The sequence below is a fragment of the Brachyspira sp. genome (assembly GCF_029258575.1).
GTDB lineage: Bacteria > Spirochaetota > Brachyspiria > Brachyspirales > Brachyspiraceae > Brachyspira.
The window spans coordinates 1-57,023 of sequence record NZ_JARHYI010000044.1 but is presented as its reverse complement, the minus strand read 5'-3'; the positions used below and the strand labels follow the sequence as shown (position 1 = coordinate 57,023).

Here is a 57,023-nt window from a genome sequence, read left to right as displayed (position 1 = left end):
TACCTTTTTTATTTATATCAAATGCCATACTCTGTAATATCCGTCATTATTTTTTTTATTCTTTTACTGTATTTACTGTATTCTATTTTCTCTTCTGAAGTATTAAGAGCCTGATTAAGATAGTATAATGCTTCATCTTTTAATTGATAATTCAAAAAAGATATATCGTATAATTCATATAATGAAATGCCTTTCAAATAACAATACAAAAAATCATTATCATTTTCTTTTATAGCTTCAATATATTCTAAAGCCCCATTGCATAATTTTAATGTAATATTAAAATCATTTTCATTTTTATAAATATTAGAGAGCCTTAAAAGATTTATTATCAAATTTGTATCAATATTATTATCAATTTTATTTATGCATATTTTTTTATAATATTCTGTTTTAATATAATTTTTGCAATTTTCATCAACTTTATAGAAATTCTTTAATGCATCCTTATAATTTTTATTATTAAATTTTAATTTGTCGTTATTATAATATCCTTCCGAAAAATCATTAATATCCTCATCAACTTCAATATCCAAAAATACTTTATCATTCCTATTCAAATGATGATTGCACCAAGCTATATAATGATCGCATTTTATTATATCCAAAGGCGAACTTATTTTTTTTCTTACAAATATTTTCTGAGCCTTTATAAAATCATTCAAAGCTTCATTATAGATTTTTAAATTGTATTTTAATTTAGCTCTATTATAATAACTTTCAGCATATGATGAGTTAATACTTATTGATTTGTTAAAATCTTCCATTGCTTCATCATATATTTTCAAATTATATTTTAAAAATCCTCTTAAATTATAAGCTTTATAATTATAATTATTTTTTTCTATAAAAGAATTATAATTTTCCATTATATCAATATAATCATATTTGACTTTTTCTTTATTGAATAACTCTATATATCTTGTTATATCAGAAGAAGTTTTTAATAGTAATGTATTTTTATCATAATAGGATAGTGGGTTTTTAATGAAATTTTTTATATGCTTTTTTATTATGAAGTTATTAGATATTTTATTTAAATAATTTATATCATCATTCATCAATACTTCTAATGTTTTTGTGTCTTTATTTTTAGATTTATAAATTTTTAATAATTTTTTGCATACCTTATATCTTATAATATAGGAAAGCATATAATATTTATTTAATTTTATAGTTTTTGAACAGTACTTTATAGAAAGTTTCAATTTATCTTCATCATCATTTTTTAAAAGCATTAAATATGAAAATAAAATATATACTTTATAATATTCATGTTCATTTTTTATTATATCTGTAAGAAGTTTCTCGGAGAGCAGGTATAATTTATTTTTGTAGGCTTCTTTAACATTAAATATTATATTTTGAATTTCTTTTTTATATATCATTTTAAATACCTTTTATTTTAAGATATTTAAAATGCATAATGCTCCTAGTATTATATATAATAGTAGGAATATAAATGATTTGAATTTTTAAATTATGCTGTATGCTGTATGCTGTATGCTGTATGCTGTATGCTGTATGCTGTATGCTGTATGCTGTATGCTGTATGCTGTATGCTCATAATTTTTTAAATACTTATCTCTAAGAGTAACATAATTTTATAATTTTTTCAATAATTTCTTAAATTCATAAATTTAATACATATTAAAAGAAGAAATTATATCAGCATGTAAATTAAAATTCTTCAATCTTCTTTGTGAGAAAAGTTATAATATCATCTTTAGCCACTTTTATAGGCTCATTTTCTTTTTCAAAAAAAATAAAATTTCCGTCTCCAGTTCCTGCAACCCCAAAATCAGCATGTCTTGCCTCACCTGGACCATTAACTACACAGCCCATAATAGCAATAGTAATGTTCTTTTTTATATTCTGAACATGCTTTTCTATATAGCTAGCTACATCTTCAACATCAACCTGACATCTTCCGCATGTAGGACATGATATTATTTCTATAGAAGGTTCATTTCTTATGCCTAAAAATTTAAGTAGCATTTTACCAGCCATTACTTCTTCTACAGGATCCCCAGTTATTGAGTATCTTATAGTATCTCCAATACCCTGCATTATCAAATATGATAAGGCACTTGTACTTTTTATTAATGAACTTCTTAAAGTACCTGCTTCTGTTACGCCTAAATGTATTGGATAATTAAACTTTTCTCTGAATAATGTATTAGCATCTATTGTAGTTTTTATGTCTGAAGATTTTAAAGAAACTTTTATATTGGTAAAATTCAAATCTTCCATTAATTTTATATGTTCAGCAGCACTTTTTACCATGTTTGCTGGAGTTACTTCTTTGTATACGCTTCTATCCAAACTTCCTCCATTTACTCCAACTCTTATAGTGAGATCTCTTTCTTTAGCTTCTTTTATAACTTCCTTTACTTTTTCTTTATCTTTTATATTTCCAGGGTTAAGTCTTAAAGAATCTATACCACTTTTCATACTCTCCAATGCTAATCTATAATCAAAATGTATATCCGCTATTAAAGGTACTTTAGTTTGTTTTTTTATTTCTTTTATTGACTTTGCCGCATCCATATCAAGTACAGCTAATCTTACTATATCAACGCCCGCATCTTCGAGAGATTTTATTTGATCAACTGTAGATTTTATATCTCTAGTATCTGTATTTGTCATAGATTGTATGCTTATAGGATTATTTCCTCCTATTAGAATATTTCCTATTTTTACGGTTTTTACTTTTTCTCTTATATTATTTATATTCATATTTGTTTCCTTACCATATTCATTATTTATAATTGATATAGTATAATACTATCATTTTCAAGCATTTTTGCAAATATTTAAAGTTTATTTATAATAACAAATATTCTATTATAATAAAGTCTTGAAAAATAATTCTTTATATTATATCCTATATCAAATACTATTGATAATAATTTTATAATCATTAAGGATTAATATTATGAAAGTATGGAAAGGACTTTTAAGAGAATATAGAGAATATCTTCCTATTACCGATAGAACCCCATTAATAACATTGCATGAGGGAAATACTCCTTTAATAAAAGCCGAAAAAATAGGAAAGGAACTTGGAGGCATAGAATTATATTTTAAATATGACGGACTTAATCCTACAGGTTCATTTAAAGACAGAGGTATGGTTATGGCAGTAGCTAAAGCACTTGAAGAAGGCTCTAAAGCTATAATGTGTGCCTCTACAGGAAATACATCTGCATCAGCTGCTGCTTATGCCTCTAGAAGTGGTATTCAATGTATAGTTGTTATACCAGATGGTAATATTGCTTTGGGAAAATTGGCTCAGGCTTTGATGTACGGTGCTAAAGTTATAGCTATTAAAGGAAATTTTGATGAGGCATTAAAGGCGGTTGTAGATATTACGAATAAATATCCTATTACATTGGTAAATTCAATTAATCCTTTCAGATTACAAGGACAAAAAACTTCTGCATTTGAAATTTGCGATGCATTAGGAAAATCTCCAGACTATTTGGCTATACCTGTAGGAAATGCTGGAAATATATCTGCATATTGGATGGGCTTTAAAGAGTATAAAGAAAATGGAAAAGTGTCTAATTTGCCTAAAATGATAGGGTTTGAGGCTGAAGGTTCTGCTGCTATTGTTCAAAATAGAATAATAGAAAATCCTCAAACTTTAGCTACAGCTATAAAAATAGGAAATCCTGCAAGCTGGAAATTAGCGGTTAATGCTGCAAATGAATCTAATGGTTTTATAGATTCTGTTACTGATGATGAAATATTAGAGGCTTATAAAATGCTTACAAGAGAAGAGGGTATATTTGCTGAGCCTGCATCTGCTGCCTCTTTAGCTGGTATTATCAAAACTTATAAAGCTGGAAAAATAAATAAAGGTGATACTGTGGTTGCTGTATTAACAGGAAATGGATTAAAAGATCCTGATAATGCTATAAAAATCTGTGATGCACCTATAAAAGTTGATAATAATATAGAAGAAATAAGAAAAGCTATAGGAATGTAATTTATGAATAAAGTTCAAAATAATAAAAAGAATAAAACTTCTATAATAAAAAATAAAAAATTAATCACTTTTAAAATACCTGCTACTTCTGCCAATATAGGTTCTTGTTTTGATAGTGTTGGTTTAGCTTTAGATTTATATAATGAAATACATATATATTCTAATGAAAATTCCAAAAAAATAGAGTTTGAAATAATAGGCGAAGGTGAGAATGAGATATCAAAAGATGATAATATGATACTCGATGCTATGAAATTGGTATATAAGAAGTTAAAATCAAAACCTGATAAGGGCTATACAATAAAATGTATAAATAGAATACCTCTTTCGAGGGGGCTTGGAAGTAGTTCTGCTGCTATAATAGGAGGACTTTTATCAGCTAATTATATATTAGGAAATAAACTTTCTATTGATTATGATATACTAAATATGTCTGTACAATTAGAGGGGCATCCAGACAATGTTTCTCCTGCAATATTAGGCGGTATAATATCTGGGGTAGTTATAAAAGATGAAGATTTTAAATATGTTAAAATTAATCCTTCTAAAAATTTAAAAGCCATTGTAGCCATTCCAAATTTTCATTTAAGTACGGAAGTAGCTAGAAATGCATTACCTAAAGAAATAAATTTTAAAGATGCTATATTCAATATTTCAAGAGCAGCACTTCTTACATCAGCTTTATCTTCAAATAGATTTGATTTACTTGAAGTAGCAACCGATGATAAATTGCATCAGGATTACAGAGCTAAATTTATACATGGTCTTAAAGATTTATTCAAACAGACAAAAAATGCAGGTGCTTATTCTGTTACCATAAGTGGTGCTGGTTCTTCTATACTTTCTTTGGTGAAAAATGATGAGGAAATAATTAAAAAAGTTTCTAATGCTATGAAAGAAAGTTTGGCTAAAAAGAAAATAAATACTGAAATAATGGTTTTGAATATACCTTCAAAAGGGATTATAATTAAGTAATTTTTATTTTATCTATATATTCTACTATTATATAGATAAATATTACTAGAAAATAAAACGTATAGAGATAAATATGATTAAGAAAAAAATTAATATTATATATAAAATGATTATAGTATTTATTGGTATTTTTGCAGTTATAAATGGTTTTTTTCCAAAGAATTTTAAATTCGATTTAGAGACAATATATTATTTTACATATCAGAGTAATATACTTGTAATAGTTTATTTCATTTTGGATATTATTAATATAATAAAAAAAGATGAAACATTCCATCCAAGATTTAAAGGTGCTGTTACAATGTCTATAACGGTTACATTTTTGGTTTATCATTTTCTATTAAGTCCTACTGCTACAAAATATGAAGGTTTGGAATATATGAGAAATATTATAGTTCATTATATTCTTCCTATTATGACTATTTTTGATTATATTATTTTTGATGTTAAGGGTATTTATAAAATTATGGATCCTTTGCTTTGGATGTTGATACCAATTGTTTATTTTGCTTTTATACTTATAAAGGCTAGGATAGGAGAGCCTTTTTCTAATGGAAGTTATTATCCTTACTTTTTTGTAGATATAGATAAATACGGATTAAAAATAGTATTGAGAAATGTATTATTTATAACTTTATTTTTCGCTATTTTAGGATACATAGAATATTTTATTGATAGATTTTTGAATAACTTTTTAAATAAAAAATAATTAGTAATTATTTATCTGCATATCTAAAAGTATTCACTGCAAGTATTAAAGCAAGTATTAAACATACGATAATTACTGCTATAGATATAAAATAATTATGAAAATCAAGATAAAATGCACTTCTAAAAGCATTCAAAAAATATTGAAAAATATTTAATTTACTCAAAATTTGTAGTATATTTGGAGCATTATATAATGAATAATATCCGTCACTTAAAAACATAGATGACATTAAAATTATATTGTATAGTATACTTGCTGTTTCATTATTTTTTACCAAACTTGAAACGAAGAAACTTATGAATATATAAAGTAAAGATGCTATTATTATAGCAGGTAAAAATAAAAGCACAGAAACAAAATAAAACTCTATTTTAAAAAATAAAGCACATACAAAAAATACAAATAAACAACTTATAATAGATATTATTACCCAAGCACATGATAAACTTATAATATATTTATATAATGGAAGGGGAGTAACTTTAAGCAAATTATAAACACCTCTTCTTCTTTGGCTTAAAACATTAAAACTTGTAGTCATAAAAGAATAAGCAAGTACACTAACACATGTCATAGCTGTAAGTATATGTATAGTATAACTTTCTGTTTTAAAAAAAAGCCCTAATGATATTATGATAATCATAGGAAAAAATATAGACCAAAATATAAGAAAAGGATCTCTTATAGCTTTTTTCATTGTAAGTTTAAATATTGTTTTCATAATTATTCTTTCTCATAATAATTTTTTATATATACTAAAAAATTATCAAGTTTATAACTTATTTAGAGTTTTTATAATATCAAGTTTAGTTTTTTATATAATATATTAAAATTAATAATTAGTAATATGTAGATAAATTTTTTCTAATTTATCAAAATTATATTTTTTTAGTAATTCTTCTTTATTTCCGTTTTCTAATATTTCTCCTTTATATAAAAATACTATTCTAGTTGCCATATCTTCAACCTCTTCTAAATCATGAGAAGTGAAAAGTATAGTTTTATTTTCTTTAGCCAAATTGTATATCATATTTTTTACATTGTATCTTTCTCTAGGATCCAAACTTGCTGTAGGTTCATCAAATATAAGTAAATCAGGGTTTTGCATAGTAGCTATCATTATAGCAAGTTTTTTTTGTTCTCCTCCAGAAAGTTTTATTGCAGGGGTATCAGCATTCAAAACATATTTATCAAGCATATTTTCTATTTCTTTATTATTAAATTTTATTCCATAAAGAGCAGAAAACATTAATATATTATCCTTTACACTATAACCTTCAAAGAAAGGAGTAGACTGTAACTGCACTCCTATATGTTTTTTATAATTATCTATATTTATTTTTAATTTTCCGCTATCTGGTTTTATTATTCCTAATAGTATATTTATAAGTGTAGTTTTACCAGAACCATTAGGACCTACAAGTGCTATGATTTCACCTTTATTTATATTGAAATTTATATTTTTTAATATTTGTTTTTTTTTAAATTTCTTATCTATATTTTCAGCACTAATTAATATTTCCATTGAATACAACTTTATTTATTATAATAACCCCGCTGCATCAATATTATCAATGCAGCAGGAACAACAATTATATTATAAATTGTTATTAATTGTTTGTTGTAGTTGTTACGTTAACGCAGCAAGAACAACAACAAGAGCAGCAACATCCTCCAGGAGTCAATACAACAGATTGGCTTTTTAGAGAACATGTTGTGCGTACCTTTGAAGAATATTTAATCATATTCACAACTCCTTTTGATGTTTTTATATTAAACTCTTAAAAGAGATTAATACCAATTTAATATTTAAGTATATCTTCTTATATTTTCAAATTGTCCGAAATAATACATAGTAAAAGCTATATTAGCCAATATAGGTGGTATTAAACTCCCGCTATATTCAAATGTAAGGCTATTCATAGTTATAACTATAAAACATGCCGAAGTAAATATTATAGCCTGCTTAATAGTATTTACTCTGAAAATTTCTTCTAATGAAAATAACATACCTACTATTAAAATAGTAAAAAATATATGATGATTATATAATTCACTTTTTACAGCGGAATATAAAACTCCATTAAAAAATAAGCATTTTATTATGCTTGCTAATATTATTAAAATCCATTTTGGATTGCTTCTAGATGAGTATAGCATATCCACAGACGGAACTAACAATATATTATTAAATACTATATTTGTTTTGATATTTTTATTAAATAAACTTAATACCGACATAATTATTTCAAAAGATGAAATGACGGCAAAAATATTAACAAAAATATAAATAATATATTCTTTATCTATATGTAAATATAATAAAATATTTTGTTTTTGCAAAAAACTTATCAATAAAGCAAAAATTATAATCAAAAGCCAATATATATAAGTGCTTACATAAACATAGATTTCATTATATTCTAATTTGGAATGATTCATTAATTTAAAACATATATTATTAATTATATTTTTATTTTCTGAAAATCTAATTATCATTCCAAGTACAATTGATATTACTGTATATATTATAATAGTGATAATAGTCAATGTAGCCTCTCTTTATTATTTGATGATAATATATATAAAATCATATTCTGAGAGAAATGCGTAATTGAAGAAGAGGTAATACTAAAAGAAGAATAAACAAATATCAATGAATATATTATACCTGTAATGAATTTCTGAATCACAGCATTAGTTCCAAAATATATATGATTTATTGAGTATATGAATGCTGAAATTATTATAACGATATAAATATTGATATTAAATATATTATATAAAATATTAAAAAATACCTGTCTGAAAATTATTTCTTCGCAAAAAGCCCCAGTAAATATTATTATAATATCAAAAAATATATTTTTCTTTTCCATGATTTTGTGAACTTCAATATTTTTTATCCAGAATTTATATTTTATAAAATGTGCTATTATAGCCTCTATTATTTCTAATCCTATACATAAAAAAGATATTATAAAAGATAAAGTAGCAAAATAAATACTTATATTAAAAGTAATATTTCCAATATATCCAGTAAAAAATGCTATTAATGAAAATAAAATATAACTTAAAGTATTAGGAAGTATATTATTAATTCTGCCTAAATTTAATTTTATAAATATTCCAATAAGACAAGTTGGAAAAGAAATAGAAATTAGTACAAGCAATGCACTAAGGTAATGGGTGTGGAAATTCACTATTAGAAATTCCTCCATTTTGAATTATTCTAGGATGCCTACTGTAAGGAAAAGCTGGCATTGACATTTGAACAAGCTCTGGAATATATACTCTTATAACATGCAGATTTTTTTCATATATTTCTGTAGGAGTGATATTCAAATAAACTGCATATTTTGAGATTTTATTAATACCTTTGAATAAATATTCTAAATCTTTATCAGTATCAATTTCAATATTTTTATATTTTTTTAAATGTACTTTTTCTTTAACTTTACTATTTATGAAATTTAATTTTTTATCTTTATTTTCTAAATTTGCCCAATAATTAACATTACTGTCAAGATTAAGATAATTTTTTTCTGATACAGTTTCTAAATAGTCAGCAGGCATAGATAAAGGACCATTAATGTTTAATGTTAATATAGCCAAAGCTTCCATAAATGCTCTGTATATTACTTTTTTAGGATTAAGACCAGAAGAAGCACCTACAACTATATAAGGAGATTTTCCGCTATTATTTATAAGCATTACATTAAAAACATAACCTAAATTATCATCTATAGTATAATCAAATACTCTAATAGTATAATCAACATCTTTCAAAATCAAATTCATAGCTTCATTTAGAGTATCATCATCAATAATAACTTCTTTTACTTTACTATTTGTATACCATTTTATCATACAAGCATCGCATTCTATAATTTCTGTTATAGATGATTTTAAAGCAAGAGGTATATTTTTATGACTTGCACTTCCCTTTGAAAATCCGCTTATAAATATTTTTTCTTTTTTATCTCTTCTTATAATATGCGATAAAAAGAAATTCTGTGCTGGTATATAATATTCCTTATCTTTATCAAATAATGAAGGAAGAAGAACCCAAGATAATACATCATCTTCATTAATATTTTCTAATATTCCAAGCCTATTTAATTTTTCACAATCATCATCACTGTATATTTTTATATATTCAAAAGGTATAACATTGTCAGGATATTTTTCTTTCAATTTATTGTAGGAAGTATATTTTAATTTATCTTCAAAATATAAATTAGAAGTAAATAAAGCATATCTTTCAATACCTTCTCCTAATAATCTTATAATAGCCTCATCTCTGTATATTCCATATCCAGAAAGATGATAATTCACTTCCGCATTATCACCAAGTAATATTTTATGATAATTAGGAAGCATTGCGGTGCATGTATTTATATTTTCAGAAATTACAGAATTCGCCTGCATTATAATGAGAGAATCTAAAATTCCTGTTTGATGTCCGCAAAGGGCATTATATTTATTTAAAACATTTTTATGACTTGGGTAATATTTTATCATATACTTTCCATTTTTATAATATAATAAATAATTTAAAATAATATTCAAATTATTTTACTATAATCTTATTTGAGAATTTTTCTATTATCTTCTTAGATGAAGTATACATTTCATTATATTTGGCTCTGCTTATATGTCCGCAAGCAGGGCAGAAAGGTACTCTTAATAAATCCTGAATTTGAATTTCTATAGAAGGCAGATAAACATTTATAACTCTTCCAGTAAGTTTGCATTTTCCTATAGTAGCAAATAAAAATGCTTCATATAATGCTAGAGAAGTAAAACTTTGAAGTATAGGTGTTATATATGTTTTTTTATTATTCATTTTAAGATTCATAGTTTGCTTCACAAATTTATTGTAAACAGATAAACTTTCATTTCTTGCAATCACTCTATTTTCAAAGCATTCATAACATGCAGTTTCTTTTCCTTTTATTGTTGTTAGGTTTAAAAAAGGTCCGTCTAATATAGATATAATTATAGGAATAGATTTATCTAGTAAAAGTCTGTTGATGTTTCTGAGTAAATTTAATCTAGGCTTTTCAACACTTACAACAATGCATGATATATCATCGAATAATTTTAATAACTCTTTTTGTTTTTCCATTGTTTCTATAGCATCTGTTGTATCTGTAAGATTAGCCTTTTCTATTTTTTTTATATCATCAGCATTCATCATATCAACATTCATATACATATCTTCGGATATTAATTTGGCATAATCTTTTAATCTTTTATTATCTGCTATAAACATTATTTTATTTTTTTTTACTTTACTTTCATCTGGTATATCATAAAAATATTCTCCTATCAATTCATAAATCATATTAGGCATATTATTTTCATCATATTCCAAAAATCTATTTCCTATGAGAGAAGAAATAATATCATCAAGCATATTAGTATTTTGTTCATTTAAAGAGAATTTTTTTACTATATCATCGAAAATTATATTCTTATCATCAAAAAGCTCTTTAAACAAAAATATTAATACCTCTTTCATAGTATCATCTAAATCATTAAGACCTAAAGTAGCCTCCTCAAAATTCCATATACCTTTTCTAAATCTAATTTCATCATCAGAATTAAAGAAAATTGTAACATTATCATAAAGTTTAATATTTTTTTTATTCATTATTCAACCCAATTATTTATATTTCTATTATTTTATCATTTTGAAATTAAAGTTAAATGCACAACATGATTTGTAATACCATCAATATCAAGAAGTTCTTCAGATTTAATCTTATTAAACCCTCCTATATCGCATGCTAAAATACCTCCTGCCGCTGCAGCAAGCTGTATATTTTGGGCTATTTCTCCCGTTTCTATCAAAGCAAATTGCAAACCCATATCTCCGTATTTTCTTGAGTTTTCATATATGCTATAAACATAATAAATTGATAATGCAGTTTTTTCCAAATCTATTTCCATACCAAAATTATTATCATTATAGTAATTTTCCAAATCTTTATCACTGAATAATTTTATTTTTTCAAGTGAATGTGTAAAAGGCATATATTTGTATATTCCTTTAGCGAGATTATTTATATTTAATGCTGCAATATAAAGATATATTGGATAAAGTCCTCCTCCTGAAGGTGCTGTTCTTAATTTTGATATATATTTATCTCCAAAAGTTATTGTACCATATTCTTCTTTATTTAATTTGAAGTCAAAATCTCCAGAAACACCATCTCCATAATACAGTAAAGTAGATAAATCATTCAATGTTAATGGCTTTCCTTTAAAATCTCTTCTGCTTCTTCTTGATCTTATAACAGAGCCTATAGGAGCATTAAGATTTTTATATTGCGGTAGTTTTACAGCATTTCCTTTTTTATGAACTTCTTCCTCCAATAATACTCTGCTACTCAAAGATGAATGTATAGGAAAAGAGGAATATCCTGTAACATTTAGCATAGTTGATATATCTGCCGAAGATTTTTTACAGTTCAAAAGATATTCTTCACTGATATTTCTATTTACTTCTGAATTCATTGCACCTCTATAGCTTGATTCTGAAGTTTTTATTCCTATTGTATCAGCATACATTGATATTGGTATATTTGAAGAGAAGTTTACTGTACTAAAAAGTAATGGAATTTCTCTTGATTCCAATTCTTCTTTTGTAACTTCTATTTTTTTTATTTTTTTATCATTTTTCTTTATAACAGCCATATTATAATCCATTATAAAACTATATTTGATAGTATTATTATAATACAATTTTTTATAAAAATAAAACTGTTAATTTTATATAAAGTTAAATTTTATTATTTTTACACTTCAAATACAAATTTTTCTTTTATGCTATTGTAAAAGAATAAAAAATTTTATATACTTTTAAAGTATCCTAACATTCTTATTGGAGTTTTGTATGATAAAAAAAATTATATTAATATTTATTCTAGTATTTTTATTTTCCTGTTCTCATTCAAATAAATCAGGAAATACAGGATCTCTTACTATAATACATATGAATGATACTCATGGCAGAGATGAAGAGGAAGAAATAATTAATAGAGATGTATCTCCTGCAGAAACAAATTATATGTACGGAGCTTCAAGAAGGGCTACATATATAAAGCAAGTTAAAGCTACAAATAAAAATGTATTGGTTCTTCATGCGGGAGACACTATTACAGGAAGTATATATTCAACAGTTTTTCAGGGCAGAGATGAGGTTGATATTATGAATATGATTGGAGTAGATGCTGCTGCTGTAGGTAATCATTTTATGGATTATGGGGTTGATAATTTTAATGAAATAATGAAAGAGAGAAAATTTCCAACGCTTTCTCTAAATATAAAAAATAAATCTGATAATAGCTATTATGCAATTCCATATATGGTAACAAATGTTAACGGACTTAATATTGCTATAATAGGCATAACTACTACCGATTCCGTTTATAATCCTAAATATGCTAAGGGGCTTATTTTTGAAGAAGAAATAAAATGCCTAAAAGACTTCATTGAAAAAACACCACTTAATAAAACAAATGATATAACAATACTTTTAAGTCATGTAGGATATGATAAAGATAAAGAAATTGCTGAAGCCATACCTAATACATTTGATATAATAATAGGCGGACATAGTCATACAGAATTGTATGAGGCTGATTTTGTAAAGGGTACTCCTATTGTTCAGGCTGGATATTACGGCAGATTTTTGGGAAATATTAATTTAGATGTTAATAATGGTGTAATGAGTAATTTTAATTATAAACTTATTCCAATGGACAGCTCAATAGAGCAGGATAAGGATATGCTTGCATTTATTGATGAAATGAAGGGAACTGTTGATAAAGAGTTTAATATACGCATTGGTACTTTGCCTATTGATTTGGCACATGATGGAATAAGGTCTAATTCTATGGCTATAGGTAATTTTGCATGCGATTTGGTTATAGATTCTTATGATAATGTTGATATTGTATTTATGAATTCAGGTGGACTTAGAACGCCTTTAAAAGAAGGGGATATAACTTTAGGAAATATACAAAATGAATTTTTTCCATTCGATAATGAAGTAATATTGGTAACATTAACAGGAAAAGATATTATTGATATGCTTAAAATATCTGGCAGGAAGAGAGGAGCTGGAGCATTTTTGCAATTATCAAGAGGGATGGAGGTAAAATATAATGCCGACGGTGAGTTATTAGAGTCTTCTTTAAATGGAGAGGCTATTGAGGAAAATAAAGATTATAGAGTCATTTTATCCAGTTTTATATTTTTAGGCGGAGATGGATATCAGGATAATAACGGCAATTCTATAGGAGAACGTGGCAAAAATATTGTTATGACTGGAAATGATATGAGAGATGCTATGATAGCGAAAATTAAAGAGCTTAATAATATACCAGAAAATTATATAGACAGTAAAGCTAGAGTTATATTTGAATGATTATTAGTATAGTGTATTAATATAGTGTATAATAATGCATTTAATGATGCATATTGTTAAAGCTGAGGCATACTGATTATTAAAATATGTAAATAATATCTTTATACAGTGTTATGTATATATATCTGTATTAATTTTAAAAAATTACTTCCGATAATTAGTTGTATATTTATTAAGGTTATAGTTATGTATTTTAATGTTAGAATTGGTTCTAAAATATTTTATAGTGTCATATTGCTTGGTATAGCTTTTATGATATATGTATTTGTTTTTAGTCCCAAAGGATTTCTTACATTAAATTCTCAAAAAGTAATTATTGAAAATAAAAAGAAAAAGCTTCAGGAACTTAATAGAAGAAAAATTCAAATATCAAGTAATATAGAAAGGCTTAAAACAGATAAAGAATATATTTTATCCTATGCTAAAACATTCGGATATTTAGATGAAACTAAAAATGAAAAGATTATAAAAATAATAAAAAATAATGAAGAGAGTGCAAATCTTTCCTTATCATCTTCTGTAAATATTAAAGAAAGTGATAATTATATTAATATCAAAGGTGCCTTAATATTAGCATTTATGATAGCTATGTGTTTTGTATCGTATATATTGCTAATCAATAAAAATTTACTTCCTAAATTAAAAAAGAAAAAGATAATTCCTTCAAGAAGCTAAATTTATAATCATATATTTTTTATATTCGCTTATAAATGAAAACTATAAAAAATAATATATTACTAGAGAGGATAATTTAAGGAGAATAGAAATCCTGCATCTTTATTTATAGGCTCATAGAAAGGCATAAAGTTAAAACTAAATCCATCATTTTTCTTTTTACCGTACACCCTCTGATAACTGTCATATGCTACAGCAGCACCACAAAATAGTCCTGCCGTTATTTCAAAGAGCATAGATGATACCCATAAACTTTTATATCTATTTCTTCCAGTGGTTGAAGGGGCTACATTACCATTTTCTATGGCATCTAATCCAAATACCAGATATGTTGCATATGTATATGAAAAGAATGCAGTTAAAATAAAAGTTACTTCAGTATATCTGAAAGGATTACTTTTATAAGGATTTTCAGGTATAACGGGAGTACTTACAACTCCATTTTGATTTATAATTTTATTTCCTTCTATACTGAAAAAGGAATTCATATTGTTTGTATCTATATTATATTCTGATTTTAATTGTTCATTTTTTTCTATTACTGTTTTTGGTTCTGCATTATTATTTTCATTAGTGCCGTATTCTTTTGCTATATCCGAAAAATAAAAAGCACCGAAAAAAGTGTTTGATATGATAAATAATATTATTATAATTTTTTTACTCATCTTATAATATGAAAAATGCTCCAAGTGTAAATTCTAATCCTGTAAGATTAACTGTTTTTATATTTTCTGGTAAAGAAATTTCATTACCTTCACTGAAAATACCTAAATTAATAGGATTCGTATAAAATCTATATCCTACTCCGAAATTTATTCCTATAGTATCTGTAACATTATATTGTAAAGATGCTAATGCTCCTATACCAAACATTATATCCCTTGAATCTATTTTAGCACCATTTTTTAAATAGATAAAATTATCAGTATAATAATTTCCTCCGTATATTTCACCTATAGTTGTAAATGATATTCCCATACCTATATACGGACTTATTATAAGTTTTAAAACTTCTTGATATAAGTTTATATTAATATCAAAATTAAATCTAGTATCTATAGCATAGCTAGATTTGAAAAAATCACCAAATAATAATCCTAAACTTAAATTTGGAGAAAATAATATACCATTATATCCCATTTTCACATGAATTCCTAATGCATATTCATTTTTATTTAATGATATTCTCATTTTTCCTTCATTTGGCTTTATACTGTTTTGATATGTTTTTTGAAATGGTGTTATATTGTATGAGGCATAATTCAATGCTATACCAAATCCGAAATCTCCTATAACAGTTTCCTTTGCTATATCTCCTACCTGTATATTTCTTCCTCTTGAAATACTGGCTATTAAATAATCATTATTAAGTTCTTTTATTCTAAGAGTTCCTTTATGTTTATATCCTCCGCTTATAACATTTCCTGAAGAGAGTATTATATCATCCTGTTTTGAATAAACTCTGAATCTTGTTTTTTTATTTATTCCCTGATTTCTCCCAACAAGTAAATATACTTTTCCGTCATATATATCAGATATTTTTAGAACTATTTTAAATGTATCTCTCATCTTATTTTCTACTTTATATGCTAAATTATTGCATGCATCATTTATAAGACTTTCTCTTAGAGAATTAGAAGGGTAACTTGTAGTGCTGTAATAACTTGTTCCTCTTAATTTTGAAGAATATAATATTTTAGTAGTTTCCACATCTACTATTTGAAGCACCATTTCTATTTCAGCAAATAAACTTATAGTTTCATCATCATTATATTCAACAGTAACATTTGCAGATACTATTTTTCCTGTTAAAGCTTTTGAATATCCGTATATTTTACCAACTTCAATCAGTTGTTTATCGGTAATACCTGCCAATTGAAGCTCCATTTCTTTTAAATATTTATCTAGGTTTTGCCTGTCTACTATATTGAATCTATTCATTTTTGTTAATGAATGTTCTATTAATGCTGTCATTTTTTTTCCTATACCTTTAGAATAGTCTCTTGAGTCATCTAGTATTTCAAAGACAGCTATATTTTCTTTCTCATATCTTTCTCCTATTTCTGTTCTTACTTGCTTAGAAAGAAGAATAGACGGGAATATGAGTATTATAAATATAATTTTTTTTATAATCATTTTATGCAGTTTTACCTGATATAAATATAATTTACAAAGCATATGTTATATTATTTGAAAATAAAGTCAAATTTATATTATTATTAATTTTTATTGAAAATTATAAAAAAGAATATATATTATATAGTAATAATATTAATAAAGATAAGGAGTATATATTTATGAGTGAAAACAGTATAAGGTACAATTCAGCAGGTAATTTAGTAAGTTTAACTATGAATAAATCATATAATATAACAAGTTTTAGTATAGATGAAAGTCTTTTATTAAAGGATCAAAAAGAATTATTAGAAGAGATGATAAGTTCAAGTGTAAATGAAGCGGTTTCAAAAGTATCTGAATTAAGAAAAAAATTGGAAGAAGAAGATTCTGATGATAATGATAATAAAGAAAAATTTAGTAGGCAGCCTAATTTATTCAATATGAATTTCAATGATATGAATCAAATGTTTAGTGATATAAGTAAAATGACTTCTGTAGAATATAAAGACGGTAAAATAAATATTTCTTTGGATTCTATAACTCCTGATATGATAACAAAGATGAATGATATTATGAACAATATGAATAAAAATAATGATGATGATAAGAATAAGGAATAATTATTTTGAATAATATACAATCTTTGGATAGGCTTATACAAATTATATCAAGATTGCCAGGTATAGGTGGAAGAAGTGCTATGCGTCTTGCTTTATATTTATTTGACTGCGATGATGAATATTTGAAAGAATTTTCTGAAGTTTTATTATCATTGCATAGAGATATAAAATTATTCAAAGAATGCTATAGTTTGAGCGATAATGATATTTGTTATATATGCAGTAATGATAGAAGAGAGCATAATAAAATATGTATTGTAGAGTCTTATCCTGATATGCTTGCTATAGAAAAGACTGAAGAATATAGTGGAGTTTATCATATATTGGGAGGACTTATAGCACCTATTAAAGGTATTGGGATAAGCGATATAAGAATAAAAGAGCTTATAGAAAGGGTAAATAAAAATAGTATAGATGAAATAATGATAGCATTCAGTGCATCTTTGGAAGCGGACACTACTGCATCATATATTTATAAAACTTTAAAAGATAATCATTTTAATGGGAAGGTAACGCGTATTACTTATGGTATTTCTTTGGCAAGTGATATAGAAAATGCTGATTCTAGATCTTTGGCTAGAAGTATTTTAGATAGAGTTGAGATGAATTAGAATATTATCTTTATATTTATAGGTTTGTTTAATTTTATTTATGGAAAGTTTATACATTAAAGATTTTTTGAATTTTAATTTTTTATCTAATATAGAATTATCTAATAATAATTTACTTTTTATTAAAAGCCATCAGAATTATGAGAATAATAATTATATTTCAGATGCTTTTATTTATAATACTCAAAAAAATAAAACTTATAAACTCACTTCAGTAAAAGATGCTTCTCTCGTTTCTTGGCTTAATGATGATACCGTAATATTTAAATCATCATTAAGAGATGAAGAATTGAAAAGCAAAAAAGATGAGGAGTTTATTGATTATTCTCTATTTTATTCCATCAATATTAATGGAGGAGAGGCAGAAAGTTTATTTAATATTGAGCTTGAAGTTATAGATTTATATGCAATAGATGAAGATAATTTTTTAATAAAAGCAGTTTATGATATTGAAAGAGAGAAAAAGAGAAAAGAAGATAATTATTTGGAATGGGCTAAAGAAGAAATTGATTATGAAGTATTTGATGAAATTCCTTTTTGGATTAATAATATTGGTGTAACAAATAAAAAGAGAGACAGACTTTATCATTATAATAAAAAAGAAAATAAATTAACTGCTATTACAGATGAATACAGCAATGTTCATTCTTTTAAATATAAAGATCATAAGGTATTATGCATTATAAACTCTTTTACAGATAAATCTCTTACAACTTCAGAACTTCGTTTGTATTATATAAAAGATATTAATAATAAAGATGTTAATAAGAAAAAAGAAGAAAAAATTATTATAGATTCAAATAAATATGCCATATATTTTGCTGATTTTATAATTGATAATGATAATAAAGAAAAAATTATCACAGTAATGACAGACATGCAAAAATATGGCTTGAATGAGAATGGCAGTTTTTATTTGATAGATGAAAGTAATAATATTAATCTTTTATATCATTATGACAATGGTATTGGAAATATGATAGGCACTGACTGTTCTTTCGGAGGCGGTAAGGATATAAGAGTTTATAAAGATAAAATATATTTTGTAGGCACAGAAAATGAAAATGCTCATATAAAGTATTTGGATTTAAATGGAAATATAAAAAATATAACTAATAAACAAGGTGCTGTTAATTATTTTGATATTTCTAATGATGATAACATATACTTTATAGGTTTTAGAGATTTAAAACTTGAGGAAATATATTGTATTAATAATGGTTTGGAAAATCAATTAACTTATTTCAATGAAGATATTTTAAAAGATAAGAAATTATCAATACCAGAAAAAATTTCATTCAAAACAAATAATGATTTTGAAATAGACGGCTGGGTATTAAATCCTATAGATTATGATGAAAATAAAAAATATCCTGCAATACTTGATATACATGGCGGTCCGAAAACTGCTTATGGTGAAATATTTTTTAATGAAATGCAGGTTTGGGCTAATATGGGATATTTTGTATTTTTCTGCAATCCTAGAGGAAGCGAAGGTAAGGGAAATGCTTTTGCTGATATAAGAGGAATATACGGAACTATAGATTATGAAGATATAATGAAGTTTACTGATATTGTTATCGAGAAATACTCTAATATAGATAAAAGCAGATTAGGTGTTACTGGAGGCTCTTACGGCGGATTTATGGTTAATTGGATAATAGGGCATACTGACAGATTCAAATGTGCAGCCTCTCAACGTTCTATATCAAATTGGATAGATGATTTCGGAACTACAGATATAGGTTATTATTTCAATCCTGATGAATTGGGAGGAGATGTTTGGAACAGCTTTGAAAAATTATGGGAAGAGTCTCCTTTAAAATATGCTAATAATGCAAAGACTCCTACATTATTTATACATAGCGAAGAAGATTACAGATGCTATCAGAGTCAGGCATTTCAAATGTTTACTGCTTTAAAATATTATGGGGTTGAAGCTAGAGTTTGTTTATTTAAAGGTGAAAATCATGAACTTTCAAGAAGCGGAAAGCCTAAACATCGATTAAGAAGATTAAAAGAAATTACATATTGGTTTGAAAAATACTTGAAATTAACATAATAATAAAATTCGCTTGATTTAATGCTGATTTATGATAATGTTAATAAGTTCGATAATAAATAAAAAAATAAAAAATTAATTAATTGAGGATTGTATGAATACTAAATATATATTTGTAACAGGCGGAGTTGTATCTGGATTAGGAAAGGGAATAACAGCATCTTCACTAGGAAGACTTTTAAAGGCTAGAGGATTAAGTGTAACTATACAGAAATTTGATCCTTATATAAATTTGGATCCTGGTACTATGAGTCCTTTCCAGCATGGAGAAGTTTTTGTTACCGATGATGGGGCAGAAACAGATTTGGATATAGGACATTATGAGAGATTTATCGATGAGAATTTAAATAAATTCAGTAATGTTACAACTGGTAAAATATATCAGCATGTTATAAATATGGAGAGAGAAGGTAAATATTTGGGTGAAACTGTTCAGGTTATACCTCATATTACCAATGAAATAAAGAGAAGAATATACAGAGAAAGCGATACAAAAAAAACTGATATAGTAATAACAGAAATAGGCGGTACTATAGGGGATATAGAATCTTTACCTTATATTGAAGCTATAAGACAGATAAAAACAGAATTGGGTCAGGATAATGTTTTATATATACATGTAACATTGATACCTTTTATCAGTTCATCTGAAGAGATAAAAACAAAACCAACTCAGCATAGCGTAAAAGAACTTATGCAAAGCGGTATTATACCTGATATATTGGTATGCAGAACAAGCAAGCATTTACAGGAATCGCATAAAGCTAAAATAGCATTATTTTGTAATCTTCCTAAAGAGAATGTATTTGAGAATTTTGATGAGCCTAATATATATGCCGTTCCTTTGATGTTAGAATCTCAGGGACTTTCTGATGTGGTATGCAGGCATTTTAAATTACAGACTGTGAAAATAGATTTAACTGATTGGACTGATTTGATATGCAAGCAGAAAAATATATCAATAAAAAATGAAAAGGTAAGAATAGCTATAGTAGGAAAATATATAACTATGAAAGATGCTTATATCTCTTTGATAGAGGCTTTAAATCATGGCGGTATATACAATGATATTAATGTAGATATAGAATGGATTTCAGCAGAAGATTTAGAAAATAAAGATGATATATCATATTATTTCAAAGATATTCATGGACTTGTAATACCGGGCGGATTCGGAGAGAGAGGAGTTGAGGGTAAAATACAGGCTATAAAATATGCAAGAGAAAACAAAATGCCTTATTTAGGAATATGTTTAGGGATGCAGCTTATGAGCGTTGAGTTTGCAAGAAATGTATTGAAATTGGAAGATGCTAATACTTTGGAAGTAAAAGAAGATGCTAAAAATCCTATAATTACTCTTATGGAAGAACAGAAAAAGAGTATATTAAAAGGGGGAACTATGAGATTAGGTGCTTTTGAATGTGATATAAAGCAGGGAAGTTTAGCACATAAATTATATGATAAAACAACTATAAGCGAAAGACATAGACATAGATATGAATTCAATAATGAATATATAGATGTTATGGAAAAAGCAGGCTTTATCATAACAGGAAAAATGAAAAATGCTAATTTAGCTGAAATTGCTGAAATAAAATCCCATCCTTTTATGATAGGCGTTCAATTTCACCCTGAATTAAAATCAAGAATCACAAATCCTCATCCATTATTCGTAGGATTTATAGAGTCTGCTAAAAATCTTAAAAAATAAATAATCATTATTAAGCCTTAATTTTGCAAAAAAGATATTTTTTATAAAAAAATATCTTTTTGTTGCTGCAGCAACAGATTTTTATTCGTATAAGTTAGATAATAAAAACAAATAAATTATTAAGGTTGAATATGGAAAATTATATTAATAATGTAGAGCATAAAAAAATATTTTCATTAAAAGATTTGATAGGAATTAAAGATATATCTGCCTTATCATTGGTTGATAGAAAAAGTTTAGTGATGAAGATAATATCAGTTGATAAGAATAAAGAAATTCCTACACATACAAGTACAGGCGATGTTTTGGTTACTGTAATAGAAGGTAAATCAAAAATAACAATAGAAGATACTGTATTTGAATTGTCTTTAGGGGAATCTGTTTTAATTCCAAAAAATGCTCCTCATTCATTAAATGCTGAAGAGGCATTTAAGTTATTAGTTATACAAGTCAAATCTGAGTAACCCTAATGTAGTATGAGATAGTACCTATATTATCTCATACTATCTTTTTATTTCAAATAAAAAATAATCTCTATAATCTTTTATTTTATATAAAAAATGTTATAAATAGTTATTCACATTTAATAAAAATAATATATGATTATAAATCAAATATATTATTTTAGGAATTTATATTATGGGAAAGATAAAAAATGTTTTTACAATGGCTACTTTATACTTAATTAAAAATTTATTAAATTTTTCTTCAAGATTACTGCCTGTATTTATAATAATTATATCATTATTGAAATTATCAAAAGTTTTAATTGATTTAAGTTGGTATTTAGTTTTAAGTATATTATTAATAGAAATTATACTTGTTGTTATATCTTTAATTTTTGATTCAGTATTTTTCAAAAATAAAAAAACTTCTTATAATAACAAAGAAAATCAGAGTAATGCAGTTTCAGAAAATGTAGAAAAGAAATTCCCTGTATTAAATATAACAGTAGTATTTTTTGCATTTTTAGGAATAATATTTGTAATATTAAAATTATTCAAAGCTATTGCTTGGAGTTGGGTATGGGTTCTTTCTCCATTGTGGCTTTCTACTGCATTGGTACTTTTTATATTACTTATATGTATAATAGTATTTATAATATCAGTATTTAGTAAGAAAGGTGATAGTGCCAATATAGAAGAAAACATTTCTGAGTCATCTACTTCATCTGAATCGGAAAATAATATAAATACTAATAAAACAGAATAATTAAATTAATAAAAGGAATGGCATATATGGAACATATTTTATTGAATGTAGTTTTTACTATAGCTGGTATATTATTATTATATTTGGGCGGAACTTATATTGTAGATGGAAGTGTAATGATTGCTAATAGATTAAAAATACCTCCTATAGTTATAGGTCTTACAGTTGTGGCTATGGGTACATCTATGCCTGAACTTTTTGTAAGTTTATTTGGGGCTTTAAGAGGAGAGAGTGCTATTGCTGTAGGTAATGTTATAGGAAGTAATATATTTAATGTTGTATTTGTACTTGGTGTATCTGCTTTATTTATGAATATGTCTGCTGGTAAAAAATCATACTATGTTTCTATGATTTCTATGTTTATAATGTATGCATCTTTATGTATTATGCTTTTTAATATAGAAACTAAAAGTTTAATAGGGGATAAAATTTCTATAGTAGAAGGTATAATACTTTTTATTTTATTATGTATTTATGTTTATTATCTTTATAGTGTAATATCAAAAGATAAAGATGAATTGGCTACATTTGAAAAAGAAGTATCATCATCAACTAAAACTAATTCTATAGTAAGGGCTGTATTTAAAATAATAATTGCTATATTGGCATTAGCTTTCGGATCTGATGTATTTATAAAGGGAGTAACAGGAATATTCAGAAATTTTTTAAGCGAGCATATAATAGGATTTATAGTTGTTGCGGTTGGAACTAGTATACCTGAACTTGTTACAAGTATTATAGCAGCAATTAAAAAAGAGGCTGATATATCTATAGGAAATATAGTAGGAAGTAATATATTCAATGTTGGTGCTGTTCTTGGTATATCATCTATGGCTTCATTTAGATTCGGCGGTATAGTATTAAGTCAGACTCAAAATTATTTAATAGACTTTTCTATTATGGTATTTTCAGGATTATTATTATTAGTCTTTACTATAAAAGGAAAAACTTTAGGGAAGATAAAGGGAAGTATATTTTTAATAGTTTATATAGCTTATGTGGTTTATTTGCTTAAAACTACATCAGTGTCATAATTAATTATTTATTAGTATATCTGTAAGTTTTTGCTGTAAATGATTTTCTGTATCATTATTGTTAATATGTTCTTCAAATATTAATTGAGTATAATTATTTTTATTTGATAATATATAAATATAATCTCCAAGCATAACAGCTTCAGATACATCATGAGTAACATAGAAAAAAGTTTTATTTGTTTTTGATTGTATATTTTTTATTATATCTATAAGTTCTTTTTTTCTTTTTATATCCTGACTTTGTAAAGGCTCATCCATAAGTATAAAATTTGAATCATAAGCAAAAGCTCTTGCCAATGATAATCTTTGTTTCATTCCTCCGCTAAGTTCTTTTGGTTTTGAATGTATATTATTGACAATGCCTGTTATTTCTAATGCATTCTTTATTATTTTATCTATTTCTTCTTTATTTTTTATTTTATCTTTAAGTACATATTCTATATTTTTATAAGAATTAAAAAACTCTAATAATCTAGGCTCCTGATATACGAATGCTTTATCATCTTTATTTATTTTTGATGATATTATATTCAAAAGTGAGGTTTTTCCAGAACCAGATGATCCCAATATTATGTTAATTTTATTTAAATGAAAATATATATTAAAATCTTTAAATATTACAAAATCGTTATAAGATAAATTTATATTTTCTAATTTGAATATATTATTATTTATCATGATTAAGCCTTATAATAAGTTCAAATATTCCATTAAATATAACAGCAATCAAACAATAAGCAAATAAAGAAACACTATCCAAATATAAATGAGATTCATAAAGTTTACTTCCTATTCCTAAAGTAGGCAATGCCAATATTTCTGCTGCTAATATACTCTTCCAAGTGATACCCATAGACTGAGATGCTGATGTTAATATATATGGCTTTATATATGGTATATAAAGATTTAATATTTGTGTTTTTAAAGATACATTATATGACAATGACATTTCTATTAATTTTTTATCTATATTTACTATTCCATTAGTTATGGCATCATACATTATAGGAAAAATTACTAGCATAGAAACAAATATAGGTACTGTATTATTATTGAACCATATTATAGCCACTAATATTAAAGGTATGGTTGGTATTGTTTTTATGAAATTTATTATTGGTATTAATGTATATCTTATAGGAAGTATTATACCTGACAATATTCCTAATATAAAAGCGAATAAAAATGATAAAATAAATGTTATTAAAACTCTGATAAGACTTGAAAATAAATCTTTATAAAATGATTTTTCTAATATTATTTCTATAAATTTTTTTATTATATTTGTTATATTAGGGAATACTATTTCAGAATTAATTTTTAAAGCAATAAAATACCATAAACTTATAAATATAATTATTCCTAGTATTAAATATATAAGTTTTTTATTTTTCATTATTATTTAATTCTTTTAAAAATAAGAATTTCATTATCCAATGTCGTCATAATTAGATTATTACTTGTCAGTTCTATTGAAGAGGCTTTATTTAATAATTCTATATATTGTTTTTCTGATTCAACTGCTTCAGAAGTTCCTCCCATTTTAGTAACTACCATATCTTTAAATATAATCATATTTCCTCTTCTCATTTCATATTTTCCAAGATATGTATTGAATCCACTGTATCCATAAAACTCTTCATTATAAAATGATATTGTAATTCCTCTTCCTTTAAACATATTAGTAAGCTGAAAAGTTTTCCCATTTAAAGTACTAGTTGATATATTTATTGATTTTTTAGATGAAGCACAGGAGCCTGTAAATATTATCAAAATAAAACAAAATATTAAAGTACAATTTCTTCTCATCAAAATATCCTAAATACATTTTAACAAATTATTTAAATTTCTTCAAAAATTAAATTATTAGAGGATAATAGAGTATATATTGTTAATTGTCTTCCTTCTATTTTGAAGGAAGTAGCATTTTTAAGCATATTAAGATATTCTAGTTCAACTGCAATTTTTTCTCTTGTACCATTCTTTTTTGTCAATGATATTGATAGTATATTGAATATATCACCATCTAAATTGTATAGAGATGAATAATTATTAACAGCAGAAAAACCAGATACTGTATCTTCATTGAATTCTATTGTTATATTCATTTGAGGATACATACTAACCAATTTAAATTTTCTGCCAAGCAAACTATTATTATCAACTTTTTCTATTTGAGCTGTTTTTGTTGTAGAGCATGAAACTATTAAAAATGCTACTATTATAACATGTACAATATATTTCATAATTATCCTAATTTAGTCTATAATATTGTCATATTTTCGGTAAAAAGTTCATATATTTAATAATGTAATTTTATATATTATACAAATTCTTCATAATTATTAAATATTGAAATTTTATAATTATCATATTATAATTGTCAAAAATTTAAATACTAAGGATATAAATTAAATGAAAAATATTATAATATCTATTGTTGTATTATCATTTTTAATAGGCTGTGATAATACTTCTAAAACTAATTCTATAAATAATCCTCAAGTTTATACAAGCATATATCCTATTTATGATTTTACTAAAAAAATAGGCGGAGATAAAATAGATGTATATAATATGACTTCTGTAGGAGCAGAGCCTCATGATTTTGAAATAACTTCAAAAGACATGGCGAATTTAACAAAGGCAAATCTATTTATTTATAATGGCGGAGGTATGGAGCATTGGGTTGATACGGTTAAAGATGGTATAAAAGAATTGAAATATATAGAATCTTCTTCAGGTATAGATAATGAAGGATTAGACCCTCATTTTTGGCTTTCACCTATTAATGCCAAAAAACAGATGGAGAATATAAAAAATGCATTATCAGAAATAGATTCTAATAATTCTCAGTATTATGATTCTAATTATAATTTTTATGCTGAAAAATTAGATGAATTAGATAATAAATTTAGAGAATATTTATCCAATGTATCCAATACTAATTTAGTAGTAACTCATGCAGCATTCGGACATTTTTGTAAAGAATACTCATTAAATCAATTAGCCATTGCTAGAGATGAAGCTGATCCTAAAGCTATGTCTGATACTATAGATTTTATAAAAAATAATAATGTTAAGGCTATATTCTATGAAGATTTCTCTAGTTCTAAATTAGTAGATTCTATTGCAAAAGAGACAGGGGTTAAAGTATTAACATTGAATCCTATAGAGTCTTTAAGTGAGGAATATATTAAAGATAGCGAAGATTATTTTTCTATTATGGAAAAGAATTTTACTTCTTTAACTAATGGACTTAATTAAATATTATGAGTAAAATTATAGAATTTAAAAATGTACATTTCGGATATAATTCTGATGATATATTAAAATGCATAAGTTTTGATGTTAATAGCGGAGATTTTGTTTCTATAATAGGTTCTAACGGTGCTGGAAAAAGTACTATATTGAGGCTTATTTTGGGTGAGGTTAATCATTACAGAGGAATTATCAAACTGTATGAAGAGAATATTAATAAATTTAGAGATTGGAAAAAGATAGGATATTTAGAACAGAATGCATATTCAAAGATTTTGAATTTCCCTGCTACAGTTTATGAAATAGTAATGTCCAATAATTTTTCGGATATAGGTTTATTTAAATTTCCAAATAAGAGCCACCGCATAAAAGTTATGAATGTATTAGAGCTTTTAGGCATGGAAAAATATAAAGATAGAATGATATCAAAACTTTCAGGTGGACAAATACAAAGAGTTTTTTTGGCTAGAACTTTAATATCCAATCCAGATTTACTTCTTCTTGATGAACCTACAAATGCTGTTGATAGAGAAACTGTAGATTTGATATATGATATTTTACAGAAATTAAATAAAGAAAAAAATATCACTATAGTAATGGTTACTCATGATTTGGAAAAAGTATACAATATGTCTAATAGGATATTTTGTTTTGAAGAGGGTACTTTATTAGAGCTTGATAAAAATCAAATATATGATGAACTTTCTCATAAACATAAGCATCCTAATAGCGATAATGTTTGTTCATGTTAATTTAGTTAAAAGATTATTAAATTTATTTTGTCAATATTCTTTTATACTTTGATGATATAATGTATTTAATAAATATTATTATTATAAATGTTATTATACTTATTAGAACTATTGTAGCCCCTGGTTTTAGTCCGTAATAATATGATACAAATATTCCAAGTATAGTAAAAAATACATTAAAAATTACAGCATAAATTATAGTTTTTTTATAACTGTTAGCAATTTGCATAGAGCATGCTGCTGGAACTACCATCATAGAAGATACTATTAAAGCACCTATAGCCCTTGCTGATATTGATACTGTAACTGCAGTCAATATTGTAAATATGAAATTTATTCTATTTACTGGAACACCTGATAATTTTGCTAATCTTTCATTAAATACAATATAGAAGATTTCTTTATATAAAAATACAAAAATTAATATTGATAATGTGCTTATTAGCATAACTAGTTTTAATTCAAAATCGCTTACAGCAACAATACTTCCGAATAAGAAACTATTAAAATTAGAATTATTAGATACAAATCCAGAAAGAAGCCCTGCAATGGATATTGATAAAGACATTATTATGGCTATAGATATTTCTCCATATTTAGATACTCTTTTTCTTATGAACTCTATAGATAATGCTGATAATATACAGAATATAATAGACGCTAATATTGGATTTATATTAAAAACCAGCCCGAATGTAACTCCTGCAAGCGAAGTATGAGATATAGCATCTCCTATCATAGAAAGTCTTTTTAATACTACAATAACCCCTATACAAGGTATTATTACAGCAAGCATAATGCCTACTAAAAAAGCCTTACGCATAAAGTCGTATTGAAATATTTCCATTAAACTCTCCAAACTTCCACATTTACTATAAATAATAAATCATATATAATTTTATCTTATTTGCTTTATTAGTTTGCATATAAGTTCAGCTTCGCTTTTTTGCAAAGTAGGATATATAGGCAAGGATACGCTTTTTAAATATGCATTTTCAGTATTAGGATAATTTTCATTAGGAAGATTAAGATACTGATGCAATGGCTTGAATATCGGTCTTGCTACTTCTACATTATGTCTTTCAAACATCTTTATAGCATCATAAACGTTCATACTTCCATTAAGCATACATACATATCTATAACATGAAGGGTTTTCACTATCATGGGTTGATAATTTCATCAAGTTGCTTTCAAGTATAGCATTATCATAGAATGAAGCTATATCGCCTCTTACTTCAACCATTCTGTCAAGATGCTTTAATTCTTCTATACCTATTGAAGCCTGTAAATCTGTTGCTGAATAATTGAATCTCTTTACAAAATTATCTTTTTTATCATATTGAATTATATCTCTTATTGCATCCATTCCTTTTTTCTTAGTGAGTATCATTCCGCCTGCACCACCTGAAGTTATCATTCTTGTAGCAGAAAGTGAAAAGTAGGCAAAATCACCGAAACTTCCGAGTAAAGTATTTCTATATTTTCCGCCTAAACTATGAGATGCATCCTCTATAACAGGTACTTTTATATCAGTAAGTTCATCTATTAAGGCACAGTTTCCAAACATATGTGATACAATAATTGCTTTAGTCTTTTCATTAATTGCCTCTATAACATTATCCATAGATATTTGAAAACTATCTTCGTCTATATCTATAAGTACAGGAGTAGCTTTTAAATTTGTAACTACTTGTAAAGGAGAGGCATTTAAAAAAGATGACATTATAACTTCATCGCCTTCTCCTATATTTAGATGTCTTAATATAAGTTCTAATGCTGCAGTTCCGCTATTAACAAATATTGCAGTAAATCCCCTTCCAAAATAATTGGCAAAATTTCTTTCAAACTCATTTATAACATCGCCTGTAGCTAGATTATCGCTAATCATAACTTTTAATGCAGATTCTAAATCTTTTTTTCTTATAGTTGGTCTGGAATGTCTAATCAATTTTTATTCCTTATATTATAAATTTAATTTTAAAGATGATATCATAAAATATATTATTTTCAATAAAATTCAATAAATGATAAATATATATTTTAAATTTTGTTTGACTTTATTAATTCTCTGCTATATTATACTAGTAATAGTAATCATATAATTTTTTAAGGAGATATAATAATGAAAAAGTTGTTTATTGCTTTATCAATTTCTATATTATTTATTGTGTCATGTTCCAAAACAGATACAGCTGCTAATAAATCAGATTCAGGAAATGTACAAAAAATAGGAATACTTCAGCTAGTAGAACATTTAGCATTGGATCAGGCTGCTAAAGGTTTTATAGACGGATTAAAAGAGGCAGGATACGAAAATGGTAAAAATATAACAATAGATCATCAGAATGCTCAGGGAGAACAGGCAAACTGTATTACAATATCTCAGAAATTTATTAATGACAGATCAGATTTAATACTTGCAATAGCAACACCAGTAGCACAGGCAGTAGCTAATTTAACAAAAGATATACCTATACTTGTAACAGCAGTAACAGATCCAGCAGATTCAAAATTGGTAGCAGATAATAAAGTTCCTGGAGGAAATGTTACAGGTACTTCAGATTTAACTCCAGTAAAAGAGCAGATAGATTTACTTAAAAAGCTTATACCTAATGCTAAAAATATAGCATTCTTATATAGTTCAAGCGAGCAAAATTCAAAATTCCAAATAGATATGGCAAAAGCTAAAGCAGATGAAGTAGGATTAACTTATGTAGATGCTACAATAACAAATCCTAATGATATACAGCAGGTAGTTCAAAGTTTGGTAGGTAAAGTAGATGCTATATATGTTCCTACTGACAATATGGTATCATCTGGTATGGCTAATGTTATAGCTATTACAGAACCTGCTAAAATACCAGTAATATGTGGAGAGGCTGCTATGCTTAAGGCTGGAGGGCTTGCTACTTATGGTATAGATTATTATGAATTAGGAAAATTAACAGCTAATCAGGCAGTAAAAATATTGAAAGGAGAATCTAAACCTGCTGATATGCCTATAGAATATATTCAAAATCCTGTATTAGAAATCAATACTAATGCAGCTCAAAAATTGGGTATTACTATACCTGCAGATTTATAATAATTATTTGACAGATATATAAAAGCCTGTATAATTTATTATATGGGCTTTTTTATTAATCTTTTCTTTTTAGTATTATGACTCATTAAAAATAAAAAGTTCAATTAATAAAAAAATAATAATAAGGTGCTATTTATGAAAAAGTATATTTTTATATTAATTCTATTTATAATTTTTTCATGTTCAAAAACAGAAACTAATCAAACTGTAGAAAAAAATGAAGCTCTAGGCGTAAATGTTTCAGGTACTTCAAATTTGAGTTTTGTAGATGAACAGATGGAATTATTAAAGAAATTAGTACCTAATGTGAAAACTGTTGCAGTTATGTATAATTTAAGTGAGCATAATTCGAAATTGCAAATAGATATTTTTAAAAGAAAATTAGATGAAATGGGAATATCATACATTGAGGCTACAATAACTAATCATAATGAAATACAGCAGATGATAGGAGAGTCAGAGATACCTACAGATAATATGCTTGCTGCAGGTATGCCTAACGTTATAAGTGTTACAGAGCCTGCTAAAATACCAGTAATATGCGTAGAGTCAGAAGCAACAACTATGGATATAGATTATTTGCAAACTCCTACATTAAACATCAATACTGATGCGACAGAAAAATTGGCTATAATTATAGCAAAGAATATAACTGATAAATGAATTCGATAATGCATAATATAAAGATAACAATACAATATGACGGCACAGATTTTTACGGATGGCAGATACAACCGAATTTGAGAACTGTTCAGGGAGAAATATATAAGGCGGTTCAAAAAATATATGGTGAAAAAATAACTATATACGGATGCGGAAGAACGGATGCTGGAGTTCATGCTTTAGGGCAGGTTGCCAATTTTAGAATACCTAAAATGCTAGTTCCTATTAATAAGGTTCATATAGCTTTGAATTCATATATGGATAGAGATGTAAGAATAATAAAAGCCGAAGAGATGCCAGATGATTTTAATGCTAGGGCTTCTGCAACATTCAGAGAGTATTTGTATATAGTTCATAACAGTAGTACTTCGTTTCCTTTTTATGAGAGGTATGCTTGGTTCTATAGAAAAAATATTATAGATGAAAATTTGATTAATGAGTATGCTAAATATTTAATAGGAGAGCATAACTTTACTTCATTTTGTTCCACAGAAGATGAAAATGATTCTAAGTTCAGATATTTAGAAAGAGTTAAAGCGATAAGAAAAGTAGATACAATATATTTTATAATTAGAGGCAATGCTTTTTTGCACAATATGGTTAGAATAATAGTAGGTACTTTGATAGAAGGGCAGAAAAAGAAAATGCCTATTAATTTTATAGAAGATATTTTAAAAAGCGAGGATAGAGCAAGAGCCTTTGTAACAGCTCCAGCACATGGTCTTTATTTCAGACATGCTTTTTTTAAAGATGATTATAATGAAATTATATAAAAAACTAAAAAATAACTTGAAATAAATTTTTAATATGCTATAATACACAGCATATTTATTTGGAGAGTTCGTTCAATTGGTAGAGCAGCGGTCTTGAAAACCGCCGGGCTAACACCCATGTGGGTTCGAGTCCCACACTCTCCGATTTTTATTAAACTTAATAGCTTCTTAATATAAGGGGCTTTAGCTCATCAGGATAGAGCACTGGTTTCCTAAACCGGGTGGGCAGGTTCGAGTCCTGTAAGCCCCAAAATGTTTATCCTAATATCTAATTAAAAGATCCTAAAAATGAATATCAAAGATTATATATCATATTTATTTAATATTAATAAACTTCAGAAAATCAAACTTCTAGTATCAGATATAGACGGAGTGATGACTGACGGAAGACTCATATTTGATGATAATGGTGTAGAAAGTAAATTTTTTCATACTCAAGATGGAATGGGTATTGTTATGGCATTAAAATCTGATATAAAAGTAGCTGTTATATCTGGAAGTAATTCTAATGCTATTAAAATGAGATTTGATAAATTTAAAAAGCATGGTTTCGAAGATTTAATATTGGGACATGAAAATAAGATGCCTATTATTTTAACTTTAATTGAAAAGTATGGTTTAAAAAAAGAAGAGATAGCATATATTGGCGATGATTTGATAGATTTGAAAGTTATGGAATATGTTGGTATATCTTTTTCTCCTAAAGATGCTCATTATGAGGCTTTAAAAATTGCTGATATTGTAGTTAATAAGAGGGGAGGATATGGTGCTGTCAGAGTAGTTATAGATATGATTTTAAAAGCAAAAGGTATTTATAATGAAATTATTAAAGAATTTTAGTTTTTTATTATTTTCAGTTTTTTTATTTGTTTCCTGTACAGATTTTAAAAATTTAGGCAATGAATTTGTTAATTCAAATTCCAATGTTGATAAAATACCTAATATGGAATTTTACGGATTTAGAAGAGAAAGCTATGATACTAATTTCAAACAACTGGACTCTTTCGCCACTAATGCTAAATTTTTTAATGACAAGAAAAGAATAGAATTGTATGATAGTAGAACATATACATATGAATCCAATAAAACAATAGCAGCAAGTGTATCAGGACAATTTGTAATAATTAATCAGGATACTTTATATACACAAATATATACAAATGTAATTGCAAAATCTTCAAATAATACAGTTCTCTATACAGAATATCTTCAATGGGATAATGAAAAAAAGCATTTTAAAAGCCCTGTTCCTATAAGAGTAGAGCAGGAAGATGGAAGCTGGCTTACAGGAAGCAGTATGGAAGGGGATATGGGATTAGAAAATATAACTATATACAATGAAGTTGATGAAGGTGATGCTATAGGAGTTCCTGTTGCTGAATAGTAAAAAGATTGTTTTTGTAATATTTATATTATTTTTATTTGCATTGTCCTTAATAGCTCAGTCAAGAAGAAGTGCTGATAAATTCACTTATAATAATAAGAAAAAAGTATTTCAATATACAGGAAATGCTAAATTAGAAGATTCATCGGCTGTTATTACTAGCCATGTTATGACATTTTATCAGGAAACAGAATTAGCAACATTTAGTGGAGGAGTTAGATTATTAAGTAAAACTAATGGTTCTACAATATCTGGAGGATATGCCAGTTATAATGGAAAAACTAGATATGCATATGTGAAAAATAAACCTGTTTTGAAATCTCCTACAAATAATATGACTATAAGAAGTTCTTTTATGGAGAGAGATTTTAATACTCCTATTGCAAAAGCCATAAGTAATGTGCATTTAACACATATAGATAAAGAAAATAATATAAAAACTGATGGATATGCTGATAATTTAATTTATGATATGGATACTGAAATATCTATATTAACAGGAAATCCTAGACTTTATCAAGGTTCAGACAGACTTGAAGGTGAAATATTAGAATATAATGCTAAAAATGCTACAGCTAATGTTATGGGTAGGGGGAAAGTTTATATTCTTCAGACTAATAATTATGTAAACTCAGTAGAAACTAATAAAAAAAATAGCAATGTTAGTAATTATAATATTATAGTTGCTGATAGATTATTTTTAAATGAGTATGGGGGAAAGGATAATAATACTCGTACTTTATATGCCTATGGTAATGTTACTGCATTTTTCTATGAGGAAAATATGATACTTAAAGGCGGATATATAGAGTATGAAATAGATAATGAGCATGTATATATGTATCAAGATCCTTCTGTTAGAATACCAGATAGAGGGATTATAGCATTTGGAGAATGGATAGAATATAAAAAAGATGAAAAGTTCAAAGATGTTATATTTCATAATGATGTTGTTATGATTGATTATGATGAGAGTTTATCTTTGGAAGGTAATTTACTTCATCTTGATCCAGATACAAAAGTTGCCACTGTAAGTGAAAACCCTAAAGCTTATGTTGAAAATAGAAGTATAAAAATTACATCGGTTACTATGCAGATGTTTAATGATGAAGAAAAATTGAGGGCTAATGGTAATGTATTTGTTGAAGGAAAGGATATGAACTCTAAAAGTGCATGGGCTACATATTTTGATAAGCAGAAATATTTAAGACTTTGGGGTGAGAATCCTTATTTAAAGCAAAAAGAAAGTGTTGTAAGGGCTAGAGAAATAAAGTATTATATAGATGATGAAAAAGTTGAAGCTATGGGTGTAAGCGGTGAAATACCTGAATAGTATAATATTTTTATTTTTAATATTCTTTTTATCCTGCCAGAAAAGTAATGAGCCTCTTAAAAAAGATAAAATATATAATGTTAATATTACATATATAGAAGATGATGGTATTATAGGTTTTGAGCCTAGTGATTTTATAGATATTTTTGATGATGATTTATCAAGACTTACTTATGATATATTGGGGTATAATATTAAATATCATTTGAAAAATGGTATTAGCGATGATAAATTCTATCAAGATAATAGAAAAATAATGATAGAGAATTCAGATATATTCAAAAAATATTTCATAGATATAAAAAATATAGATTATGAACAATTAGAAAAAGATATATTATATTCACTTTCTAATGAAACAAGTTTAAGTATAAAAAAATTATTCGGATATGAATATGGAACTCCTCTAAAAACAATAGCAGAAAATATAGCACCTTCATATGCTCAAAGTATACTTAATGTTTGGAATAGTCCTGTTAAAAATAGAAGAGAGCTACTTATAGGAAATAGATTATTTATTTTTACCTCTTTGTATTGGAGAATAATGGCAAATGAATTTAAAGATAGTTCCATTGTTATAGTGAATATGCCATTAACTTCAAACTATAGAGGAATGACGGCTAAATCTATTGCAGATGGAGGTTTTGTAGATAGAATAGTTGCAGAAAATTATAATATAAAACCATGTAAATCTATTTCTATAATAAGTACATATCAGCTTCTAAATTCTAATATAGATAATGAAACTCGTAAAAAAATATTTTCTTACTATATAGTTCAATCTATTGCTATGATGTTTCCTAAATATGATATACATTCAGAGGAAAAACATTCTATAATGTCTGAACTAAATCGTTTTGATTATGTTAATTGGTATAATAACATAGTTAACTTCCAATTAAAAGAGCCTTATAAAAGAATCAAAAAGTATCATGATACTATAAAAATTAAATACATAAAAAATAGTATATATTAACTATATAAAAATAAACATTATCTAAAAAATGTCTAATAAAAATAATACAAAAATAAAAAAATGTCTATTTATTATGTATGATATGTTGTATTGTTTGCTTTGTTAATAAACATAATACTAAAATAATTGTGAATTTGATGAAAAAACTATTTACTTAAAATGAAAAGGTAGTACAATTTCTATATAAACATTTTAATTATTATGTCGATTTTTATTAGTAGGAGAAAATAATTTTTTATGAAAAAAATATTAATTAATATATTATTATTTGTAGGCTTTTCGGTTGCATATGGATTTGATGAAGGTTTTATCTGGGCATTAAGGGTAAACTTTAATGGTACAGTAACTTTACCTTCAATCAATGCTTCTGATATAGATAAAATAGGTGCTGCTTATATGAAAGGCGGTGTCGGTTATACTATGGACGGTGAAGCAGAACTAGGTTATTTATTCGGTTCTGAAAAATGGTTTAATGGAATGGATCCTTCCAAATTCAGTGGTATGAGTCTTTTTGTTTCTTTAGGTGTTGGAAACGGATTTGCAGGACAGGTTGCCGGTAATACAATAGATTTAGGAAATGGATCTGGACCTCAAACAGTTAATATGTTTATTAATGTTAGTTATGCTCCTGTTATTAGTTTTGGAGTTGGAACTAAGGTATATTTGTTAAATAGTAGATTAGCTTTAGGTTTTCATATAGGTGGTAAATTAATAGCAGATTTATCTCCTGAGTATTTAGCTTATGCAGATCAAGAGATGCCTGGTTTGCCTGAAGTAGGAGAGATAATAGTAACTGATTTTATGGTAAAAAATATGAATCCTGTTATGTTTAGTATGAAGTTTATGCTTGAATATAATCAGCCTATTAATGATAGGGTAGAAGTAATGTTAGGAGCTTATACAAGATTTAATGTATATTCTCCCGGATATATAACAATGCCTCCTAGTTTGTTAGCTCAATTAATATTAGTAAGACCAAATTTTACTTTAGAAACACCATTAAAATCATACTATATCAACTCATTAGATTTTGGACTTACTATAGGATTGGCATTCAAAGGATAAAGTATGAATAAGAAATTATATTTAATATTTATTGTAATTATTTCACTTATTTTTATATCTTGTGGAGGTCATTTTTTCAATCCAAGATATTATTATAACAAAAACACATTGGATTCTGGAGAGTCAGGTGGCGGAGATATTGATTTAGGTGGAGAAAATTTATTGCCTGAAGATGATCCATTTAGCCCTTTTTATAAAGGAGAAGGGTATTATGGTTGGAATGATGAGAATTATATTTTTAACGGTAGTATTATAGACAAATGGTTTATGAAAGTAAATTTTGGAAGAGGTAATGTTCCTGATTATAAATTCTTTATGCCTCAAGATGGAAGAACTTGGGTACAAAAAGATTCTTTAAAGAATGAATTCTCATTTGATGCATCTTCTGATGGAAATAAAGTAACTCATCCGATAACTGTTTCAATATCAGGAATGATAGTATATAAATATGTTAATAAAAATCCTTTAATTGATGCAAAAGGAAGTTATAATGCTTCTGATAGATTAAAGAGATTCATATTTATAAGAATTGACGGTTCTGCAGCTGGTACGCCTATGGATAATTATCTTATAGCAATAGATAAATATTCTAAATTTATTTTTGCTTATGCCAAGATAACCAAAACTGGCAGTACACTTGGTCAAAAATATCCTACTGAATTTGATGCTATAGAGAGATATGCTGATAAAAGAAAATTTTATGAGTATGATCCTATAGGTTTTATTTCTGAGGATGGTACAGTTACATTATTTGATGAATATAAAAGACAAATGGAAGCAGGTGCTACAGATTATGTTCCTTCTGTGCATAAAACTTCAGATGGTAAGCCTAGAAAATTAGCCACAAGAAATAATCCTGGTCGTTCTCCATATTTAAATATGAATGATGAAAGTAATAGAGTTAATATTATAGTATCTTCAAAATCTGTTGAGAATATAAGTGTAAAAAGTTATTATAAAAAGACTATTTTTAATGGTTGGGAATTGAAACCAGAAGGTTACTTTGTATATGCCACAAGAGCTTCTATATATAAAGATCCTAGCAGTAAAACTTTTGAGATGCTTGGTAATTATGGCGAAGGTAAAGAATTAGGTTTTGGAGCAACTTGGAATAGTATAATAACAATAGAAAATAATAAAAGTATTATGTCAGAAAAAAGTACCAAATATGCTATATCAGATATTAATAAAGCTAAATTTAATATTGATATTGATACTAAATTTATTAAATATAATTGGAGTTCTGGTTTCCCTGATTATGCAGGAACAGTTACTCATATATCACAATATGATAATTCTTTATTAACTTTATCATATGACGGAGCAACTAAAACAGTTAAATTAAATAGTAAAAAAGATAAAGTTGTATCTTGTACTCCTGATTCATTTACTTTGAATAGAGGAGAAACTAAAGATATAGTTGTTAAATATCAAGATAATAATGATAATAGAACAGAAGAGTGGACAGTTACTTATTCTATAGGTATAGAATAATAAATATTTACCATATAGACTGCAAGTAAATATTAAAAGTTATTTGCAGTCTATTATATTGGAGATTAATTTCATGAAAAAATTATTATTGATTATTTATTTTTTGATTGCCATATTATTCTTAACTTCTTGCGGAGGTCATTTTTTCAATCCAAGATATTATTATAATAATAAAGGAGATAGTAGCGGAGGAAATAATCCTTTGCCACCACCACCACCTCCAGATGGATTACCTGACGGAGTAGAAGATCCTTTTGATAAGGGTGAATGGAATAATCCTGATTACGGTGGATATAATGGAAGTAAATTTGATACATGGTTATTTCAATCAAGTTTTAGAGGGGATAAGCTTCCTATATATAATTTTAAAGAACCTGAAGGTAAAGTTTGGATTGCAGGTGGAAAAGATTGGAAAGGAAATTTAGGCGACTATTATATACCAAATAAGGGAGAGAATAAGGTTTATGATGCTCCTGTTGTTGGAACTATAGATATAAGCCCTTTGAAAATATATAAATATAATGGAAAAAATCCTTTATACGACAGCATTGGGTATTTACCTGGAAGAATGGATAGATTTCGTTTTTACTCTATAGACGGTGAAGCTAGCATAGATTTGAAACAGTATTTAATAGCAGTTGATACTTATTCAAAATTAATATTTGCATATGGTAAAATTACAAGAACTGGTAATTTATTCGGCAATGTATATCCTACTGATTTCGATGCTATAGAGAGATACGGACAAAAAATAGCTTTTTATGAGTATGACCCAATAGGATATGTTGAGAGTACAGGTAAAGTTATTTTATATGAACATTATGAAACTGAATTTGTTAGATCTCCTACAGGTTATATACCTTCACAGCATGGATATGATACTGTAGCCCAACATGACAAATCAAAGCCGGGAAGATCTCCATATTTAATTATCTTAGATGAAGAGGCTGGTGAAGAAGATAAAAAAACATTCTATAATAATGCATCTTCTTTAGTATCTAAAGACTTTAATTGGCGTGATTACAGCGGATATGAGTCTACAGCTCCTACTACTAAAAAACAGATTGATTTAGAAAAGTGGAAATCATTAGGATATGCAGGTAAAAGTCTTATATTATATACTTATACATTAACAGATTCCGCTAATAAATTTATTATAAAAGAAACTGATTTTAATACAAAGAAAGTTACTACAAAAGAATATAATATAGAAAAAATTACATCTACTAATAAAGCTTCATATACTAATAGTAGTGGAGAATCTTTATCAGTTATAATACAGATAACAGATTCATCAAAAACTATATCTGTAAGTGGTAAAGTATTAGATCCTAATTTCAAAGATTATGGACCAATATTTGTTGATAGAATTAAAGATACTTATTTCAAACGAGATGGAAGTACATCTATAGGAGGCGGTATAGGAGGAATTTCATCATCTACATTCCCATTAAGTTCTGGAGGTAAGCTTAAAGATTTAGAATATAAGTTTAGTTCAGATGGTACGGAGTTTACTATGAAGTATCAATATGATGTGGCTTTTTGGCCTTGGCAGCAGGATTGGAAAACTGTTGAATATAAATTTAAGTTAGCACGTTTTGATTCTGACGGAGATAAACAATGGACAGCTAAATATGAATGTTTGAATTTATCTGGAAAGTTGGGAAAATATACAAGAGTTGTATTAAGAAATGGAGATGGAACAGATAGTCCTGGACCTAGCGAAATAGGAACTGTTGTACGATCTAGTATGACTTTGCATAGATTAGAAGGGGCAATCGATTTGGGATTTACTACTATTCCAGATGATCCTACTTCAAATCTAGGTCTTGAGATGATATCAGATAAGAGATAGAATATTATTTCATTAGGTATTAGATTTATAAGAATTTAATGCCTAATGATTAATAATAAAAGGTTTTTATTTATGAAAAAGAAGTATTTATTATTTTTATTTATTTTATTTATAATATCTATATTGATAATGTCTTGCGGAGGACATTTCTTTAATCCTAGATATTATTATAATAAAAAAGGAGATCAAAATTCAGAAGATGGAAATGAAATTTCAGGCGGAAATTCTGGAATATTTATACAGCCTAGTGCAGATGAGGATCCATTTACTGCACCTCAATATAAAAATGAATGGTGGAATAATCCTAATAATGCTGGATTTACTCCTGAAGAAATAGACAGTTGGTTTTTAAAAGTTAATTTTTTAGATCAAGATTATCCAAATTATAAGTTCTTAAAAGATTCAGAAGCTACAGGACATACTTGGAAGGTTTTAAATCCTGAAGATTCTACATATACAGATAGTGGTGCTATATGTAATACAACAGCCATTACAGGAATGAGTATATTACCTGTAGCTGATGTTACAGGTGTAACTTATACAAAATATCAAGGAATGAACACTAGATTTTTTACTGCTGATGGATATTATCATACTAAATATCCGGGTAAAGAAAAGATTAGCAGATTTAATTTTTATTATTTTGTTGGAACTCCAAAAATGGCTATAGAATTGCAAAATTGTTTAATAGCTGTTGATAAGTATTCAAAATTACTATTTTATTATGGAAGACCTGAAAGTGATTATCCTAATGCTCCTAGTTGGGTACGTCCAAATGCTACTTTTGCTCCTAACAAATATTCTCCTACTAGTTATTGGGTTTCTATAGATGAAGGTATAAAAGTTAATTATCAGAACTATCCTTTTTATGAATACGATCCTGTAGGATATGTAAAAAAAGATGGTACTGTTGTAATATTTGATTGGTTTGCTGACAGATTGAAAAGTTCTCATAATAATGACCCTATAAAAAGTGATCCTAATGGACCAATTGTGCCTAACCCAGAAACAGAGCCACCTGCTAATACAAGAGGACGTTCTCCTTATGCTTTCTATGCTGAAGTAAAACCTAGAAACTTCTTTAAAGTTACTATAGTATCAGGTTCAATATATAATATTAATAGCCAAACAGCAAACCGTAATTCATTTACTGGTAATATGTATGTTCCTATAGTTGGAGGAGGAAAATTGTATGATTATGCTAATTTTAATTATATTATTAATATAGCAGGATATAATAATTTAGAAAAACCATCATATAAAACTATAGCAGAGCATGTTTCAGATAGATACGAAAATAGATTTTCTGTAAATATAGGGCAGGAAAAGTCTTTAAGTATTAAATCATCTAATTCTGTTACCATAAATTATGGTGATGAAAACGATATATATCTTAATATATCATATAATATATGTAAATATGATGAAATAGTGGCTAATATTACTGATTTAGGTTGGAAATATATGTATTCTGAAGATAATAAAATTTATATTATCTTAAAATATAATAAGTTTTCAAATAGTTTTACTGTTGATTCTGTTTATGATGAATATAAAAATAGATTAGTAGAATATGATACATCTTTTGAGCTTCCGCTAGGAGTTGAAAAAGAATTTTCTGTTACTTTAGATGGACAAGATGGTGATGATAAATTTACTAATAACAAATGCGGACATGGTGCTACAGGATTTAATAATAAGTTAAAAATTAAATTAAAATTATTAATAGATAAAACTATAGTGGATAATCAGTAAAAAAATAATATATGCATTGAGTTTTTTATTTAATGCCTATATGTAGTATTATTTTGAGGATAAATTTTATGAAAAAGATAATTTTTTTATTAATTATATTGTTTGTATTATTGACATTTATTATTTCTTGCGGAGGACATTTCTTTAATCCTAGATATTACTATAATAAAAACAATAGTTTGGCATCGGGCGGAGCACCAGATACAGGTCCTGAGGCACTTCCTGAACAAGTACCTGCTGATGAGGATCCTTTTAAGCTTCCTGAAGATTATAATAATCCTAATTATCAATTTTCAGCTGATAAGTTTAAAACTTGGTTATTTAAAGCTAGTTTCCAAGGTGATAAACTTCCTATATATAATTTCTTTGATGATTCAAGCAGAAATTGGATACCTGGAGGTGCTGACTGGAATAATATATCAGGAGAATACTATAATGGAAAAGACGGAGAAAATTATGTTAAGAGCGGACCTTTGACTGTAGGTATTACTGCTTTGAAAGTATATAAATATGCAGGTAATAATCCTCTTTACAGTAGTTTAGGATATTTACCAGGAAGAATGGATAGATTTAATTTCTATTCTATAAATGGTAAGGCTTCTCTTGCTTCTTTAAAACAATATTTAATAGCCGTTGATACTTATTCTAAATTTGTATTTGCTTTCGGTGCTATCACTGGTACAGAAACAGTTATGGGAGATAAAGTGCCCAATGCCTTTGAGGCTGTAGAAAAACATGGAGAGAAAAAGGCTTTTTATGAATATGATCCTATAGGATATGTTACAGAAAACGGATCTATTATTTTATATGATCATTATAAAAGAGAGTTTGTTGATTCTCCTACCACATATATGCCTAAAGATCATAATTTTGATAATAGAGCTAAACCAGAACCTACAGGACATGGATACTCTCCTTACAGACCTTTAAATAGCTCATCTAAAGATCCTGCACCTGAAGATGAACAGAAAATATTTAAAGAATCAATAAATAAAATTAAGGGTATTCATCCTCAAGGATTTAAATATCGTAATTATTCTGGATATATGCTTAATGGAAAAAATCAATTAGATTTGAATTTATGGAAAGCTGGTAATTATGGAGGTAGAAGTTTTGCATTATATTCTTATACATTTGAAAATGGTAATGGAATAGATGCTCCAAATATAAGTGTTACAGTAGAGTATTATAATAATAGTAAACCTAAAGAAACAAAAACTTATAGAGTAAAAACTATAACTTCTAAATTTAAAGCTGTATATGAAAATGTTACTAATACTTCAGATACGGTTATAGTGTCATTAGTAAAAGTAAATAATAAAGATAGTATATCTTTTGATGGTACTTCATTAGATCCAGACTTTAAAGATTTTGGACCTATATTTACAGACAGAGTTCTAAATGCTGAATTCAAGGGACAAGATACAGGCTCTATGAAAAATCTTGTATACAAATTTAGTGCTGACGGATCTGAGTTTACCTTGAGTTATGAAGAACAGTATTTGGATTGGTTTACATATAAATGGAGAACTAAATCATATTCTTATAAATTAGCCCGTTTTGATGATTCTTTAAGTCAGCAGTTTACAGCTATATATGAGGTTGCTCCTGGAGGTACTTTTGGAAATTACGGACGTGTTGTATTAAGATCGAAAGATGGGGAAGTTGATAAGTTAATAAAAACAAGTACAACATTAGGTAAATTATGGGGACTTGGAACAGCTGACTCCGATTTAGGATTAGGATATGATGCTGATAGGCAAAATAAATAATAATCTATAAATAAAAAATTAAGCGAAGGGAACTTAAAAAACTCTCTCTCCTTTTATTAAAATAAATATTATATAAATAATGGATAAATAAAATGTCTAAAAAAGTTATTCTTTTATTAATCTTTTTATTTGTAATTTCATGTACTTCGCCTTTTGGACAAACTGGAATTAAGTTTAAAGATAGAAATGGTATTTACCAAAATTCTGACAAAAAAATTACTTTAACTGTAACAAAAGAAGATAAACAAAATTTGATTATAGATATGAGGGATTTCAATGGGGTAACTGTTACAGATACTTATGATATTAATTCTGCGGTAATTACAGGTAATTTTACTCTGTATTCAAAAAACAATAAAGAGTATGCTTATATAATTAATTTTTATGCTAATACTAGTATAACTTTCAGTGTTAGAAAAGGTATTCAATATCTTATAAAGAATGTAGAATTAAGAAATACTTCAATAAAATAAAAATATTAATTTTATACATAAAAAAGGTATATATAATTGATTTTTATATATACCTTTTATTTTCGTATTGTTTTATTTTTGTTTACTGCGAATTATCCTTTCCATGACAATGCTTATACTTCTTACCGCTTCCACAAGGACATGGATCATTTCTTCCTATTTTCTGAGCCATTTTAACATTAGCTTGAGCATTTTTTACTTTGTTTTGAATATTCTGAGTATTTCCGTTTCCGTTCATAGCACTTGCATTTGCTTTTTCTTCTACTCCTCCATCAAATGCACTTTCTCTCTCAATATTGTTAAATGAGTTAGGTATTATTCTCACTCTCATTATCAAGTTCACAAGCTCATTATGTATAACATTCATAGTAGCTACAAACATTTTATAACCTTCAAGCTTATATTCTGTGAGAGGGTTTTTTTCAGCATATCCTCTAAGTCCTATACCTTCTCTTAAACTATCCATAGCAAATAAATGATCTTTCCATCTATTATCTATTATAGAAAGGAATATATTCTTTTCTACTTCTCTGAATATTTTCTCATCTATTTCTGATGCTTTTTTACTGTATGCTTCCAATAATAATTTAGTAAGATTTTTTACGGCATTATCAACTCCGCCTTCAACAGCCTTATCTGCAGCCTCTTCATCTATTCCTATCAAATAAGTATTAAGCCATTTTGTAACTTCCAAAGGATCAACATTCTTTTTATTACTGCTTATATCATTTATAGTTTCTTCTGTTATTTCAGATATAATTTCTTCTACTCTAGGAGATATATCATTAGAATAAAGTATATAATCTCTCTCACCGTAAACAGCCATACGCTGTTGATTCATAACATCATCATACTCAAGTAAATGTTTTCTTATATCAAAGTTTCTGCCTTCAACTTTTCTCTGAGCATTTTCTATTGATTTATTGAGCCATTTATGTCCTAATTCTTCTTCTTCTCCCATACCCATAGCAAGCATCATTTTTGAAACTCTCTCTCCTCCAAAAAGACGCATTAAATCATCTTCAAGAGATAAGAAAAATACACTGAGTCCGGGGTCTCCTTGTCTTCCGCTTCTTCCTCTAAGCTGATTGTCGATTCTTCTTGCCTCATGTCTTTCACTTCCTATAACATGTAAACCGCCTGCAGCAAGTACTCTTTCTTTATCTATTTTTGCTTTTTCATTTATCTGAACTATTCTATCTATCTTTTCTATCATTTCAGAGGCATTATTTTTTTCAGCCAAATCATTAGCTTCCTGTATTCTTCCAGCAATTACATTTCTTACAAAGGCTTCTTTATATAGGTCTATAGATTTAACTTTTTTTGTCAATTCTTCTTTTTTGTAAGGATCTCTCTCTTTAAATGCCTTATCCTTCATAAGAGTAAGTATCTGTTCTATTTCGGTTACACCTTTAGCAACAGGGTTACCTCCAAGTACAATATCGGTACCTCGACCCGCCATGTTTGTAGCAAGAGTAACAGCCCCAGGTTCTCCTGCCTGTGCTATTATAGCAGCCTCTCTTGAGTGGTTTTTGGCATTCAAAACTTCATGATTTATTTTATGTCTTTTAAAAACCTTTGAAAGTTCCTCGTTCATTTCAACGGATACAGTACCTACAAGTGTAGGTTTTCCAGCCTCTTGAAGTTCTTTAATATATTTTGCCAATGCTTCAAATTTAGCCTTTCTTGTTCTGTAAATTCTATCTGATAAGTCCTGTCTTGCTATAGGTTTATTAGTAGGTATAACAGCAACATCTAACTTGTATATTTTATAGAATTCTTCAGCCTCTGTTTCAGCAGTACCAGTCATACCTGAAAGTTTAGGATACATTCTGAAATAGTTTTGGAATGTTATTGTAGCATAAGTTTGTGATTCATTCTGTATTGCAACTTTTTCTTTAGCTTCTATCGCTTGATGAAGTCCATCACTATATCTTCTTCCTTCAAGTACACGACCTGTAAACTCATCTACAATTAAAACTTCTCCGTCTGTAACCATATAATCAACATCTTTTTTGAATACTTTATGTGCTTTTAACGCCTGATTAACATGATGAACTATTGTACTGCTTTGAGCTCCATATAAATTTTCTACATTAAGTAGTTTTTCTACCTTATGTACACCTTCTTCTGTAAGATATACATTTTTATCCTTTTCATCAAGTACATAATCTCCAGTACCAGCAACCTCTCTCATTCTCTCATCAACTTCAGCCTGTTTTAGCATAGGAATGATTCTGTCAATTTCATAATACATTTTTATATTTTTTTCAGCAGGTCCAGATATGATAAGAGGAGTTCTAGCTTCGTCTATCAGAATACTGTCAACCTCATCGACTATGGCATAATAGAATTTTCTTTGAACTTTATCCTCTTTTCTAGTTACCATATTATCTCTTAAATAGTCAAAACCAAATTCATTATTAGTACCATAAATAACATCACAATTATAAACGGCTCTTCTTTCAGGTGAATGAGGTCTTGTATTATCAAGTATACCAACACTTATGCCAAGCATAGAATATATAGGAGTCATCCATTCTGCATCCCTTTTAGCAAGATAATCATTAACTGTTACAACATGCACTCCAAGTCCTGTTAAAGCATTAAGATAAACGGCAAGTGTAGCAACAAGTGTTTTACCTTCTCCTGTTTTCATCTCGGCAATTCTTCCCTGATGAAGTACAGTACCTCCCATAACCTGAACATCAAAATGTCTCATGCCTGTAGTTCTTATACTAGCTTCCCTTACAACAGCAAATGCTTCTGGAAGTATTTCATCTAATATATTTTGAAGTTTCTTTTTATTTTCATCTTTGCTTAAATCTAATTCTTCTGTTTCGCATCCTATATGTTTTTCTACTCTTTTTCTGAATTCTTTAGTTTTATTAGTAAGTTCTTCATTGCTTAATTTTTTTATTTCTTCTTCAAATGATAATGTCTTTTCTGCTATAGGTTTTAATACTTTAGCATCATTTTGTTCTTTAGATCCGAATATCAATTTGAATACTAAATCCATTGCTCCCATTAGGCTTTAATCTCCTTAAGTAAAATTAAATAACATAATTAACTAAAAATATTTTTTATTAAAACTCAATAATAACATGAAATGTAAATATAATAAAGTAGAAAATTATAATTTTAAAAATTAGGGCTATAAGATGTTTTTATCTTATAACCCTATTATATACTAATTATTAAAGACTTACTTCTTTTTTACCTGTTAATTTAAAAAATATTAGAAGCGATATTATGGTTGATAAAGTTAATATTGTAGATAAAGCAGCAGCAGTTCCGTAACTAGCTCTTATAACCTCTTGATAAATTGAAACAGCCATAGTTCTTGATTTTCCTGTATATAATATTACAGAAGAACTTAATTCATTAATTACTGTTATCCAACTTAATATTGCCCCTGAAATTACTCCCGGAAGCATCATCATAGCAGTTACTTTAAAAAAAGTTTTTACTTGAGAGGCACCCAAACTTATAGATGCTTCTTCCATACTAGTACTAATTTGATATAGTATAGCTGAGCTTGATCTTAATGTATAAGGCATTCTTCTTATTACTAATGACATAATTATTATCATAGCAGTACCGCTTAATATTATAGGAGGTTTATTAAAAGCCAATAATAAAGTGATACCCAAAACAGATCCTGGTATTATGTAAGGGAACATAGTTATTGTATCTATAAGATTTGTTAAAATATTTTTTCTTCTTATGGATATATATGCTATAAACATACCCATTATAACAATAATAAATATTGTTATAAGTCCGTATAAATAGGTATTTTTTATAGAAGTACCAAGAGATGAGAATATTGAAATATAACTATCTAATGAGAATCCTTTAACAAATATAGCTCTGTTTGTTTTTAAGAAAGAAGTATATATAACTGTTATTTGAGGAATTATAGATAAAAATACTATAAAATAAATAAAAGCATGTACTAATACTGACATAAATCCTTTTATTTCTCTAGGTTTTATAGGATTCATAGAACTCATAGTAAATGATTTTTTATTAACAAAATATTTTTGAGTTATAAACATCAATGCAGTTATAAATACCATAATGCTTGCCATAGATGCTGAGAAATTAGCATTACCTCCTACTTCGCTTACAAATTCAGAATAAATCATAGTAGGCATAGTTCTGTAGCCTTCTCCTATAAGCATAGGAGTACCAAAGTCAGCTAAAGCATTCATAAATACCAATAGAGAACCTGCTAATATTGTAGGTGTTATTAAAGGCATTGCTATTGTAACAACTTTTTTCAATGGAGAACAGCCCAAACTTTCTGCCGCTTCCATTAAAGAAACATCTATTTTGCTTAAAGCCCCTGAAACATACATAAATATAAACGGATATAATTTCAAAGTAAATACTAGTAATATTCCTCCAAAACCGTATATTGTAGGTGTTGAAATTCCAAAGCCCGCAAAAAACTTTGTAATTACTCCACTTCTTCCAAGTAAAAGTATCCAAGAATAAGCACCTATGAATGCAGGCGACATCATAGATATTATTATCAGTATTTGCAGAAAAGTTTTACCTTTTATTTTATAAACAGTCATGAAATATGCCATAGGAGTTCCTATGATAATGGCTAATATTGTAACACATATAGTCACAGAAAAACTATTTGTAAGTGCCTGATAATAATATTTTCTGCTGAAGAAACGTATAAAATTGTCTAAAGTCCAAGAACCTGTTTCAGGATCTTTAAAACTGCTTATAAATAAAGATAATAATGGATATACTAAAAATAAAGCAAAAACTAAAGCTATTATTAAAGTAATATAAGTCCAAAAATCTATTTTAAAACGTTTATTCATATCTTTTTACTCCTTTTATAAGACTTTTTTCCATATCTGGAGTAAATACATTAATTTTATTAGCATTAGGTTTTAAAATTATAGTTTCATCTTTTTCATATAGTCTTTCAGTATATGATGAATCTTGTGAGTATTCTATACTAGGCTGATTTTCAACGATTTCATTATCATTAAAATGTAAGAAATAATTAGTGTATTTTCCAAGAAAAGTTTTTGATATTATTTTGGCTTTAATACCTTCAGTATTCTGCGATTCAGTAAAAAATTCTTCAGGTCTTATTCCAACAATAACTTCATCTCCGTCATTTACATCAATTAAATTATCCATTTTTAATTTGTATCCGCATCTGAATAGAATATATGTATCATTTCCTTCTTTTTTTATACTAGCATAAAATAAATTTGAATGCCCTATAAAAGTGGCAACAAAAACATTATATGGTCTTGTATAAATGCTTACAGGATTGCCTACCTGCTGTATAACACCATTTTTCATTACAGCTATTCTATCAGATACAGCAAGAGCTTCTTCCTGATCATGTGTAACATAAACAGTTGTAATACCTACTTGTCTTTGTATGTCTTTTATGGCACTCCTCATTTCTATTCTTAATTTGGCATCCAAATTTGAAAGAGGCTCATCCATAAGAAGCACACTAGGAGTTATAACTATTGCTCTTGCTAATGCCACACGCTGCTGCTGTCCTCCTGATAATCTTTCAGGAAGTCTGCTTTGATATTCTTCTATCTTTACAACCTGAAGCATTTCATCTACTTTCTTTTTCATAGATTCTTTATTTTCTTTTCTAAGTTTTAAACCATATTCAACATTTTCTCTTACAGTCATATGCGGGAATATAGCATAATTTTGAAAAACCATACCTATGTTTCTTTTATGTGCAGGAATATTATTTATTACATCTTTATCAAATTTGATAACTCCACCTTCAATGGAGTTAAATCCTGCTATCATACGCAAGAGAGTTGTTTTACCACATCCTGAAGGTCCCAAAAGAGTGAAAAATTCTCCATTCTTTATTTCTAATGAAAGATCAGGTATTATTGTCAACTTTTCATAACGTTTTACTACATTTTCGATAGATATAGATACACTCATTATAACCTCTCTTTTTTATTAATTTTATAATAAAATAAAGAGTATAAAAATACTTTATACTCTTTATTTTATTTATCATTTAAATTTAATTATATACTAGTAAATATATCTTTAAATTTATTTAACCAATTTTGTTTATTTTTATCAACTACAGCCTCATCATCTGAAATAACATTTATAGTTTCTGTAGCCTGAAGTATAGCAGAAGGAGGTAAATCACTTCTTACAGATCTTCTATTTAATTTATCATTAATAGTTTTTTGTGCATCATAGCTTGTAGCATAATCTACAAACTTTTTAGCATTTTCTAAATTTTTAGCGTTCTTAATAATGTATATTCCGTCTGGTTTTATGATAACTCCTTCTTTCATATATACCAATTTTACAGGAGAACCTGCTGATACATAGTTGGCTCCGCCTTCTTCAAAAGTTAAACCTACAGCATATTCTCCGTCAGCAACACCTTTATAAACAGCAGAAGAACCGCTTAATAATTTTCCGTCTAAATTAGCACATAATTTGTTTACATAATCCCAGCCTTTATCAGGATCGCCTTTTCCCATAGCATAAAGCATATTTACTAAATGTTCAAAAGATGAAGAAGAAGCAGAAGGATCAGCAAAAGCTATTTTTCCTTTCAAAGCAGGATTAAGTAAATCTTCATAACCTTCTATTTTTATATTTCCAGCCAAATTTGTATTAATCATTATTACACTTGGTATAGCAGTAAATCTTGTAATTGCACCTTCTGTATTTTTGTATGCTTCTGCTATACTTCCTTCATTAGTAGAAGTATAATTTTCAAATAATTCTACTTTAGGTTTTACAGTATTTAAACTTCCGCCCCAAAGTATATCACCCAATGGATTATCTTTCTCAGATTCCACTCTTTTAAGAAGTTCTCCTACTCCAGCAGCTATAATATCAACATTGATTCCAGGATTTTTTGCTTTAAAATCTTCTACCAATGGATTTATAAATTCCAATGGATGCGGACAGTATATTACAAGAGAATTACCGCCTTTAGTATCTGAATTTCCTGAAGAACAGGAGTAGAATAGAGCTAGTGATAACAACACACTGCAAATGATAATAATTTTTTTCATAGTACAATCCTTTAAATTTATTTATTATATACTAGTAAAAATGTCTTTGAATTTATCAAGCCATTTCTGACGATTTGCTTCTACAACATTAGGTTCATCACTAATAGAATATATTTCAGACATAGGTTTAATTATATCTGTAACCGAAACATCATTTCTTATTGATCTTCTGCTAAGTTTTTCTACAAGCATATTTTGAGCATCTAAACTTACACAATAATCTATGAATTTTTTAGCATTCTCTAAATTTTTAGTTCCTTTTATAATGTAAACTCCATCAGGTTTAGATATAACTCCTTCCTTCATGTATACTACTTTTACAGGAGAACCGGAAGACATATAGCTTATTCCAGGCTCTTCATAAGTTAAACCAACAGCATATTCTCCGTCAGCAACGCCTTTATAAACAGCAGAAGAACCGCTTAATAATTTTCCGTCTAAATTAGCACATAATTTACTTATATAATCCCAGCCTTTTTCAGGATCTCCTTTTCCCATAGCATAAAGCATATTCACTAAATGCTCAAAAGCAGATGAAGAAGCGGAAGGATCGGCTGCTGCTATTTTTCCTTTCAAAGCAGGATTAAGTAAATCTTCATAGCCTTCTATTTTGATATTTCCTGCCAAATTTGTATTAACCATTAATATACTAGGTATAGCAGAAAATCTGGTGAAAGCACCTTCTGTATTTTTGAATTCATCTATAATATTGTCTTCATTAGTAGAAGTATAATTTTCAAATAAGTCAGTTTTTGACTTTACACTATTTAAAGTTCCGCCCCATAAAACATCTCCTAATGGATTTGCTCTTTCAGCTTCCACTCTTTTTAATAATTCTCCTGTCCCTGCTGTAACTACATCAACACTTATATCAGGATTTTTTGCTTTAAAATCATCTAATATAGTATTCATTAAGTCTAATGGATGAGAACAATATATGACTAAAGAGCTGCCTTTAGTATTTGAACCTCCTGAAGAACATGAGTAAAATAAAGCTAGTGACAACAGCACACTGCAAATTAGAACAATTTTTTTCATGATACAATCCTTTATATTAATTTTTATATATCAGTTTATTTTTTAAACCGAATGAAACATATTTTTTAAAGAGCAGAATGAAATTGGAATAATTCATTATATACCTGTAAAATATCTTGAAAATTTTTCAACCAACTTTGTTTATTTTTATCATATTTTTTTGTAAGTTTCCAAGCACATGTATCCATAACATCAACATTTAAAAAATTTATAAATTTCAATTGATGAGTGCAGTATATTATAAGAGAATTGTTAGTATTAGAGTTGTTTTGAGAACAAGAATTAAATATCGTAATAAAAAATAATAATATAAATATTGTTATATATTTTTTCATAATAAAAAAAATCCTTAGTATATATATTATAGTTAATATTTTCTTGTAAATCAATAATAATATATAATAGTATTATAAATAATTTTGAATGATTATAATATATTGATTTATTAAAAATATAATATATTATTAATTAACTATAATTTTATTTTTGGAATATTTATACAATAATTCTATTGTTGTTTTTTATTATATTTAATTGGCAGAGGACTTTAATGTTTAATGTTTTACTAGTTATAATAGGATCTATAGCATACGGATTTTTACCTATTTTTGTAAAGAATATCATACCTTATGGTTATTCTTCTCTTTCTATAGTTTTTTATAGATATTTTTTTACAGTGATTTTTTTATTTATAATTATTCTTATCACTAAAAAAAGTTTTAAAATAACTAAAAAACAATTTATAGAATTATTAATATTCAGTATAACAGGACTTGGACTTACATTTTTCTTTTTATCTAAGTCATTACTATATATATCTGCAGGTTTAAGCAATATGATACATTTCGGATATCCTGTTGTGGTGCTTCTTGTAATGATATTTATGTTTAAAGAAAAGGCTAATATATTAAAAATTCTTTCTATTATATTTGCAGTTGTAGGTATAGTACTTTTAACACAAGTTGTAAAGGTAGATTCATTTTTAGGTATTATATATGCACTTATAACTACTGTTACTTACGGAGCATATATAGTCGCGAATAAAAGATGCAGTTTTTCTGAAGTTGATACTATAGTTTCTATGTTTTATATGTCTTTATTTGTGTCTGTATCTTTTTTTATAGTTGGCATCATTACAAATTCTTTGCAGCTTTTAAATAACTTGTATGTATTTAGCAATTTTGTTGTTATATCCTTGGTATGTACTATATTTTCTTTAGGGCTTTTACTTTATGGTGTAAAGAGATTGGGTTCTTCACTCGCTTCTATACTTAATATGTTCGAACCTGCTACTACTGTTGTTACTTCTGTTTTTTTATATAAAGAAGAATTGACTTTTAATATTATTATAGGTTCTACATTAATAATACTATCTACTATAAGTATGGTTATAGGAAGTAAAAAATAATATAGTTTTTTATTTTTTTTGTGAGAAATATATATATCTTATCTATTGACAATTTATCTATAAATGTTAGAATATACAAACACTTTGTAAATACTTTTTAATTTTTTTTTATAAAAAAGGAGAAAATTTATGAAACTGACAGAATTGGATATTGAAGAAGGTTTTGTTGTTGATAAAGTCGCTACTGATGGCGAGATAAGACAAAGAATAATAGAAATGGGATTTACTCCTGGGGCTAAAGGTTGGATTGTTAGAAAAGCTCCTCTTGGAGATCCCATACAAGTTCATATTATGGATTATGAAATTTCTTTGAGAAAATCAGAGGCTAATGGTATAGAAGTTGCTAAATCAAATGTAGAACTTAAAAAAGAAAGAATATTAAAGCCTATAGAACATAAGGATACTAAAGAAGATGAAGAGGGATTAGTAGAAAGTAAAAGCGATATAGCAAAGAAATTAAAAGTAGCATCTAATAATACTAAATTTAAAATAGCTATTGCTGGTAATCCTAATTCAGGAAAAACAACTATATTCAATGCTTTAACTGGAGCTAATTATAAAGTTGCTAATTATCCCGGTGTAACAGTAGAAAAAAGACAGGCTAATATGCTTTATAATGGTTATAATTATGATTTGATAGATTTGCCTGGTGTTTATAGTTTGAGTGCTTATTCTCAAGATGAGGTAGTAGCATGCGATGTGCTTCTTAATGAAAAGCCTGACTTTATCATTAATGTTATAGATTCTACAAATTTGGAGAGAAATCTTTATCTTACATTACAGCTTATAGAATTGGGAATTCCTATAGTATGTGTTCTTAATATGTATGAGCATGCTGAGAAGAATGGCGTTAAAATAGATGAACAGAATTTATCAGATCTTTTAAAATTGCCTGTAATGAAAGTACATGGAAATAAATATGAAAGCGTTATAAGAATATTAGAAAAGATAGAAGATATGTATACTTCTGGAAATAAGCTTGATAAAAATTCTGCTATAAGATATGGTGAAGAAGTAGAAAATTCTATCAAAAATATTTCAGACATTATGCATGGAGATATAAGCGAGCTTCATAAAAGATGGCTTGCTATTAAGACTTTAGAAAAAGATGAAAGAGCAATTCACTCTATAAGAAGAGAATGTAATAACGGAGGAGAAGTAATAGAGGTTTTAAATAGAGAAATAATTAAATTAGAAACTTCTATGAATGCGAAAACAGATTCTATAATGGCTGATAAGAGATATTCCTATATAAGGGGTGCTTTACAGGAGGCTGTTCATAGGGATAATATACAGGCATTCAATTTTACAGAGGCTGCCGATGTAATATTCTTAAATAAATGGCTTGGATTTCCTATATTTTTAGCTGTATTATGGCTGATATTTAAAGTTACATTTACTGTAGGTGCTTATCCTCAGGGTTGGCTTGAAACAGGAATAGGGGCATTGTCTGATTTTGTGGGAGGTCTGCTTCCTGACGGTAGTTTGATACAATCTGTTGTTGTTGATGGTATAATAGGCGGTGTAGGTGCTGTATTATCCTTCCTTCCTCTTGTATTGATATTGTTTACAGGAATTGCTTTTTTAGAGGACTGTGGATATATGGCTAGAGCTGCTTTCTTAATGGATAAGATAATGCATAAATTAGGCTTGCATGGTCAGTCATTCATACCTCTTTTCTTGGGATTCGGATGTTCTATTCCTGCAGTTATGGCGGCAAGGACATTGAGAAGTAAAAAGGATAGGGTAGTAACAGTTTTAATTACGACATTTATGAGCTGCGGTGCTAGAATTCCTGTTTATATATTATTTATAGGTGCTTTCTTTGCCCCTAAAATGGCTGCTTCTGTTATGTTCAGTATATATATTATTGGTATATTAATGGCTTTTATAATGGCATTCATATTTAGAAAAGCATTTTTCAAAGGAGAAGAAAGTGCTTTTGTAATGGAACTTCCTCCATACAGAATACCTAGGGCAAAAGCTGTATTAAGACATATGTTTGACAGAGGCTGGATGTATATTAAGAAGGCTGGTACTTATGTATTTGCTGCTTCAATAATAATTTGGGCTTTGATGACATTCCCTCAATATACTCCTACTGAAGAAGATAATGCTAGACTTATGCAGGATGCTAAAGAGTTGGCTACTATTCAGGGATTAGATGTAAATGATGAAGAGGTTGTAACTGCTGAATTTGACAGATTAGTGGCTTCTGAAAGGTTAAGACAGAGTTATGCTGGTAAAATAGGACAATTTGTTGAACCTGTTATTAAGCCTTTGGGTTTTGATTGGAGAATAGGTATTGGACTTGTTGCAGGAGGAGCTGCTAAAGAGGTATTAGTTTCTACTATAGCACAGATTAAATCTATAGAAGATGGAGATGAAGCTACACTTACAGAATCTTTACAGAATGACCCTGTATTTAATCCTATAGTTGCATATACATTGCTTCTTTTTGTATTGCTTTATTTCCCTTGTTTTGCGGCAGTCGGTGTTATAGGTTCTGAGATAGGAAACAAATGGATACCTTTCTTAATGATTTATACATTGGTAGTTGCTTGGGTAGTTAGTTTTATATTCTATCAGGTTGCTGGAAGGATAGCAGGTATTATTTAGTTTTGATCCATAGGATAGTTTTTTAATATAGTGTTTAGCTCAAGGCTTTGTTATATGCAAAGTCTTGAGCGTTTTTT

General features: G+C 27.1%; 53 protein-coding genes and 2 tRNA genes. 31 read left to right on the top strand and 24 right to left on the bottom strand.

Annotated elements, in window-relative coordinates:
* Positions 1-17: 17 nt before the first annotated feature.
* A complete protein-coding gene (locus Q1J76_RS03770) occupies positions 18-1,388 on the bottom strand; it encodes a tetratricopeptide repeat protein (RefSeq protein WP_300367018.1) in 1,371 nt (456 codons plus the stop codon).
* Positions 1,389-1,680: 292 nt separating this feature from the next.
* Complete coding sequence (gene ispG, locus Q1J76_RS03765; protein ID WP_300367015.1) at positions 1,681-2,739, bottom strand: flavodoxin-dependent (E)-4-hydroxy-3-methylbut-2-enyl-diphosphate synthase; 1,059 nt, start codon at positions 2,737-2,739, stop codon at positions 1,681-1,683.
* 199 nt (positions 2,740-2,938) lie between these two features.
* Between ispG and thrC the strand changes: the two genes are divergently transcribed.
* The 3 genes from thrC (at position 2,939) to Q1J76_RS03750 (ending at position 5,678) form a co-directional block, all read left to right on the top strand.
* Positions 2,939-3,994, top strand: a complete 1,056-nt coding sequence (gene thrC / locus Q1J76_RS03760; protein ID WP_300367012.1) for a threonine synthase — start codon at positions 2,939-2,941, stop codon at positions 3,992-3,994.
* 3 nt (positions 3,995-3,997) lie between these two features.
* Entirely contained in the window at positions 3,998-4,969 is a 972-nt protein-coding gene (thrB, locus tag Q1J76_RS03755; RefSeq protein WP_300367008.1) for a homoserine kinase, read from the top strand.
* 73 nt (positions 4,970-5,042) lie between these two features.
* Positions 5,043-5,678: a Pr6Pr family membrane protein gene (locus Q1J76_RS03750; RefSeq protein WP_300367005.1), complete on the top strand. Its 636-nt coding sequence runs from the start codon at positions 5,043-5,045 to the stop codon at positions 5,676-5,678.
* Positions 5,679-5,685: 7 nt separating this feature from the next.
* Here Q1J76_RS03750 and Q1J76_RS03745 read toward each other — a convergent pair whose 3' ends face one another.
* The 8 genes from Q1J76_RS03745 to Q1J76_RS03715 all read right to left on the bottom strand — a co-directional run bounded on the left by Q1J76_RS03745 (position 5,686) and on the right by Q1J76_RS03715 (position 12,386).
* Entirely contained in the window at positions 5,686-6,402 is a 717-nt protein-coding gene (locus tag Q1J76_RS03745) for an ABC transporter permease (RefSeq protein ID WP_300367002.1), read from the bottom strand.
* A gap of 111 nt (positions 6,403-6,513) precedes the next feature.
* Positions 6,514-7,206 carry an ABC transporter ATP-binding protein gene (locus Q1J76_RS03740; RefSeq protein ID WP_300366999.1) on the bottom strand — a complete coding sequence of 231 codons (693 nt, stop codon included), beginning with the start codon at positions 7,204-7,206 and terminating at the stop codon, positions 6,514-6,516.
* An 85-nt stretch (positions 7,207-7,291) separates the two neighbouring features.
* Positions 7,292-7,426 (bottom strand): streptolysin S family TOMM toxin, encoded by a 135-nt coding sequence (locus tag Q1J76_RS12595; protein ID WP_104618768.1) that lies wholly within the window; start codon positions 7,424-7,426, stop codon positions 7,292-7,294.
* Between the two features lie 64 nt (positions 7,427-7,490).
* Entirely contained in the window at positions 7,491-8,231 is a 741-nt protein-coding gene (locus tag Q1J76_RS03735) for a hypothetical protein (protein WP_300366996.1), read from the bottom strand.
* A complete protein-coding gene (locus Q1J76_RS03730; RefSeq protein WP_300366993.1) occupies positions 8,228-8,902 on the bottom strand; it encodes a CPBP family glutamic-type intramembrane protease in 675 nt (224 codons plus the stop codon). The genes Q1J76_RS03735 and Q1J76_RS03730 overlap by 4 nt, the downstream gene beginning before the upstream one ends.
* Positions 8,859-10,205 (bottom strand): YcaO-like family protein, encoded by a 1,347-nt coding sequence (locus Q1J76_RS03725; protein ID WP_300366990.1) that lies wholly within the window; start codon positions 10,203-10,205, stop codon positions 8,859-8,861. The genes Q1J76_RS03730 and Q1J76_RS03725 overlap by 44 nt, the downstream gene beginning before the upstream one ends.
* A gap of 49 nt (positions 10,206-10,254) precedes the next feature.
* On the bottom strand, positions 10,255-11,340 hold the full coding sequence (locus Q1J76_RS03720) for a streptolysin associated protein SagC (protein ID WP_300366987.1): 1,086 nt from the start codon (positions 11,338-11,340) through the stop codon (positions 10,255-10,257).
* 35 nt (positions 11,341-11,375) lie between these two features.
* The gene (locus tag Q1J76_RS03715) at positions 11,376-12,386 is read right to left on the bottom strand and encodes a SagB family peptide dehydrogenase (protein WP_300366984.1); all 1,011 of its coding nucleotides are present in this window, start codon (positions 12,384-12,386) and stop codon (positions 11,376-11,378) included.
* Positions 12,387-12,585: 199 nt separating this feature from the next.
* Between Q1J76_RS03715 and Q1J76_RS03710 the strand changes: the two genes are divergently transcribed.
* On the top strand, positions 12,586-14,121 hold the full coding sequence (locus Q1J76_RS03710) for a bifunctional metallophosphatase/5'-nucleotidase (RefSeq protein WP_300366981.1): 1,536 nt from the start codon (positions 12,586-12,588) through the stop codon (positions 14,119-14,121).
* A gap of 186 nt (positions 14,122-14,307) precedes the next feature.
* A complete protein-coding gene (locus tag Q1J76_RS03705) occupies positions 14,308-14,796 on the top strand; it encodes an FtsB family cell division protein (protein WP_300366978.1) in 489 nt (162 codons plus the stop codon).
* Between the two features lie 62 nt (positions 14,797-14,858).
* Here the strand turns inward: Q1J76_RS03705 and Q1J76_RS03700 are convergent, their stop codons facing one another.
* Together Q1J76_RS03700 and Q1J76_RS03695 are read right to left on the bottom strand one after the other, a co-directional pair.
* A complete protein-coding gene (locus Q1J76_RS03700) occupies positions 14,859-15,461 on the bottom strand; it encodes a hypothetical protein (protein ID WP_300366975.1) in 603 nt (200 codons plus the stop codon).
* Between the two features lies 1 nt (position 15,462).
* Positions 15,463-16,932 carry a CsgG/HfaB family protein gene (locus tag Q1J76_RS03695; protein ID WP_300366972.1) on the bottom strand — a complete coding sequence of 490 codons (1,470 nt, stop codon included), beginning with the start codon at positions 16,930-16,932 and terminating at the stop codon, positions 15,463-15,465.
* Positions 16,933-17,093: 161 nt separating this feature from the next.
* Between Q1J76_RS03695 and Q1J76_RS03690 the strand changes: the two genes are divergently transcribed.
* The 7 genes from Q1J76_RS03690 (at position 17,094) to Q1J76_RS03660 (ending at position 24,164) form a co-directional block, all read left to right on the top strand.
* Positions 17,094-17,534, top strand: a complete 441-nt coding sequence (locus Q1J76_RS03690; protein ID WP_300366969.1) for a YbaB/EbfC family nucleoid-associated protein — start codon at positions 17,094-17,096, stop codon at positions 17,532-17,534.
* 5 nt (positions 17,535-17,539) lie between these two features.
* Positions 17,540-18,145 (top strand): recombination mediator RecR, encoded by a 606-nt coding sequence (gene recR / locus Q1J76_RS03685; RefSeq protein ID WP_300366966.1) that lies wholly within the window; start codon positions 17,540-17,542, stop codon positions 18,143-18,145.
* A 40-nt stretch (positions 18,146-18,185) separates the two neighbouring features.
* A complete protein-coding gene (locus Q1J76_RS03680; protein ID WP_300366963.1) occupies positions 18,186-20,207 on the top strand; it encodes an alpha/beta hydrolase family protein in 2,022 nt (673 codons plus the stop codon).
* Between the two features lie 94 nt (positions 20,208-20,301).
* Positions 20,302-21,918 carry a CTP synthase gene (gene pyrG / locus Q1J76_RS03675; RefSeq protein ID WP_300366960.1) on the top strand — a complete coding sequence of 539 codons (1,617 nt, stop codon included), beginning with the start codon at positions 20,302-20,304 and terminating at the stop codon, positions 21,916-21,918.
* Between the two features lie 131 nt (positions 21,919-22,049).
* Positions 22,050-22,382: a cupin domain-containing protein gene (locus Q1J76_RS03670; protein WP_300366957.1), complete on the top strand. Its 333-nt coding sequence runs from the start codon at positions 22,050-22,052 to the stop codon at positions 22,380-22,382.
* A 175-nt stretch (positions 22,383-22,557) separates the two neighbouring features.
* On the top strand, positions 22,558-23,130 hold the full coding sequence (locus tag Q1J76_RS03665; protein ID WP_300366954.1) for a hypothetical protein: 573 nt from the start codon (positions 22,558-22,560) through the stop codon (positions 23,128-23,130).
* Positions 23,131-23,156: 26 nt separating this feature from the next.
* A complete protein-coding gene (locus Q1J76_RS03660; RefSeq protein ID WP_300366952.1) occupies positions 23,157-24,164 on the top strand; it encodes a calcium/sodium antiporter in 1,008 nt (335 codons plus the stop codon).
* On the opposite strand, the gene Q1J76_RS03655 is transcribed toward Q1J76_RS03660, so the two are convergent.
* The 4 genes from Q1J76_RS03655 to Q1J76_RS03640 are packed head-to-tail and all read right to left on the bottom strand — an operon-like array spanning position 24,165 to position 26,413.
* The gene (locus Q1J76_RS03655; protein WP_300366949.1) at positions 24,165-24,845 is read right to left on the bottom strand and encodes an ATP-binding cassette domain-containing protein; all 681 of its coding nucleotides are present in this window, start codon (positions 24,843-24,845) and stop codon (positions 24,165-24,167) included.
* Entirely contained in the window at positions 24,835-25,563 is a 729-nt protein-coding gene (locus Q1J76_RS03650; RefSeq protein ID WP_300366944.1) for an ABC transporter permease, read from the bottom strand. The genes Q1J76_RS03655 and Q1J76_RS03650 overlap by 11 nt, the downstream gene beginning before the upstream one ends.
* A gap of 2 nt (positions 25,564-25,565) precedes the next feature.
* On the bottom strand, positions 25,566-25,976 hold the full coding sequence (locus tag Q1J76_RS03645; protein ID WP_300366941.1) for an META domain-containing protein: 411 nt from the start codon (positions 25,974-25,976) through the stop codon (positions 25,566-25,568).
* A 32-nt stretch (positions 25,977-26,008) separates the two neighbouring features.
* Entirely contained in the window at positions 26,009-26,413 is a 405-nt protein-coding gene (locus Q1J76_RS03640) for an META domain-containing protein (protein WP_300366938.1), read from the bottom strand.
* Positions 26,414-26,582: 169 nt separating this feature from the next.
* Between Q1J76_RS03640 and Q1J76_RS03635 the strand changes: the two genes are divergently transcribed.
* Complete coding sequence (locus Q1J76_RS03635) at positions 26,583-27,434, top strand: metal ABC transporter substrate-binding protein (RefSeq protein ID WP_300366935.1); 852 nt, start codon at positions 26,583-26,585, stop codon at positions 27,432-27,434.
* Between the two features lie 5 nt (positions 27,435-27,439).
* A complete protein-coding gene (locus tag Q1J76_RS03630) occupies positions 27,440-28,180 on the top strand; it encodes a metal ABC transporter ATP-binding protein (RefSeq protein ID WP_300366933.1) in 741 nt (246 codons plus the stop codon).
* A gap of 22 nt (positions 28,181-28,202) precedes the next feature.
* On the opposite strand, the gene Q1J76_RS03625 is transcribed toward Q1J76_RS03630, so the two are convergent.
* Together Q1J76_RS03625 and Q1J76_RS03620 are read right to left on the bottom strand one after the other, a co-directional pair.
* Complete coding sequence (locus Q1J76_RS03625; protein ID WP_300366930.1) at positions 28,203-29,027, bottom strand: metal ABC transporter permease; 825 nt, start codon at positions 29,025-29,027, stop codon at positions 28,203-28,205.
* 51 nt (positions 29,028-29,078) lie between these two features.
* Complete coding sequence (locus tag Q1J76_RS03620) at positions 29,079-30,131, bottom strand: DegT/DnrJ/EryC1/StrS family aminotransferase (RefSeq protein WP_300366927.1); 1,053 nt, start codon at positions 30,129-30,131, stop codon at positions 29,079-29,081.
* Between the two features lie 174 nt (positions 30,132-30,305).
* Between Q1J76_RS03620 and Q1J76_RS03615 the strand changes: the two genes are divergently transcribed.
* The 15 genes from Q1J76_RS03615 (at position 30,306) to Q1J76_RS03545 (ending at position 44,811) form a co-directional block, all read left to right on the top strand.
* The gene (locus Q1J76_RS03615; protein ID WP_300366925.1) at positions 30,306-31,268 is read left to right on the top strand and encodes an ABC transporter substrate-binding protein; all 963 of its coding nucleotides are present in this window, start codon (positions 30,306-30,308) and stop codon (positions 31,266-31,268) included.
* A 135-nt stretch (positions 31,269-31,403) separates the two neighbouring features.
* On the top strand, positions 31,404-31,931 hold the full coding sequence (locus tag Q1J76_RS03610; RefSeq protein WP_300366923.1) for an ABC transporter substrate-binding protein: 528 nt from the start codon (positions 31,404-31,406) through the stop codon (positions 31,929-31,931).
* 8 nt (positions 31,932-31,939) lie between these two features.
* A complete protein-coding gene (gene truA / locus Q1J76_RS03605; protein WP_300366920.1) occupies positions 31,940-32,704 on the top strand; it encodes a tRNA pseudouridine(38-40) synthase TruA in 765 nt (254 codons plus the stop codon).
* Positions 32,705-32,765: 61 nt separating this feature from the next.
* Positions 32,766-32,848, top strand: a tRNA-Ser gene (locus Q1J76_RS03600).
* A gap of 33 nt (positions 32,849-32,881) precedes the next feature.
* Positions 32,882-32,954 (top strand) — tRNA-Arg (locus Q1J76_RS03595).
* Between the two features lie 38 nt (positions 32,955-32,992).
* Positions 32,993-33,544 (top strand): KdsC family phosphatase, encoded by a 552-nt coding sequence (locus Q1J76_RS03590; RefSeq protein WP_300366917.1) that lies wholly within the window; start codon positions 32,993-32,995, stop codon positions 33,542-33,544.
* Positions 33,522-34,088 carry an LPS export ABC transporter periplasmic protein LptC gene (lptC, locus tag Q1J76_RS03585; RefSeq protein WP_300366914.1) on the top strand — a complete coding sequence of 189 codons (567 nt, stop codon included), beginning with the start codon at positions 33,522-33,524 and terminating at the stop codon, positions 34,086-34,088. Before Q1J76_RS03590 ends, lptC begins: the two co-directional genes overlap by 23 nt.
* The gene (locus tag Q1J76_RS03580; protein ID WP_300367021.1) at positions 34,081-35,421 is read left to right on the top strand and encodes an LptA/OstA family protein; all 1,341 of its coding nucleotides are present in this window, start codon (positions 34,081-34,083) and stop codon (positions 35,419-35,421) included. Before lptC ends, Q1J76_RS03580 begins: the two co-directional genes overlap by 8 nt.
* Positions 35,405-36,397, top strand: coding sequence for a hypothetical protein (locus Q1J76_RS03575; protein WP_300366911.1), 993 nt, complete (start codon positions 35,405-35,407; stop codon positions 36,395-36,397). The genes Q1J76_RS03580 and Q1J76_RS03575 overlap by 17 nt, the downstream gene beginning before the upstream one ends.
* A 237-nt stretch (positions 36,398-36,634) precedes the next feature.
* Positions 36,635-37,462, top strand: a complete 828-nt coding sequence (locus Q1J76_RS03570; protein ID WP_300366908.1) for a hypothetical protein — start codon at positions 36,635-36,637, stop codon at positions 37,460-37,462.
* Between the two features lie 3 nt (positions 37,463-37,465).
* Entirely contained in the window at positions 37,466-38,956 is a 1,491-nt protein-coding gene (locus Q1J76_RS03565; protein WP_300366905.1) for a hypothetical protein, read from the top strand.
* Between the two features lie 73 nt (positions 38,957-39,029).
* Positions 39,030-40,811 carry a hypothetical protein gene (locus Q1J76_RS03560; protein WP_300366902.1) on the top strand — a complete coding sequence of 594 codons (1,782 nt, stop codon included), beginning with the start codon at positions 39,030-39,032 and terminating at the stop codon, positions 40,809-40,811.
* 72 nt (positions 40,812-40,883) lie between these two features.
* Entirely contained in the window at positions 40,884-42,566 is a 1,683-nt protein-coding gene (locus Q1J76_RS03555; protein ID WP_300366899.1) for a hypothetical protein, read from the top strand.
* Between the two features lie 68 nt (positions 42,567-42,634).
* A complete protein-coding gene (locus Q1J76_RS03550; protein ID WP_300366896.1) occupies positions 42,635-44,338 on the top strand; it encodes a hypothetical protein in 1,704 nt (567 codons plus the stop codon).
* A gap of 92 nt (positions 44,339-44,430) precedes the next feature.
* Positions 44,431-44,811: a hypothetical protein gene (locus Q1J76_RS03545; protein ID WP_300366893.1), complete on the top strand. Its 381-nt coding sequence runs from the start codon at positions 44,431-44,433 to the stop codon at positions 44,809-44,811.
* Between the two features lie 82 nt (positions 44,812-44,893).
* Here Q1J76_RS03545 and secA read toward each other — a convergent pair whose 3' ends face one another.
* From secA to Q1J76_RS03515, 6 genes are all read right to left on the bottom strand, one after another.
* Complete coding sequence (secA, locus tag Q1J76_RS03540) at positions 44,894-47,839, bottom strand: preprotein translocase subunit SecA (RefSeq protein WP_300366890.1); 2,946 nt, start codon at positions 47,837-47,839, stop codon at positions 44,894-44,896.
* Positions 47,840-48,008: 169 nt separating this feature from the next.
* Complete coding sequence (locus tag Q1J76_RS03535; protein WP_300366887.1) at positions 48,009-49,658, bottom strand: ABC transporter permease; 1,650 nt, start codon at positions 49,656-49,658, stop codon at positions 48,009-48,011.
* Positions 49,651-50,775: an ABC transporter ATP-binding protein gene (locus Q1J76_RS03530; RefSeq protein ID WP_300366884.1), complete on the bottom strand. Its 1,125-nt coding sequence runs from the start codon at positions 50,773-50,775 to the stop codon at positions 49,651-49,653. The genes Q1J76_RS03535 and Q1J76_RS03530 overlap by 8 nt, the downstream gene beginning before the upstream one ends.
* An 89-nt stretch (positions 50,776-50,864) precedes the next feature.
* Positions 50,865-51,881 (bottom strand): ABC transporter substrate-binding protein, encoded by a 1,017-nt coding sequence (locus Q1J76_RS03525; RefSeq protein ID WP_300366881.1) that lies wholly within the window; start codon positions 51,879-51,881, stop codon positions 50,865-50,867.
* 24 nt (positions 51,882-51,905) lie between these two features.
* Complete coding sequence (locus tag Q1J76_RS03520; protein ID WP_300366878.1) at positions 51,906-52,919, bottom strand: ABC transporter substrate-binding protein; 1,014 nt, start codon at positions 52,917-52,919, stop codon at positions 51,906-51,908.
* 65 nt (positions 52,920-52,984) lie between these two features.
* Entirely contained in the window at positions 52,985-53,254 is a 270-nt protein-coding gene (locus Q1J76_RS03515; RefSeq protein ID WP_300366875.1) for a hypothetical protein, read from the bottom strand.
* A gap of 215 nt (positions 53,255-53,469) precedes the next feature.
* Between Q1J76_RS03515 and Q1J76_RS03510 the strand changes: the two genes are divergently transcribed.
* Positions 53,470-54,327 (top strand): DMT family transporter, encoded by an 858-nt coding sequence (locus tag Q1J76_RS03510; protein ID WP_300366872.1) that lies wholly within the window; start codon positions 53,470-53,472, stop codon positions 54,325-54,327.
* 129 nt (positions 54,328-54,456) lie between these two features.
* Complete coding sequence (gene feoB, locus Q1J76_RS03505) at positions 54,457-56,946, top strand: ferrous iron transport protein B (RefSeq protein ID WP_300366869.1); 2,490 nt, start codon at positions 54,457-54,459, stop codon at positions 56,944-56,946.
* Positions 56,947-57,023: the final 77 nt, after the last annotated feature.

Excerpts from the sequence above, each read along its gene's own strand:
- Q1J76_RS03770 (WP_300367018.1), bottom strand. The coding sequence starts at position 1,388 with ATGATATATAAAAAAGAAATTCAAAATATAATATTTAATGTTAAAGAA.
- ispG (WP_300367015.1), bottom strand. The coding sequence starts at position 2,739 with ATGAATATAAATAATATAAGAGAAAAAGTAAAAACCGTAAAAATAGGA.
- thrC (WP_300367012.1), top strand. The coding sequence starts at position 2,939 with ATGAAAGTATGGAAAGGACTTTTAAGAGAATATAGAGAATATCTTCCT.
- thrB (WP_300367008.1), top strand. The coding sequence starts at position 3,998 with ATGAATAAAGTTCAAAATAATAAAAAGAATAAAACTTCTATAATAAAA.
- Q1J76_RS03750 (WP_300367005.1), top strand. The coding sequence starts at position 5,043 with ATGATTAAGAAAAAAATTAATATTATATATAAAATGATTATAGTATTT.
- Q1J76_RS03745 (WP_300367002.1), bottom strand. The coding sequence starts at position 6,402 with ATGAAAACAATATTTAAACTTACAATGAAAAAAGCTATAAGAGATCCT.
- Q1J76_RS03740 (WP_300366999.1), bottom strand. The coding sequence starts at position 7,206 with ATGGAAATATTAATTAGTGCTGAAAATATAGATAAGAAATTTAAAAAA.
- Q1J76_RS12595 (WP_104618768.1), bottom strand. The coding sequence starts at position 7,426 with ATGATTAAATATTCTTCAAAGGTACGCACAACATGTTCTCTAAAAAGC.
- Q1J76_RS03730 (WP_300366993.1), bottom strand. The coding sequence starts at position 8,902 with ATGGAGGAATTTCTAATAGTGAATTTCCACACCCATTACCTTAGTGCA.
- Q1J76_RS03725 (WP_300366990.1), bottom strand. The coding sequence starts at position 10,205 with ATGATAAAATATTACCCAAGTCATAAAAATGTTTTAAATAAATATAAT.
- Q1J76_RS03720 (WP_300366987.1), bottom strand. The coding sequence starts at position 11,340 with ATGAATAAAAAAAATATTAAACTTTATGATAATGTTACAATTTTCTTT.
- Q1J76_RS03715 (WP_300366984.1), bottom strand. The coding sequence starts at position 12,386 with ATGGCTGTTATAAAGAAAAATGATAAAAAAATAAAAAAAATAGAAGTT.
- Q1J76_RS03710 (WP_300366981.1), top strand. The coding sequence starts at position 12,586 with ATGATAAAAAAAATTATATTAATATTTATTCTAGTATTTTTATTTTCC.
- Q1J76_RS03705 (WP_300366978.1), top strand. The coding sequence starts at position 14,308 with ATGTATTTTAATGTTAGAATTGGTTCTAAAATATTTTATAGTGTCATA.
- Q1J76_RS03700 (WP_300366975.1), bottom strand. The coding sequence starts at position 15,461 with ATGAGTAAAAAAATTATAATAATATTATTTATCATATCAAACACTTTT.
- Q1J76_RS03695 (WP_300366972.1), bottom strand. The coding sequence starts at position 16,932 with ATGATTATAAAAAAAATTATATTTATAATACTCATATTCCCGTCTATT.
- Q1J76_RS03690 (WP_300366969.1), top strand. The coding sequence starts at position 17,094 with ATGAGTGAAAACAGTATAAGGTACAATTCAGCAGGTAATTTAGTAAGT.
- Q1J76_RS03680 (WP_300366963.1), top strand. The coding sequence starts at position 18,186 with ATGGAAAGTTTATACATTAAAGATTTTTTGAATTTTAATTTTTTATCT.
- pyrG (WP_300366960.1), top strand. The coding sequence starts at position 20,302 with ATGAATACTAAATATATATTTGTAACAGGCGGAGTTGTATCTGGATTA.
- Q1J76_RS03670 (WP_300366957.1), top strand. The coding sequence starts at position 22,050 with ATGGAAAATTATATTAATAATGTAGAGCATAAAAAAATATTTTCATTA.
- Q1J76_RS03665 (WP_300366954.1), top strand. The coding sequence starts at position 22,558 with ATGGGAAAGATAAAAAATGTTTTTACAATGGCTACTTTATACTTAATT.
- Q1J76_RS03660 (WP_300366952.1), top strand. The coding sequence starts at position 23,157 with ATGGAACATATTTTATTGAATGTAGTTTTTACTATAGCTGGTATATTA.
- Q1J76_RS03655 (WP_300366949.1), bottom strand. The coding sequence starts at position 24,845 with ATGATAAATAATAATATATTCAAATTAGAAAATATAAATTTATCTTAT.
- Q1J76_RS03650 (WP_300366944.1), bottom strand. The coding sequence starts at position 25,563 with ATGAAAAATAAAAAACTTATATATTTAATACTAGGAATAATTATATTT.
- Q1J76_RS03645 (WP_300366941.1), bottom strand. The coding sequence starts at position 25,976 with ATGAGAAGAAATTGTACTTTAATATTTTGTTTTATTTTGATAATATTT.
- Q1J76_RS03640 (WP_300366938.1), bottom strand. The coding sequence starts at position 26,413 with ATGAAATATATTGTACATGTTATAATAGTAGCATTTTTAATAGTTTCA.
- Q1J76_RS03635 (WP_300366935.1), top strand. The coding sequence starts at position 26,583 with ATGAAAAATATTATAATATCTATTGTTGTATTATCATTTTTAATAGGC.
- Q1J76_RS03630 (WP_300366933.1), top strand. The coding sequence starts at position 27,440 with ATGAGTAAAATTATAGAATTTAAAAATGTACATTTCGGATATAATTCT.
- Q1J76_RS03625 (WP_300366930.1), bottom strand. The coding sequence starts at position 29,027 with ATGGAAATATTTCAATACGACTTTATGCGTAAGGCTTTTTTAGTAGGC.
- Q1J76_RS03615 (WP_300366925.1), top strand. The coding sequence starts at position 30,306 with ATGAAAAAGTTGTTTATTGCTTTATCAATTTCTATATTATTTATTGTG.
- Q1J76_RS03610 (WP_300366923.1), top strand. The coding sequence starts at position 31,404 with ATGAAAAAGTATATTTTTATATTAATTCTATTTATAATTTTTTCATGT.
- truA (WP_300366920.1), top strand. The coding sequence starts at position 31,940 with ATGCATAATATAAAGATAACAATACAATATGACGGCACAGATTTTTAC.
- Q1J76_RS03590 (WP_300366917.1), top strand. The coding sequence starts at position 32,993 with ATGAATATCAAAGATTATATATCATATTTATTTAATATTAATAAACTT.
- lptC (WP_300366914.1), top strand. The coding sequence starts at position 33,522 with ATGAAATTATTAAAGAATTTTAGTTTTTTATTATTTTCAGTTTTTTTA.
- Q1J76_RS03570 (WP_300366908.1), top strand. The coding sequence starts at position 36,635 with ATGAAAAAAATATTAATTAATATATTATTATTTGTAGGCTTTTCGGTT.
- Q1J76_RS03565 (WP_300366905.1), top strand. The coding sequence starts at position 37,466 with ATGAATAAGAAATTATATTTAATATTTATTGTAATTATTTCACTTATT.
- Q1J76_RS03560 (WP_300366902.1), top strand. The coding sequence starts at position 39,030 with ATGAAAAAATTATTATTGATTATTTATTTTTTGATTGCCATATTATTC.
- Q1J76_RS03555 (WP_300366899.1), top strand. The coding sequence starts at position 40,884 with ATGAAAAAGAAGTATTTATTATTTTTATTTATTTTATTTATAATATCT.
- Q1J76_RS03550 (WP_300366896.1), top strand. The coding sequence starts at position 42,635 with ATGAAAAAGATAATTTTTTTATTAATTATATTGTTTGTATTATTGACA.
- Q1J76_RS03545 (WP_300366893.1), top strand. The coding sequence starts at position 44,431 with ATGTCTAAAAAAGTTATTCTTTTATTAATCTTTTTATTTGTAATTTCA.
- secA (WP_300366890.1), bottom strand. The coding sequence starts at position 47,839 with ATGGGAGCAATGGATTTAGTATTCAAATTGATATTCGGATCTAAAGAA.
- Q1J76_RS03535 (WP_300366887.1), bottom strand. The coding sequence starts at position 49,658 with ATGAATAAACGTTTTAAAATAGATTTTTGGACTTATATTACTTTAATA.
- Q1J76_RS03530 (WP_300366884.1), bottom strand. The coding sequence starts at position 50,775 with ATGAGTGTATCTATATCTATCGAAAATGTAGTAAAACGTTATGAAAAG.
- Q1J76_RS03525 (WP_300366881.1), bottom strand. The coding sequence starts at position 51,881 with ATGAAAAAAATTATTATCATTTGCAGTGTGTTGTTATCACTAGCTCTA.
- Q1J76_RS03520 (WP_300366878.1), bottom strand. The coding sequence starts at position 52,919 with ATGAAAAAAATTGTTCTAATTTGCAGTGTGCTGTTGTCACTAGCTTTA.
- Q1J76_RS03515 (WP_300366875.1), bottom strand. The coding sequence starts at position 53,254 with ATGAAAAAATATATAACAATATTTATATTATTATTTTTTATTACGATA.
- Q1J76_RS03510 (WP_300366872.1), top strand. The coding sequence starts at position 53,470 with ATGTTTAATGTTTTACTAGTTATAATAGGATCTATAGCATACGGATTT.
- feoB (WP_300366869.1), top strand. The coding sequence starts at position 54,457 with ATGAAACTGACAGAATTGGATATTGAAGAAGGTTTTGTTGTTGATAAA.